Source organism: Paenibacillus sp. LBL, from assembly GCF_029893715.1.
GTDB classification, from domain to species: Bacteria; Bacillota; Bacilli; order Paenibacillales; family Paenibacillaceae; genus Paenibacillus_AQ; species Paenibacillus_AQ glucanolyticus.
Map to the genome: position 1 here is coordinate 1 of NZ_JARXYU010000014.1, position 57,671 is coordinate 57,671.

The 57,671-nt window shown below is 39.6% G+C and carries 46 protein-coding genes and 3 pseudogenes (1 of these 49 running past the window's edge); 8 read left to right on the top strand and 41 right to left on the bottom strand.

What is annotated here, in order from left to right; all coding sequences use genetic code 11:
• Positions 1–239 precede the first annotated feature (239 nt).
• On the top strand, positions 240–488 hold the full coding sequence (locus M2277_RS23255; protein ID WP_006208392.1) for a helix-turn-helix domain-containing protein: 249 nt from the start codon (positions 240–242) through the stop codon (positions 486–488).
• A 600-nt stretch (positions 489–1,088) separates the two neighbouring features.
• Here M2277_RS23255 and M2277_RS23260 read toward each other — a convergent pair.
• The 10 genes from M2277_RS23260 to M2277_RS23305 form a co-directional block, all read right to left on the bottom strand.
• Entirely contained in the window at positions 1,089–1,418 is a 330-nt protein-coding gene (locus tag M2277_RS23260; protein ID WP_280755605.1) for a nucleoside triphosphate pyrophosphohydrolase, read from the bottom strand.
• 379 nt (positions 1,419–1,797) lie between these two features.
• Positions 1,798–1,995 carry a hypothetical protein gene (locus tag M2277_RS23265; RefSeq protein ID WP_280755606.1) on the bottom strand — a complete coding sequence of 66 codons (198 nt, stop codon included), beginning with the start codon at positions 1,993–1,995 and terminating at the stop codon, positions 1,798–1,800.
• A 330-nt stretch (positions 1,996–2,325) separates the two neighbouring features.
• A complete protein-coding gene (locus M2277_RS23270) occupies positions 2,326–3,336 on the bottom strand; it encodes a Gfo/Idh/MocA family protein (protein ID WP_280755607.1) in 1,011 nt (336 codons plus the stop codon).
• A 99-nt stretch (positions 3,337–3,435) separates the two neighbouring features.
• A complete protein-coding gene (locus tag M2277_RS23275) occupies positions 3,436–5,763 on the bottom strand; it encodes an ABC transporter permease (RefSeq protein ID WP_280755608.1) in 2,328 nt (775 codons plus the stop codon).
• Positions 5,763–6,467 carry an ABC transporter ATP-binding protein gene (locus M2277_RS23280; protein WP_006208385.1) on the bottom strand — a complete coding sequence of 235 codons (705 nt, stop codon included), beginning with the start codon at positions 6,465–6,467 and terminating at the stop codon, positions 5,763–5,765. The genes M2277_RS23275 and M2277_RS23280 overlap by 1 nt, the downstream gene beginning before the upstream one ends.
• Positions 6,468–6,801: 334 nt before the next feature.
• Positions 6,802–7,197 carry a hypothetical protein gene (locus tag M2277_RS23285; RefSeq protein WP_148248119.1) on the bottom strand — a complete coding sequence of 132 codons (396 nt, stop codon included), beginning with the start codon at positions 7,195–7,197 and terminating at the stop codon, positions 6,802–6,804.
• An 84-nt stretch (positions 7,198–7,281) separates the two neighbouring features.
• Positions 7,282–8,460, bottom strand: a complete 1,179-nt coding sequence (locus tag M2277_RS23290) for a DUF4317 domain-containing protein (protein WP_280755609.1) — start codon at positions 8,458–8,460, stop codon at positions 7,282–7,284.
• 327 nt (positions 8,461–8,787) lie between these two features.
• Positions 8,788–9,948 carry a cobalamin-independent methionine synthase II family protein gene (locus M2277_RS23295; RefSeq protein ID WP_280755610.1) on the bottom strand — a complete coding sequence of 387 codons (1,161 nt, stop codon included), beginning with the start codon at positions 9,946–9,948 and terminating at the stop codon, positions 8,788–8,790.
• 930 nt (positions 9,949–10,878) lie between these two features.
• The gene (locus M2277_RS23300; RefSeq protein ID WP_280755611.1) at positions 10,879–11,286 is read right to left on the bottom strand and encodes a hypothetical protein; all 408 of its coding nucleotides are present in this window, start codon (positions 11,284–11,286) and stop codon (positions 10,879–10,881) included.
• Positions 11,287–11,473: 187 nt separating this feature from the next.
• Complete coding sequence (locus M2277_RS23305; protein ID WP_280755612.1) at positions 11,474–12,451, bottom strand: tRNA dihydrouridine synthase; 978 nt, start codon at positions 12,449–12,451, stop codon at positions 11,474–11,476.
• A 1,397-nt stretch (positions 12,452–13,848) separates the two neighbouring features.
• Between M2277_RS23305 and M2277_RS23310 the strand changes: the two genes are divergently transcribed.
• The 4 genes and pseudogenes from M2277_RS23310 to M2277_RS23320 all read left to right on the top strand — a co-directional run.
• Positions 13,849–14,178 carry a hypothetical protein gene (locus tag M2277_RS23310; protein ID WP_280755613.1) on the top strand — a complete coding sequence of 110 codons (330 nt, stop codon included), beginning with the start codon at positions 13,849–13,851 and terminating at the stop codon, positions 14,176–14,178.
• A gap of 41 nt (positions 14,179–14,219) precedes the next feature.
• Positions 14,220–14,570: a hypothetical protein gene (locus tag M2277_RS23315; protein WP_006208367.1), complete on the top strand. Its 351-nt coding sequence runs from the start codon at positions 14,220–14,222 to the stop codon at positions 14,568–14,570.
• Positions 14,571–14,746: 176 nt separating this feature from the next.
• Positions 14,747–14,869 (top strand): annotated as a pseudogene (locus M2277_RS31785) (IS3 family transposase); the annotation flags it as partial.
• Positions 14,870–14,901: 32 nt separating this feature from the next.
• Positions 14,902–14,946: pseudogene (locus M2277_RS23320) on the top strand (hypothetical protein); the annotation flags it as partial.
• 13 nt (positions 14,947–14,959) lie between these two features.
• Here the strand turns inward: M2277_RS23320 and M2277_RS23325 are convergent.
• The 4 genes and pseudogenes from M2277_RS23325 to M2277_RS23340 all read right to left on the bottom strand — a co-directional run bounded on the left by M2277_RS23325 (position 14,960) and on the right by M2277_RS23340 (position 17,218).
• A pseudogene (locus M2277_RS23325) lies at positions 14,960–15,529 on the bottom strand (SF0329 family protein).
• A 420-nt stretch (positions 15,530–15,949) separates the two neighbouring features.
• The gene (locus M2277_RS23330) at positions 15,950–16,216 is read right to left on the bottom strand and encodes a type II toxin-antitoxin system PemK/MazF family toxin (protein ID WP_268741780.1); all 267 of its coding nucleotides are present in this window, start codon (positions 16,214–16,216) and stop codon (positions 15,950–15,952) included.
• 70 nt (positions 16,217–16,286) lie between these two features.
• Positions 16,287–16,589 (bottom strand): hypothetical protein, encoded by a 303-nt coding sequence (locus tag M2277_RS23335; protein ID WP_280755614.1) that lies wholly within the window; start codon positions 16,587–16,589, stop codon positions 16,287–16,289.
• A 254-nt stretch (positions 16,590–16,843) separates the two neighbouring features.
• The gene (locus M2277_RS23340; protein ID WP_280755652.1) at positions 16,844–17,218 is read right to left on the bottom strand and encodes a hypothetical protein; all 375 of its coding nucleotides are present in this window, start codon (positions 17,216–17,218) and stop codon (positions 16,844–16,846) included.
• Between the two features lie 217 nt (positions 17,219–17,435).
• Between M2277_RS23340 and M2277_RS23345 the strand changes: the two genes are divergently transcribed.
• Positions 17,436–18,551 (top strand): RHS repeat domain-containing protein, encoded by a 1,116-nt coding sequence (locus M2277_RS23345; RefSeq protein WP_280755615.1) that lies wholly within the window; start codon positions 17,436–17,438, stop codon positions 18,549–18,551.
• Between the two features lie 1,153 nt (positions 18,552–19,704).
• Here the strand turns inward: M2277_RS23345 and M2277_RS23350 are convergent.
• The 7 genes from M2277_RS23350 to M2277_RS23380 all read right to left on the bottom strand — a co-directional run bounded on the left by M2277_RS23350 (position 19,705) and on the right by M2277_RS23380 (position 24,113).
• On the bottom strand, positions 19,705–20,274 hold the full coding sequence (locus M2277_RS23350; protein ID WP_036640812.1) for an SF0329 family protein: 570 nt from the start codon (positions 20,272–20,274) through the stop codon (positions 19,705–19,707).
• A gap of 311 nt (positions 20,275–20,585) precedes the next feature.
• Complete coding sequence (locus M2277_RS23355) at positions 20,586–21,602, bottom strand: carbohydrate-binding protein (RefSeq protein ID WP_076153077.1); 1,017 nt, start codon at positions 21,600–21,602, stop codon at positions 20,586–20,588.
• A 339-nt stretch (positions 21,603–21,941) separates the two neighbouring features.
• Complete coding sequence (locus M2277_RS23360; RefSeq protein WP_036640814.1) at positions 21,942–22,469, bottom strand: hypothetical protein; 528 nt, start codon at positions 22,467–22,469, stop codon at positions 21,942–21,944.
• Between the two features lie 745 nt (positions 22,470–23,214).
• Entirely contained in the window at positions 23,215–23,397 is a 183-nt protein-coding gene (locus tag M2277_RS23365) for a hypothetical protein (protein WP_006208358.1), read from the bottom strand.
• 42 nt (positions 23,398–23,439) lie between these two features.
• The gene (locus M2277_RS23370; protein WP_234972789.1) at positions 23,440–23,679 is read right to left on the bottom strand and encodes a hypothetical protein; all 240 of its coding nucleotides are present in this window, start codon (positions 23,677–23,679) and stop codon (positions 23,440–23,442) included.
• A 102-nt stretch (positions 23,680–23,781) separates the two neighbouring features.
• Positions 23,782–23,937, bottom strand: a complete 156-nt coding sequence (locus M2277_RS31790; RefSeq protein WP_234972788.1) for a nuclease-related domain-containing protein — start codon at positions 23,935–23,937, stop codon at positions 23,782–23,784.
• Positions 23,937–24,113, bottom strand: coding sequence for a hypothetical protein (locus M2277_RS23380; protein ID WP_006208355.1), 177 nt, complete (start codon positions 24,111–24,113; stop codon positions 23,937–23,939). Before M2277_RS23380 ends, M2277_RS31790 begins: the two co-directional genes overlap by 1 nt.
• A gap of 425 nt (positions 24,114–24,538) precedes the next feature.
• On the opposite strand from M2277_RS23380, the gene M2277_RS23385 reads away from it, so the two are divergent.
• Positions 24,539–25,945, top strand: coding sequence for a helix-turn-helix domain-containing protein (locus M2277_RS23385; RefSeq protein WP_006208354.1), 1,407 nt, complete (start codon positions 24,539–24,541; stop codon positions 25,943–25,945).
• A gap of 846 nt (positions 25,946–26,791) precedes the next feature.
• Here the strand turns inward: M2277_RS23385 and M2277_RS23395 are convergent.
• The 20 genes from M2277_RS23395 to M2277_RS23490 form a co-directional block, all read right to left on the bottom strand.
• Complete coding sequence (locus M2277_RS23395) at positions 26,792–27,100, bottom strand: ATP-binding cassette domain-containing protein (protein WP_006208353.1); 309 nt, start codon at positions 27,098–27,100, stop codon at positions 26,792–26,794.
• Entirely contained in the window at positions 27,097–27,339 is a 243-nt protein-coding gene (locus M2277_RS23400; RefSeq protein ID WP_036640815.1) for a hypothetical protein, read from the bottom strand. Before M2277_RS23400 ends, M2277_RS23395 begins: the two co-directional genes overlap by 4 nt.
• 4 nt (positions 27,340–27,343) lie before the next feature.
• The gene (locus M2277_RS23405; protein WP_036640816.1) at positions 27,344–28,027 is read right to left on the bottom strand and encodes an HNH endonuclease; all 684 of its coding nucleotides are present in this window, start codon (positions 28,025–28,027) and stop codon (positions 27,344–27,346) included.
• A gap of 99 nt (positions 28,028–28,126) precedes the next feature.
• The gene (locus M2277_RS23410; protein WP_006208352.1) at positions 28,127–30,964 is read right to left on the bottom strand and encodes a hypothetical protein; all 2,838 of its coding nucleotides are present in this window, start codon (positions 30,962–30,964) and stop codon (positions 28,127–28,129) included.
• Positions 30,965–31,477 (bottom strand): phospholipase D-like domain-containing protein DpdK, encoded by a 513-nt coding sequence (dpdK, locus tag M2277_RS23415; protein WP_006208351.1) that lies wholly within the window; start codon positions 31,475–31,477, stop codon positions 30,965–30,967. It lies immediately after the preceding gene.
• Positions 31,474–36,045: a protein DpdJ gene (dpdJ, locus tag M2277_RS23420; RefSeq protein WP_006208350.1), complete on the bottom strand. Its 4,572-nt coding sequence runs from the start codon at positions 36,043–36,045 to the stop codon at positions 31,474–31,476. The genes dpdK and dpdJ overlap by 4 nt, the downstream gene beginning before the upstream one ends.
• A gap of 46 nt (positions 36,046–36,091) precedes the next feature.
• Complete coding sequence (locus M2277_RS23425) at positions 36,092–36,796, bottom strand: hypothetical protein (protein WP_006208349.1); 705 nt, start codon at positions 36,794–36,796, stop codon at positions 36,092–36,094.
• Positions 36,797–36,809: 13 nt separating this feature from the next.
• On the bottom strand, positions 36,810–39,911 hold the full coding sequence (gene dpdH, locus M2277_RS23430) for a protein DpdH (RefSeq protein WP_006208348.1): 3,102 nt from the start codon (positions 39,909–39,911) through the stop codon (positions 36,810–36,812).
• Positions 39,912–39,922: 11 nt separating this feature from the next.
• Positions 39,923–40,777, bottom strand: coding sequence for a protein DpdG (gene dpdG, locus M2277_RS23435; protein ID WP_006208347.1), 855 nt, complete (start codon positions 40,775–40,777; stop codon positions 39,923–39,925).
• On the bottom strand, positions 40,774–43,290 hold the full coding sequence (dpdF, locus tag M2277_RS23440; protein WP_006208346.1) for a protein DpdF: 2,517 nt from the start codon (positions 43,288–43,290) through the stop codon (positions 40,774–40,776). Before dpdF ends, dpdG begins: the two co-directional genes overlap by 4 nt.
• Complete coding sequence (gene dpdE / locus M2277_RS23445; RefSeq protein WP_006208345.1) at positions 43,287–46,547, bottom strand: protein DpdE; 3,261 nt, start codon at positions 46,545–46,547, stop codon at positions 43,287–43,289. Before dpdE ends, dpdF begins: the two co-directional genes overlap by 4 nt.
• Before the next feature lie 252 nt (positions 46,548–46,799).
• A complete protein-coding gene (queE, locus tag M2277_RS23450; RefSeq protein ID WP_006208344.1) occupies positions 46,800–47,534 on the bottom strand; it encodes a 7-carboxy-7-deazaguanine synthase QueE in 735 nt (244 codons plus the stop codon).
• On the bottom strand, positions 47,531–48,022 hold the full coding sequence (queD, locus tag M2277_RS23455; RefSeq protein WP_006208343.1) for a 6-carboxytetrahydropterin synthase QueD: 492 nt from the start codon (positions 48,020–48,022) through the stop codon (positions 47,531–47,533). The genes queE and queD overlap by 4 nt, the downstream gene beginning before the upstream one ends.
• Positions 48,019–48,690, bottom strand: a complete 672-nt coding sequence (gene queC / locus M2277_RS23460; RefSeq protein WP_036640823.1) for a 7-cyano-7-deazaguanine synthase QueC — start codon at positions 48,688–48,690, stop codon at positions 48,019–48,021. Before queC ends, queD begins: the two co-directional genes overlap by 4 nt.
• Before the next feature lie 68 nt (positions 48,691–48,758).
• Positions 48,759–51,950 (bottom strand): hypothetical protein, encoded by a 3,192-nt coding sequence (locus M2277_RS23465; protein ID WP_280755616.1) that lies wholly within the window; start codon positions 51,948–51,950, stop codon positions 48,759–48,761.
• Positions 51,919–52,695 carry a hypothetical protein gene (locus tag M2277_RS23470; RefSeq protein WP_006208340.1) on the bottom strand — a complete coding sequence of 259 codons (777 nt, stop codon included), beginning with the start codon at positions 52,693–52,695 and terminating at the stop codon, positions 51,919–51,921. The genes M2277_RS23465 and M2277_RS23470 overlap by 32 nt, the downstream gene beginning before the upstream one ends.
• Complete coding sequence (locus M2277_RS23475; RefSeq protein ID WP_006208339.1) at positions 52,661–53,593, bottom strand: tRNA guanosine transglycosylase family protein; 933 nt, start codon at positions 53,591–53,593, stop codon at positions 52,661–52,663. The genes M2277_RS23470 and M2277_RS23475 overlap by 35 nt, the downstream gene beginning before the upstream one ends.
• Positions 53,594–53,699: 106 nt before the next feature.
• Complete coding sequence (locus tag M2277_RS23480) at positions 53,700–54,494, bottom strand: hypothetical protein (protein WP_006208338.1); 795 nt, start codon at positions 54,492–54,494, stop codon at positions 53,700–53,702.
• A 57-nt stretch (positions 54,495–54,551) separates the two neighbouring features.
• Positions 54,552–56,582, bottom strand: coding sequence for a tRNA-guanine transglycosylase DpdA (gene dpdA / locus M2277_RS23485; RefSeq protein WP_006208337.1), 2,031 nt, complete (start codon positions 56,580–56,582; stop codon positions 54,552–54,554).
• Positions 56,583–56,636: 54 nt separating this feature from the next.
• The gene (locus M2277_RS23490) at positions 56,637–57,149 is read right to left on the bottom strand and encodes a VUT family protein (RefSeq protein WP_006208336.1); all 513 of its coding nucleotides are present in this window, start codon (positions 57,147–57,149) and stop codon (positions 56,637–56,639) included.
• 231 nt (positions 57,150–57,380) lie between these two features.
• Here M2277_RS23490 and M2277_RS23495 point away from each other — a divergent pair, with 231 nt between their 5' ends.
• Positions 57,381–57,671, top strand: partial view of a DUF6979 family protein gene (locus M2277_RS23495; RefSeq protein ID WP_006208335.1) — the 5' portion only. Its footprint extends 117 nt past the window's final position; the window shows 291 of its 408 coding nt (coding positions 1–291); the start codon lies at positions 57,381–57,383; the stop codon falls past the right edge of the window.

Genomic DNA, 57,671 nt, shown 5'->3' on the forward strand with positions numbered 1-57,671 from the left:
GGTCACCGAAAAACTTCGCCAAGTTGGGGTGAAGTCCCTTTTTTATGTGTGGAAATCCTTGTGTATCAAGGACTCAGATTAATGCAAAATGCTCAACTAAGAAGGTAATCTAGTCATCCAATTTAGTATTTTTCAGTATCTGTACTATACCATTGTAAACATTTTGTAGGCAATAGCCTACGGAAATTCCCTTATAGAACCACATAAGATGAATTTAACTATCAATAAGGGGTTATAACGTGACTAATCATTGTAATAAATCGATAGAGTTACTTGCCTTCGGCAGGGCTCTTCGAAAGACTCGCAAAGAAAAAGAGCTCACCCAAGATCAGTTAAGCCTCTATTCCCGTGTGGACCGGTCTTACATTAGTGAACTTGAGAATGGGGAAAAAGCGCCTACCCTGCTCACGATTACGGCATTAGCAAGGGCGCTTCATGTTAAAGCATCGCTACTGATTGAGGGGTATGAGAGGGAATTAGAGAAATAAAATGTTAGTTTCCAGTTTAAGATTCAAGGATCTTCTGAATTTCCTTCATCAGATACGTGTAGGACATCGCCGCAGCACAGAACCAGTTCGGATTGACGATCCTGAGTTGATTTAAGAAGAAGCTCGCCAGTTTCCTGCATACGTTACTCGACATCTGTATGATTGGCCTTGGCACCACCTGCAATCTTTTTTACATTTGTAAAATAGACTTTCCGAAGGAACTCGTCCGCTTCTTCCTTCACGTCTTCATAACGCTGCTCAACTTCACCATATTCCGTGAATCCATGCAGGATTCCGTACGTCCAACGAAAGGAGTACTGGCCAGGTACTCCTTTCTTTTAATTATCCCTTCTCTCTTACAAACTACTGCAGGTCCAGCTGCATGATGAAATTCGCCCACCACAATAAGATCAAATTCGTCCGGTGCGAATGATTCATGATGCTTCTTCATCCCTAACCTGTAGATTGAAGCACACGCAATCCGCGTTCCCTTCTTTTTTGAGACCGTTATAGATACTAAAAGTTCGGCCTTTGCATTCATAGCCAGGTTCAACTCCATCCCCAGCGAGAACCTTTACTTCAGTTCCCCGTTCGATCGCATTAAGCGTTGTCGTCAACATCAATTAAATACACCCGCTCCTGAAACCCGCCTCGAGCTTTCGCCTTCTTCTCCCTCCAATCTTCAAGCTCTTCCCATGTTGCCCCATGCACGACCGCCAACGCCCGGATAACCTCAAGCATATCTGCAAGTTCTTCCAGCGACTCCTTTGAACTTGGAGCAGTAAAGTATTCCTCCGACTCTTCTTTGAGCTTTATGATCAATTCTTTCTTATACTCTTCCTCATCCAAAATCCGTGTGCGAAATTCTTTGCCTGTAGCTTCAATGACTTGGGGAATCAAATCCCGAATTAGCTTATTGTAAACCGGCATAGATTCTCATCCTTTACATGGTTAATTGTATATCCATATTGTATCTTACCTTAGAATTAATGAACTATCTTCGATTTCTATAGAAACTAAAGAGATGCCCCTATGAATGTGAGCCTGCGAGCTCACGGGATGCACCCTCAAATCAACATAGCCTTTATATCACTCAAGATCCATTAGTCGCTCAACAGTCTCCCTTTTTTCCAGGTAAAAGGATTTGACCTTTTTTTACAATAGGCGCTACGTTACTTTCTTTATGATCCTGCTTACAGCCTTACTTTCCCAGACAAAAATCATTTTCTGTTGGTTGCAATAGTAATAAAAAAGGAGTAGACAAATTTGTCTACTCCTTAATACCGACTTTATTAATTTAATGAATATATTACTCTTTTTTTTGATCTAATCGCCGACGAAATACTAAAGCCGAGACAGCGAATATAACGAAAGCTACTGTTGAAGCAGCAGTAACCATCTTCAACACATCTCCTTTTGGGGATTCGAACAATAGAGCGACCGAGATGATTAAAACAGCACCAGTTAAACCCATTCCTAAAATCAAGATCGCCAAAATCTTATTCATCTAGTCACCTCACAGGTAATTGAAACAAGCTACCGCTCCAGCGATACCACCAGCACCAATAACTGCATATGCACCAATGCATGTCACACATATCGGAGCAGTTACTGGTGTCGGTACTGCACACGAACCGCCACACGCAACTGCAATGCTGCACGTCCCTGTTCTCGGTGAACGGTCGTATGCGGGAAACCTCGTCATAAACCTACTCCAAGGTAGCGAAACCCAAAAGCTCCCCAACCGCATTGAACAGCCTCACCAGAGAGACGCCAACTAAGATGGTGCTTTTTTTTTTTTGCCCGAACATTCACCCATCAGGTCTTTGCATATCTCCTACCGCTTGATCCCCATCAATTGAGGCCTTACATCCGTAAAGCCCTCACCCGGCTTACGCAGAGCTTCCAAAACCACCTGCGCATTATACCCGTCATAGAAATCATAGATGATACCGGACTCTCCGTTCAAAAGTTGAACAATTTGCTTCAGGATGGGCAGCGGACTGACAACGTCGTCCACAGATACAGGCTGCAGACCGGTATCCTTGCCGCCCTGGTACAGGTTGCGCCAATTCTCCAATGCCAGGGTACCTTCTGCCCCGTGGATCACCAGGGAAACACGCTCCTCCTCTTCCCGTTGGTCGGTTCCCGATAGATGAATCTCAATTTCATCATGTAATCTGAGAACGGCCTGGACACGGCTTTCGGACTGATTGGAGTCCGGCGGAAACTCGATATCGCTCTTCACATGCGTAATCGGACCGAACAACTGCTGGATCATCTGGATCCAGTGAATGCCAACCTCCAGCAAGTATCCGCCCTGCTGTCTTGACGTGATCCATGGATTCTGCTGCCAGGCCCTCGGCCACTGCGGAAACTCCAGGAATAGGTCCATTCTGTGGATCCGGCCGATCGCCTGCTCCTCAAGTAATCCCTGCAGCTTCAGTACGGCCGGGTCAAGCGGAAGCGAGAAATGCACCGCATGGAGCCTATTTGCCTTCTCGGCCAGCTCCACCAGACTCCGGGCTTCAGTCAAGCTGTTAGCCAGCGGCTTCTCACAGAAGACGTGGATGCCCTTGTCGAATGCGATCCGGGCCACGTCATAATGCAGAGACGGCGGAACCGCGATATACACGAGATCCATGGACACCTCGTCCAGCAGCTGACGATAGTTGGTGTACAGCCGTGGACGAATCCCTGCTTCTGCGACTTCCCGCTCCAGACTGGATGCATCACTGTCGCAAATCGCGACCAACTCGATCTTATCCGCATATTGCGGCAGTAAGCGGTGAATCATATGCCGACCCATGTGTCCCAAGCCGATGACGGCCATTTTTAGTTTGCTCATCCTGTTCTCCTATTCCATTCACGATAAAATTTTGTCATTGAATGCCACGCCCTTATTATAGATCAAGGTCCAACTGCGCGTACACTCAGATATTACCATTCACTCCACACCCTTCAACGACTCAATCATATGAATCCGCGTTACTTTTTTCCGAAGCATGAGGTTGGAGATAAGGGTCAGGATGAACGCCAATATAACAGATGCCAGGATGATAACAAGGTTTAATTGATCCGGGATTTGCTGATGGGTACTCGAAAGCGCCTTGATGATGATGGAATAAACATAACCGCTGATCGGCAAAGCGACAATGACCGCAAAAGCGGTTAATAACATATTTTCAGAGAAGATCAGCCGGTTGATTCTGCGTTTGGGATAGCCTAATACCTTCAGGGTGGCAAGCTCGCGATTCCTTTCGTATATGTTGATGGAGGAGATCGTGTAGATGGCACCGAAGGACAGAATGACCGCACAGATGATAAACATGATGAAGATAAAGCTGTTTTGCTTCAGCATATATTGCGCTGATTTCTTGAGATCATCCTTGTCTGCAATGGCATCCACCTTCGGGTCTTGTTCAAAAAAGCCGCGAACGCTTGCCAGATCTGCAGCGCTCTCGACGCTCACTAACCGTGAGGAAGGAGCGTAATCGATCCCCAAGCTCTTCATGTAGCCCGGTGTGCTGTAGAATGACGGGTTCGAATACTGTGTGGATATGTCCAGAACCTTCATATCGACGTTGGTTTGGTTAAGCTCCGGTGCTGTGAATTGCATCCGGATCATATCCCCTTCGGAAATACGATACTGATCCGCGTAAGATTTAGGTACCAGCACCCCATGATCTGCCAACGATAGCCGATTCCCTTTTTCGTCATAAAAGTGGATCAGCTCATTCTCTTGCTCCGTAACCACAAGCGTAGCCTGTTCTTTGTTCTCCCCTTGGATGAATTCCACAGGATAGGTGGACAATTCGTAACTGTCTGCAATGCCAGGGGGCAGTGTTACCGTATCCGGGAACGATCCCGTGTAATAATCGACTCGTAAGTCATACGTATTTACCTCCTCAATTTGGCCGGCTACCTGGAGCAGGGCCGTCTGCGTGCCAAAAGCCGTGATCAACAAAACGGTACTGACCACAACACCAACCGAGCTTGCGAGTGCTTTTTGTTTATTTAGGAATATATTTCTTAGTATGATCTTGTAGCTGTATGGCAGCCGGCGCCACATCCCGGGAACTTTCTCGATGAGCAGCTTCTTCATCTTCTTGGGCGGTTTCGGACGCATCGCCTGAGCAGCACGTTCTTGTAATATCGCTCTGCCGCTTAAATAACAGGACAGCATGCCAAAAGCGCTGGAGCATATCATCGGAGGAAGGAGTGTAAAAAACGAAAGGGTGAACGTCAGGTCAGGCAGGGAGTAGGATCTTCCAATCGACGTTGTAATGAGCGGAATGAACAGGGCGGCGGCGATGGCGTAACCCAGAATGGAGCCGATAACACCTGCCAGCACAGGGTAGCCCATGTAATGAAGCAGGATGCTTCTATTTTTCACCCCTAGTGCCTTCATAATACCCACTTGATTGCGCTGGGAATCGATCATCCTTGACATGATCAGAAACAGGATCACCGCTTCAATCAAGAAGAGAACGATCGGGATCACCCGGCTCATCAGTTTATTGTTATGGATCGTTTGATGGATTTGGGAATAATTGAAGGTCCGTTCTTTGCTCATCTGGCTTACATAAGGGAGTGAATCGGAATTGGCTTCAATGGCCTGCCCTATCTTGTCAATGTCGTAACCATCCTTGGCATCAATCAGGATCTCATTGTAAAAAAAGCTGCCTGCGATTTCAGATATGGTCTCCTCGGGGATATAGGCTGCTCCATAAGCTTGATGATCCTGGGTTTCGTTCTTTTTGGCATGCTCCACATTCTCATTCAGGCCGCTAATCGTGAACGTCATATCCTTGTCATTCACACGGAGGCTGAGGGGATCACCGACACGGTAATGATGCGCCTCGGCATAATGGGAGTCCAATAGAATCTCATTTGGCTTGGTTGGCATCCTGCCCTCAATCATCTTGGGCGTGTTAATTTCATTAGATGCAGGGATCGAATGCAGTGTTAGTGCAGCTTTAGCATCTTCAAAGGACTGTGTGGCATGAACGGTGTAACGCCCTTCGATATGATGAATGCCCTCCATACTGTGTAGACCAGCGGCGTCCTCCGCAGAGATTTGACTGTAAAATACGTTCAGATCGCTTAAATTATGCTCTTGAAAATACCCCTTCGTATAGGCGCTAAGATTGTCACTTAAGGTGACCAGCCCCGTGTAGAAAAAGGCGCCCACCGCGATAACCAATACAACGGCTATGAATTGTCCCATCGATTGTTTCATATCCCTTAATAATTTCAACGATAAAATCTTCATCACCACTCGATCCCTTCAACGCTTTGTTTGTGATCATTAATCGTGATGCTCTCGATCCTTCCGCTCTTGACGCGGATCACTTTATCCGCCATCGGCGCTATGGCCGAATTATGGGTGACCAGAACGACGCAGGTCTTCGTTTCCTTGTTCAAATCCTGAAGGAGCTTTAAGACTGACTTCCCTGTCACGTAATCCAAAGCACCGGTGGGTTCGTCGCAGAGCAGAAGTGCGGGATTCTTGGCAACCGCTCTCGCGATCGCAACTCGTTGCTGTTCGCCGCCAGAGAGCTGGGAAGGGAAGTTCTTCATGCGATTCGCTAGTCCAACCTTATGTAAAATATCACGGGCGTCCAGATGGTCCTTACATACCTCTGTCGCAAATTCAACGTTCTCCAGCGCATTCAAATTCGGGATGAGGTTGTAGAATTGGAATACGAAGCCAACCTGCTCCCCGCGGTATTCGGTTAATTTCTTCTCGCTCCATCCCGTAATCTCTTGATCCCCAACAAACACATGTCCTGAGCTGGCGGTATCCATCCCGCCGAGAATGTTCAAAATCGTGCTTTTTCCCGCCCCGCTGGCTCCTAAAATAACGACGAATTCCCCCTCTGATATGGAGAAATCAACGCCCGCAAGGGCTTGAATCTTCACTTCGCCGATTTGATATGCCTTGGTTACTTTTTTGAATTCGATTAACGTTGCCACTTCTTACATCTCCTCGTATTAAAAATTTCAGTTGGCCTTGATGCGTCTACTCTCTATGTTACACCCTACGTTACAAGAGACACCCGACAAGCGATGTATTCCATCATCAGCCTCAAGAAGGGTTTTGCTCAACTACTGGCTAAGGGATTTCCCCTCCATTCCTGAGGAAACACGAGCCTCAAGCAAACAAAGAACCCTTCCGAAGAATCCGGAAAGGTTCCCATCTCACATTGTTTCTCCTGCCGCGCTTACAATGGTTGAATCCGGACGGAATTTTCCAAAGGCGAAAAAAAGACCGCCATCCTACTGAGGGATAGCGGTCAGTACCATTCTGCTAACTGTTTTCCAAAATATCATTGAAGAGTTGTCCGCCACCATCGACATCAATGATTTTAAGGCGACTCGTGTTTTTGATAAAAATGGTCTTGTACTTCTCCTCACCGTCTGGGTTCGTGAGCAGAAGAATGCGTTCGTTTTTGTTATCGGTTACCGTTCGAAAGGTATAATCTTGCGAATCTATATTCCGAACAATCACGTCATATTCGGGAAGTGCAGACCACGCGCCGTGGTCTAGGCTTTCCTCGGCTGATTCATTGTTTTGCTGCGACGTCTCAGTCTGCGCGGATTGTTCGTTATTGCCTGTGGCATTCCCGTCGTTATCCGCTGGGTTCGATTGGCAAGCCGTCAGCAGCGTTGCGGCCGTAATCACAATCAAAAGCATTTTGTTCATTCGAAGTCATCTCCTGTTGCGTTAGTGCTTTTTATTAGGTTATTTGGTGCGGCACCTGACCTATGCCATGCAATGAAACGCGGCTTAACTTAAAAGCGTCTCTGAAGCGAGCGTAAACCCTTCAATCGCGACATCTTCGTCCACTTCAATCATAATGCAGCGTTTACCTTGGTAATTAACCTGTTTGACATATCTTAAATCCTGCGGGCTAATCGAAATTGTAGCTACCTTGGTTTCGATCTTAATGGATTTGGAAGTAAACTTCGGCAGGACGCTGGTTGCTTTCATCTCATAGTTCTTGTTGTCCACGATCGTTTCGAATGCCCGCTCCACCTTCTCGGTTGTCACATCCTCTACGCCGCTTGCGTTCAGTACGCGTTCCAGATCTTTATAATCCAGCTTCGGAGGTTCTTCCTCCTTCGTCTCTTCGTTAATTTCGATCACCCGGTTGATTTCCTCGTACACCTGGGCAATGGTGGCTGAATCGAGCTGTTCGCCGGCCACTTCCTTGACGATATCTTCAAAGATCGCTCGCTCTTCTAGTGCCGTCACGGATCTTTCCCCGTTCAAGACCTGTTCGACAAAATGCGGATCCGGAAAATTCGATTTTCCCGTACAATACAAAATACGATTCACATCGGAATAATTGTCCGTCACGCTAGGGTACAGGAATCCTTGCTCCGGCGTACTTAACTTGATAATCGGATCTACAATGACATTGTACTTGAACTCCCTCTCCACATAATCGAACAGGAGCGTCTTCCGTTGTTTCTCCGTAGAATTCACACTGCATAAAATGAACGGATGAGCAAACACCTCGTTCTTCTCGCTCTCTTCCGCTTCATCGTTTCTCGTCTTGGTCGGCAAATAATACTGCCCCCGAACGAACGTAACCACCATATCCCGCTCATATTTGGCATCCGCCAGCATTCTCTCGACAAGCATCAGCATCAAGTCCTGCCATTCTTCCGGGTCACCCGACACGAGAGCTTGGTGAAGCAGTACCTGGGCCGGTTCCTCCGCTGCTTCCTGAAATCTCAATTCGAACAATTTTTGATCCAGCTCGCCGGTCAGCAGTTTTTTGAAATTACCCATGTATAACTCCTGCTTCTCCCGATCCACCAGCTCGAACGGCAGGCGCTCCCAGTGATAGATTTCATTCGTTTCCTTCGTAATATAGACATTGAGAATATCGTAAATATTCAGTAAATCGTGGTCCAGCTTAAATTGCTTGCGTATATTGGCGACTTCTTTTTTGTTCATATCGGACTCTGCAGCTCCTTAGATATATTCTGGCTTATCTTAGTATAGATTATTGGAACGTAAATTGGTTAGCGATCTTGCGGCTTGTATTGCTGTACCTTAGGCCAATTCTCCTGCGGCCCTGATCCTCTATTGTGGCATATTTGAAACCCTGAGTCGAGTACATATCCTTGTGGGAACCCATATCAAAACAACGAAGGCTTCTCCTGTTCCATGCTGCAGATGCTCCCCCCCAAACACGCTGCATATAAAAAAAAGATGACTCTTAGGGTCCATAAGCGGCCCGTTGAGTCATCCCTATTAGCTCAAGATGATGTTTATCCGAATTTAGTTATTCCAGTATTGCTTGGCAATCTGTTGACCTTGGTTGATCTTCGCCCATTGCTCGGCTTCGCTTAGCTCGTTACCGCCATCGCAGGACGCAAAGCCGCATTGATGCGAGAGCAGCAGACGGTCCTTATCAATGATTTTGGATGCTTCGTCAAGCAGACGGATGACGCGTGCTTCATCATCAAGCGTATTGGTTTTGGAAGACAGCAAGCCCAGAACAATCTCCGTTTCCGGTCTGTCCTTGAAAACCTCCAGTGCTTCAATCGAACCCGCACGATCATCATCCCACTCCAGGAAGAATCGATCATATTTCAACTGCTTCAGGAACAGATTGGCGATTTTCGCATAAGATCCACCGCCCATGTTGCGGGAATCATAGTTACCGCGGCAGTTGTGTGTCCACATTTTCAAGCCGAGGCTATGACCGAAATCAATCACGGTATTATTAATATCAATAAATTCGGTGGCGAGACCCTGTACTTCCACTTGATTAATATGCTCCCCTGTAAACGGAGAGTTCGGGTTGTCGTCTGCAAACAGCTCCCACAAGCAATCATCGAATTGCAGGATTTTGCCGCCTGCCGCAGCGAATTCCTCCACGAATTCCTTATACGCCTTCACAAGGCCCGCTTTGAGTTCCTGTTTGTTCTGATAAACCGCATCCGTGCCGCCAATGTTATCCGACCAGGAAAGTTCACCGTAAATATGGGAAGGAGATGGGACGCAAAGCTTCGTCTCCTGATCGCCTGCCGTATCTTGGAGCTGTTTGAACAGCTGAATGAAGTGATGATTCTTTCCGCTCAGTGCGCCCGTAATGCGCAATCCAATATCTTTGCGTGTTTCATATTTCGAGGTTCCGTCCACATCCCGGAAGAAGTTGCCATGGTCCGCGATATAACGCTCAACTCCGCCAAAACCCCACACAAAATCCAGATGCCACATCGATTTGGAGAATTCGCCGTCCGTAATAACCGACAGGTTATGCTCGATTTCCTTGTTCACGACCTGTGTGATCGCCTCTGTCTCGCACTCGGCATACCCTTCAAAATTCTCATAGAACGGATACTGGATATCATCACGATGTTCAATTTGCGTTTTATATTTCAGCAGCTCTTCGGGCCGCAACAAACTTCCTACGATCTGGAACTTATCCGTCATGTACATAACCCCCTCGTTGTATAGCGATATCATATCACGACGAGCAGAGTTAGAAGGCATACCAAAAGATCATAACTAGTTATAGTTAAAAGCTATAGCGAAATTAATACTGCTTCTTGCAATGACTTGAAGACCAACTGATTGAGCTAGTGATATCTTGACCGAAGAGCAGTAAATCCTAATAGCTAACTATAAAAAGAAGCTTCGGTTAATCTGAGGCTTCTTTTTATTGGAATAATATTCTTTTTCAGCACGTTCAATCAGTCGTTTTAACTTCGAGTGATCCTCTGGAGTTTTAATTTTGAAAGCTCCAGTGTTCTCTACAGAAATTTGGGGACAATTACCGAGCATTACTATGAATATCGAGCCATTCTTCATATGAATTTCAAGATCACGATAATTAGCCAATGTATGAGAATTTTCTTCTTTTATATTTGAATTTAGAATGTTGACTACAGTTTCAATGTCCTCTAGTTTACTTATGTCAGCGGACTCTTGCCTCTTACTTCATAACTATAAACGGTAATACTAGAAACATCCTCGCTGTCTATCTTGAAGGTTGGTTCATTATCCTCTTGAGGATTTTCAGTTGCATTAGGCCTTTTTTCTGTTGAATGACCACAGGAGACTAGAAGCGGAAGGCATAACAGGAGCATTATAATAAGCACCTTGCTATTTCCCCTCATAATAAACCTCCATTAATGCGTTATTATACATACTAACGCATTAATAACTTTTAAAGTTACACTTTGCAGATAACAAGATCATTGAACCGCCACCGCATATAACTAGATCCGTTCCAAACTCGAGCAACATCATCTGCTAATTGCAGAATCTTGTACGATGAACGAGTCTATAACGTGGCGACTTTTACATTAGGACCAGCCTCGTCTCACTTATTTTCTTTCTCAATTCGTTCAACTAAGTCCCTTAAATCGTTAGTGGATTGATCCGGTTTAAGAAAGTATGCAAAGTTTGTTTCCGAGACGACAAAGTAATGTCAATTCCCTCCGAAATTAGATTTATCACTTTACCGTCTTTCATGTTAATTATAAAATCGCGATATCCCGCCTCAGTTACTGCTCCTGGACTTTCCGCTTCATAATCAGAGTTTATATGGTTGATGAAAAATTGTATGTCATCCGTATCGGTCATTTCCGCTCGATTTCCTTGAGAACCTACAATAAAGACAGTAGCAACGTCTTGCAATTGAATCCTAAACTCTGGTTTTACCTGTTCTTCTTTATCTGGAGGTGTCACTTCTTGTGAACTGCTGCAAGAAATAGTCAGCGGCAAGATACAAAAAAATAAAATAATAAAGATAAATTTTTTGCTCATTATAGCCCCCAAATTTTAGTTGTTAATTCTTACAACGTAATAAATCACCACTAAGTTACGTGAGATCTTAGTGAGTAAAAATAAAAAACGCCTACTTGCATCAGCAAGGAGGCGCGCTTTACTACGATCTATTAATCCTTCGAAAGATTAAAGAATTCAATATGAGACTATATCGGAAATCTATCCATTAACTGAATCTTTGCTGTTCCTCCACCACAAACTCATCGAGCAACGCACGTACTTCACGTGTGGACTTAGCGTTCATTAAGCTATTTCTGAGTTCACTTGCTCCTCGGAATCCACGGACATAGATTTTGAAGAAGCGGGCAAGAGGGCTGAACGAACGTGGCAGCTGTGCAGAATAGTGATCATGGAGATCCAGATGTAGCCGCAGCAGATCAAGCAATTCCTCACTGCTGTGTTCCTTCGGCTCCTTCTCAAAAGCAAACGGATTCTGAAAAATGCCGCGGCCAATCATAATGCCATCCACGCCGTATTGTTCAGCGAGCTTAAGGCCAGTCTGACGGTCCGGAATATCTCCGTTAATGGTCAGCAGTGTATCAGGTGCCACCTCATCACGAAGTTTCTTAATCTCCGGAATCAGTTCCCAGTGAGCATCTACTTTGCTCATTTCCTCTCTTGTTCGTAGATGAATGGACAGATTCACAATGTCTTGTTTCAAGATATGGGTCAGCCAGTCGCGCCATTCGTCTACGCTGCTAAAACCGAGCCTTGTTTTTACACTGACGGGCAGCCCCCCGGCTTTGGCGGCCTGGATAAGTTCCGCTGCAATGTCGGGACGGCAGATCAGACCGCTTCCCTTCCCATTCTCGGCTACATTCGCTACAGGACACCCCATATTAATATCGATGCCTTTAAAGCCTTCCTTCGCCATGCCGATACTCATCTGACGAAAATATTCCGGCTTATCTCCCCAGATATGGGCTACCATGGGCTGTTCATCCTCTGTAAAAGTCAAACGTCCGCGCACACTATGATTCCCCTCCGGGTGACAATAGCTCTCGGTATTCGCAAACTCCGTAAAAAACACATCCGGTCTGGCTGCTTCACTTACAACATGGCGAAACACAACATCCGTCACATCTTCCATGGGCGCCAGTACAAAAAAAGGTCGTGGCAAATCACGCCAAAAATTATCCGTCATATCCAATACCCCTCTTTAAATAACCAGGAAAAATCTTTATCCCGAAATAGTAAATACAAACTGTTCAAACTCTTGCTTTTTCCTAACTTATAGCATGTTTAAGCAACATAAATCAAACGGCAGTATATGTTAATCGTAGCAGTGAAAGCACTCCTAAAACGATGTGGCCCGTCAATGCAAGTTCATGCTCATCACGCTCTGCGCCGCAGTTCATAAAAATATTGCACAATCGGATGCTTTAACTTCATCATATCTGCCATGTTTAAACCTGCCGGCTCTTCGCACTCATTGAACAGACCGTTCGATAACCAGTCGCCGATTGATTACCGATGATTGGCTTCTTAATTTGATTGGTGTTTTGACCCTATCTCACAAATGGATGTCCGCCCCGTAGACTTTCTATATATAATAGGTAATATAGCATTGACCAGAGTTGCCAAAATATATTAGGACACGCGGGTAATTCTGATCCTTTCGCTGCCAATATTGTACAAAGAGAGATAGTAAAGTAAATCTATCATTTCAAGATCAGCTAATCGTTTTCTAAATGAGTAAGTAAATATAATTATAAATCATCGAGATATATTAATCACGAAAGGGCTTTCCCTTAAGTAGGTTTGCTACTTTCCGTCGTTTCTTTTCGTTCGTAACAAACCGTAGTTTGTGCCCAGCGGCGCACTCTCCAAACGTCATTAAACTATGCATGGTCTTCATCAAGTTTGTCCTCTTTCTCCTCCGCTCATTTTAGAACGGAATAGAAGCCGGCCAACGAATCATGAATGCCCCAGCATTCACAGTTCGGTTTATTGACATACTTCTGGATATTCAATTCCAACTATTCTCATCGTTCACGTTCACTCACCCTTTAATGTCCGATTCACACAAAATTCCTGGTCGTACAAAAGAAATTTAAGGATTGGGATTTCCCAAAAGACCCGATACTACTAACAGCGACCAGTCCCTTGTGGCTTAACTGTCAAAAGATATCACTAGACGTTGTTGGTTATGGTTTGACTAGAAAATATTTAAATTTATGCGAGATCAATAGGGGGCGAGAGGTACGACTACACCGACTCAAAGTTGATAAAACGTCTATAATATTGAGAATATATTACTTTATTTGCAAATATAAACCTTTATGTTAAACTTGTTTTGTGAAATATTCCCAAATGATATAAGGTTGTGACATAGTACTACACTGGTACCGCCCCTAATGCAGAGGCTGCTGAAAGCAATTTGGCAATTTTTTTCCGCCATATTCTGAAATTGTGAATTCAGACTCAATTTTAAGTGATCTTACTGAGGAAGAATATCACGAGGCAGTAAGAAATGCTATTCCTATAGAATCATTGATGGTAGAACCCACAGAAACTCAGCCAGAAGGAAATATTAAACCTATGGCTAATATGTCTTGGGCTTTTGATAATTTGCAACCACCCGGTCCATCTGGTGGGGCCCACTTCGCAGGTGAATTCACTTCTTCAGCAACTAAATTCAAGATTACTGTTGTTCAGTGGGCTACTAATAGTAACAAAGCCCCCTCTGTGAATTATACACTCGTCAACAGAGATTATTTTGAAACGCCAGCCCTCATCTATGGGAGATTTACACATACGAACGAAACAAAAGAGATATGGAACGTACCTCCTGGTACATACCAAGTAATGGTGACTAATTTGAACGACTTTGCGATTTCTGGAAATGGATATATTGATGGTATATTTTAAGTTTTTTAACAATTAATAACAACGTAGAAGGGGTGATGATCATGAACAAGAAGCGTTTAAGAATATCTATAATCATTACATCATGTTGTCTTGTATTAATGGGCGCATTTTTTATAATCAGAGAACTTATAGATACTAAGCAAGTTGTAGACTCGACTATTAATGACACCACTCCTCCAAAAGAAGCATTACCAGATTGGAAAATTGAATACGATAGAAAAGCTCGAACAGAACCGGTGGAAAGTGTAGTAACTGAACATGGAGAATTTTATTATGCACCTTTTCCAAAACAATTTCCACGAGAGGAAGTTGTTAGAGGAGATATTGGTGAGGAAGTGACCGAAGATACAAAACAGTTGATAATAAGAGGATATTATTACGAAAAAAAATAAAAATAATATCATCGGATACGTTTTCCCTGGTCTAACATTCAAAGATGAAGGCTAGAAAGTGAAAAAGGTTTCCAAGAAGCAAGCGGGACTGACCCTATAGCGTAAGACAAATTAAAACACCTTCAAGTGATAACCATGTCGTAAGATATGGAGACCACCTTGGGGGTGTTTTTGCTTTGGCAACAAGAGTCAGCTATCCGGTAGAAGTAAAGGAGAAAGCCATTGAAATGAGATTGGATGGTATTCCAGTGAAAGAAATAATGGAGCAACTGAACAGTCTGGTTGTCACCGACGCGCAGATAACGCTCCTTAGGAGTCTTTTTTCGGTCATATGAAAGACCACGTAAAGAGTCGAAACTGCAAATCTATAGCTGAGTTAGAGCGAGAAATTAAGCGCTATATTCATTACTATAATAATCACAGATACCAATGGGATGCTTTAACTTCATTTTCTCGCTCATGTTTAAAATTCGCTTTTTGCCAACTCGTCTGTCCACCAAAGCTAAAATATTCAATAAGATATCATGACTCTCCAAGCTTTCATCTATAGAAATCGATAAAAACTTAGTAGCTACTACGACAAAATTGGATTTACTTAATACGGCCTGTGCTGACAAAAGCTCTTTTGCAAGCTCTGAAATTTTTCTGCTTCTTGCAATGACTTTAAGACGATCCTCGGGTACGGTCCCCTTGGTATCCTTTCTGATCGCTTCAATTTCATCATGGCTGATAGGAATTTGGATATCCGGATCATTCTTAATTTCCTGCTCCGTCTAATACCATCGGATGGAGCCCGTTGTATCACTCATATTGAGTATGTTCTTTTTATCTACGGCAAGATAACAAATTCCGGATTTAGCAGGTAGATAACGATAACTGGTTGCCCGGTATTCGACCCTACCAAGTAACGCAGGAGAGAGAAAGCTCTCCAGTTGTTGCTTTAATTTGCTCCAGGACATCTATCCTCCTATGTTCTCAAAGCCTTACTACCCGTATTTCGCGGTAGATTTATGGCAATGACACCTATAGTGCCAGACTAGTTTGATATAAAATAACAAAATTTCTAAAGTTAAAATATTACCCGTGGGTGAAGATCTATCATACCATGATTATGGTCATGTATAGAAACAAGAGGAACCGCCATGAATGGCAGTTATAATAGTTCGATCCTACATTCTTTAAAATATTTCAATCAATTTCTCATTAAATTTCTTATACTGCTGCGTCACTTTTCTTTAGGAGATGCTGGTCGATGTGTTTCTTGCTTTCCTAAAATCGATTTATGATCATGCATATATACCTTCTAAATGTATTTTATAGGGAAAAACCGCTCCATTAAAACTCAAACGAGGGAACGGCTTGTATATCATAGTGTACGGTTAGTGAATCAACAAATCGACCTTATGCAGAACCTCATCCAAGGTCTTCTTTGGAACTCTGCAAATAAACTTGGCTTGGCGAGATTGCCAATCGAGGCTCTTAATCTGATCAGAAAGGATAACCCCTTCGATCGGTAAATCCTGTGGAATAACCACCTCGAATGGGTAGCCTTGTGTTACTGGCCCTGATCTCAGCCGTTCGTGATCCTGGGCTCTTTGTTCCGAGCCCGTGGATTGCGAAAACGGCCTATTTCTTGTCCCTGTCACTACTTTCCGCCCTTAATGGCGGCTGTTGTTAGAAGTGAGCATCTTCATTCCTCTGTATTGCATTACATATCTATCGATCTACTGAAAGATTCGTTCGAAACGTAGGCAAATTGTTTGCCTTACCCATCTCGCTCAGTAAATTCTCCATGCTCGCTCTCTGAAAGGACGCCAGGTATACAGCCAACAGTTCATCCGTCTCCTCTTCGGATACGTCGAGTTCAAACACGATCAGCACATCGTCCTTCACGTAGATTTTCCACGCGTTCAGTTCTGATCCTTCCTCCATCTCATGCTCCGGTTCCTCTAAACACATACATCTGCGATAGTCGGACAAACTCCACATGCTCTCATCGAAAATGGCCCAATATGGCATCCGATCCTCGACACCTAACTGCACGAGTGCCTTGGCAGCGAGAAAACGTTGAAGCGATCGATTTTCCAGCTGTCAGTCGGGGGAGTTCCACGCGCACAGATAGACCGGCGGGTCTTCCTTCTCCAGATCCTGAATTCGGATCCCGCAATATATCACAGATTCTCTACTTGATAGAAGATCAAAAATGCCTTGTCTGTCGTAAAAAACGTGATACGCTTCGCAACGAATTCAATCTAATTTATTCAATCTAACAATCACGAATTTAATAAGTCTGATGCTGAAACCTTTTTCCAGCCTTCAAGTCCTATTAAATTTAATATCCGTTCTTTTTCTGAAGCATCAAATTTGTCCGTATCTTTTTTAAGACTCCCATCAAATTCCTTCATGTAATGCTCATTATTCGTATCCGTAATGTACATGTAATAGACATCTTGGATGGTATCACCATTGCGAAATTGAAACTGAAAGACATACATTTGTTTAATTTCTTGAATATTAGGCAACGGTTCGGGTTCTCCACCCTGTGCCCATTGTGCGGCATTCCTCAGCAAATCAGGGTCACTTTGAACATTGATCAGTTCGGGTTGAACGCGACTGGAATCATTACGGTACATATGAATATTTATCATATCCAATTTTACGGATTCTTCTATTTGATCCTGATTTCTTGGCGAACAGGAAGTTACGATCAAAGCAACTAGAACAACGCATAACAAAACTTTTTTTAAGTTAATATGAATCACCCCTATAAGAAATTTTTAAACAAAGGAGGAATTTACCATTAAAAAGAAGAATATGTAATTTGTATCGGTATTATACCATATTTAGCCAAAAGGAGTTGGGATTTTGAAGAAGTTATTTTTTTCGGTCGTTGCCTTAGTCCTATTGATGCCAAATCTAGCATCAGCTGATCAAATCGCTGTACCACAACAAGAAAGGTTATCCTCTATTAATCAGATCAAGGAATACGTTTTGACAAACAGAGACGTTAACGTAATGTTATACGATGAAAACGGGAATATTCTTAACGAATTCCATAGCGATGGTAATGTTATTAATTACCAGTATGACGCAGACGGCGAAATGATATCTTCAACAGATTCGTATAACGGGATGCAGATCTATGAGCTTGACAAAAAAACGAATTCTCTAAGTATTAAAACTTATGCAAACTCGGCTTTTGTGAATGAAAAGAACCTTGTTAATGAAAACGAGCAGGTTCCATTAGACACATCAGAAAACATTCCTATTCCCTATCCCATAGTTCCCTTTGCATATGAAAGTACAGTTATTTCGGGAGTTAATATGAATACTCTAATAACAGATACTGACTTTACCAATTCTTCAACCATGAGCTCATCAGCTATTCAGACATTCTTTGAGAATAGAGACTCAGTTTTGAAAAATGTTGTTCTAATCTATTATTTAGACTCGAATGGTAATCCATATTTTAATGGTCATACCATCAATGCCGCTTCAGCTATTAGTACAGCTGCCACAACAAACGGAGTTAATCCCAAGGTTATACTGGCAACTCTGCAAAAGGAATCTTCTCTAATTTCTGCTAAGCCAGGATCCGTTGATTATAGTTCTCGACGGTTCTATTATGCAATGGGTTATGGAGCAACCGATTCTGGTGATGATCGATCAAAAGGCGGATTTAACTATCAGATTTCCGGTGGAACACAAACTCTTAAAAATCGTTATACCCAATCACCATCATCTGGGTACCCAATAAAGCTACCTGATGGCACTGTTACTAGTATTAATTTTGGTAAATCTGTAACTTCCGGCGGGGTAACGTACAAAAACTATGTTTGGGTAGATAATAGAGCCACCTATTCTCTTTACCGTTATACACCACACACCATCGATACCTCACTTTTACCAACTATCGGGGGTGGAAATTACCTTTTTGTAAAAATTGCAACTGGTTGGTGGGGCTCATCAACTTGGAAATGATTTAAATCTATCCGTCACCGTTGGCAAAAGGTAGCAGATTATATGTTTGAAAGGGATTATTCCGAATGAAAGTTAATGCACAACCCAAAAACGGTTGATAAAACGACTCCAAAGTGAAGCAAAACAAAAAGAGAAATAGGCCGTGAGTGAATGGGGGGTATCGACATATTTCTAGTCCTGCAACTGGCACCGCCCTCAAGGCTGATATTGTTAAGAGCGAGGATGTTAGCATCCTCGTTCCTTTTTACTATCAGCATCGTCAATGGGAAAATCCAGTGCCACCATAGTTCGAATCAATGAGCCACATCCTTCCCAGCCAATAGTCAACGTTGAGATGATCATCTTCTTCTCCACTTCATGCTTCAGCGATCGAATAAGATTCCTTCTTAACGGCTTCAAACATCGCTTTCGAATACATAATCGCAACAAAATGCGACCACTTGATTAAACCTACCCTGACATGCTGAGAAGGATGTGACTTAATTCGCAAAATGACCAAACAACATAAAGAAACTAACAGCTAAAATCATTAATCCTATGGAATAAAAAATCAGCACCATTCTTGCGCCGCCATATTCTGAAATCGTGAATACAGACTCAATCCTAAGTGAACTTACTGAGGAAGAATATTACGAGGCAATAAGAAATGTCATTCCTATGGAATCATTGATGGTAGAATCCACAGAAACTCAACCAGAAGGTAATATTAAACCTATGGCTAATATGTCTTGGGCTTTTAATAATTTGGGCCCAAACGATGGGGGCCATTTCTCAGGTGAATTCACTAGTAGATCGAAATTCAGGATTACTGTTGTTCAGTGGGCTACTGATAGTAACAAAGCCCCCGACGTGCATTATACACTCGTTAACAGAAATTATTTTGGAAAGCCAGTCCTCATCTCTGGGAGATTTACACACACGAACACCACAGCAGAGATATGGAACGTACCTCCTGGTACATACCAAGTAATGGTGACAAATTGGAACGATTTTGCAATTTCAGGGAATGGATATATTGATGCTATCATATATTGATCCTATCTTATAAGTATTTCCTCAACAACAAACGGTCATATGAAAGACCACGTGAAGAGTCGAAACTGCAAATCTATAGCTGAGTTAGAGCGAGAAATTAAGCGCTGCAAGTTCATTTTTATAACGTACTGCGCCGTAGTTCATAAAAATACTGCACAGCGGGATGCTTTAACTTCATCTTCTCAGCCATGTTTAAAATCCGCTTTTTGCCAACTCGTCTGTCCACCAAAGCTAAAATATTCAATAAGATATCATTGCTCTCCAAGCTTTCATCTATAGAAGTCGATAAAAACGTAGTAGCTACCACAGTGAAATTGGATTTACTTAATGCGGCCTGCGCGGACAAAAGCTCTTTTGCAAGCTCTGAAATTTTCCGGCTTCTTGCAATGACTTGAAGACGATCCTCGGGAACGGTCCCCTTGGTATCCTGTCTGATCGCTTCAATTTCCTCGTGGCTGATCGGAATTTGGATATTCGGATCATTCTTAATTTCCTGCTCTGTCTGATACCATCGGATGAAGCCCGTTGTATCACTCATATTAAGGACGTTCTTTTTATCTACGGCAAGATAACAAATTCCGGATTTATCAGGTAGATAACGATAACTGGTTGCCCGGTATTCGACCCTTCCATGTAACGCAGGAGAGAGAAAGCTCTCCAGTTGTTGCTTCAATTTGCTCCAGGACATGTAATCCCCCTATATTCTTAAAGCCTGATTCACCCGTACTTCGCGGCAGATTTATGGCAATGACACCTATAGTGCCAGGCTAGTTTGATTAAAATAACATATATTCTAAAGGTAAAATAATTCCCTTGGATGAAGGTCTATCATACCATGATTATAGCCATATACGGAAACAAGAGAACCGCCTTGAATGGCAGTTCTCTTAGTTCGATCCTATATTCCTTAGAATTTCTCAGTGTCTTGTCATAATTCGTCTTCTTAATTTGTTTATAAGATTGTATCCATACTGAGGCTATTCTTCATGGCATAACACCTTAATTCTTTCCGCCATAGCCCTTATAAGTAGCGTAAACTGCATCTGCATATTGATCTGCCAGAATAGGACGGCCATAAGAATCCGTAGCTCCCGGATACCAGTTATCTCCACCGTTGTAGTGTAATAATCCGTTGTAGATATTTCCAAACTTCGTAATCTTCTCATTTAAAATCAACGCACCCAGATATACCTGATCTTGTTCACTGCTATGATTATACGCACGGCCAAATTTTGAGCTGAATTGAGATAAATACGCATTGCGTGTGTTTGGTTCTACCTGCATCAATCCGTCGCCGGCCGATGGACTACCTGGTAAACCTGCTCCAAAGCTGCTTTCCTTTTTGATAACAGCACTTAGCAATAAAGCAAAATCTCCGCCTTTCCCATAGGCATTGTCCGCATTCATGACATATGTCCATATATGGCTCGGAACCTCGGCAGGCTTTGTTACTATAGGAGATGGTGAACCCGTATAAATCTTGACCGATGACATTTTGTCATTGATCGTGTTGCCAACCCAGGAAGAATCTGAAGTAAAGGTCCACTTTGTTCCTCCAAAATTATCATTCTCATATACTTCAACCGTCCAACCGCTTGGAACCTTAAGAGACGACATCCAGTCATTCGGAATTCCGTTTGCGTTCAACTGAGACAGTGTATAATTGCCTATCCCGAGTGTCACTGCTTTTCCTCCATAGTTTATATCTGCATAGAATGTTACTCCATTCGTTGTCGGTGGTGGGGTTGGTGGCGTAGTTCCGTCGCTACCGCCTTTCTGCCATAAAGCGGGAACATTGGACGGTTCCCAACCTACGAGAGAAGTATGTGCCTGAAGACAAGTATAAGTGCTTCCACTATAGGTTACTGTGTCATTTACTGCATATGCGGTATTTGGAGCCCATGCTCCTCTAGCGGCTGCGTTTACTGACGGTAAGGCTGCACAGAATGTGAATAGAAATACTGCTAAAATTACCAAAAGTGATAAGCGCTTAAAAGTAAACCTTTTATTAGTCATTTTCAAACCTCCTTGTTTTTTTATTTATCTGTAGCGCTCCCATGAGACATGCCACAGGTTTTAAATGTGCTATGATCTTACTTTATTTCCGTTTTTTAAGTTAATTCCATAATTTTTTTAATCAGATTATTACAATTCAAACAATATAACGGCATGAAAAGCGACCGGCAGACTGCACCTGATCATTAGAAACGGCAGCGGACGTTTACCAATACGTCCAAACTTATAAGGAGTAATATCCGGAAGTCCGCATTACTGCCGATCCTGAGATAACGAATTTACTTAAACAACAACAAGGCGGCTCCTTACGAGGAGCCGCCTCTATTTTTCGTATGGGTTTTAAATTCCTTGATTTTCAACACTCCCGTCTGAGGATTTTTTTGCAAAGCGCACGCCTACTCTAATTTGTTCTGGCTGATCGACTTTTTCTATGAGATCCAAATCATAGAACATAAATTGATCGATTTCGTTTGTGTAATAGAAGCCTTCCCTTATAGATTCCAAAGACTCCTTGTTCAGATTCTCTTCAAACGTTTCTTTGTTGTTCTCCACAACCGATTCAAGATTGTTCCTTAATTTGGAGATAATGTTGTCGTCAAAGAAGCTGCCTTTATATTTGTCAAAGTCAATAGAGACGCCTTTCTTAAAATCGGCCGCTGTTATGTCCTTAATTGCTTCTTTCTCGTCTGGTTCGATCAGACTTTCTGTGTTTGTTGGTGTATTGTTGGTTGAAGGTGCTGGGCTTGTTGTGTTGGAAGGTGCTTCGCTATTGGAAAGAGTGCCAGTGCCATCTGATTTCCCGCATGCAGAAAGAAGTAATGCCCCGATTAAACATAAAGATAAAATACCGCGAGAGAGATTCTTCATTAGGTTGAATCCTCCTTGTAATTTTCGGTATATATGTAAGAGGGAAAGGGAGAAAAAAGTTGCCTTTACATTGCGAAACGATATGCATCATCAGCAAGTAACAGACCTATTAACGTGGGAGCAACCGGGGGTGTTTACAACATGGTTGCAGCTACACCTTCTTCTTGTTAAGGACGGGGTTTCCCCGTCCTTTTTTTCTGTGTAGCGTACATAATAGCCGATCGCTCAGGGAGATCAGGATAGGCCAATTACATACAACCGTATTCTTTTTTATTCTGACGAATAGCTGTTTTTAATGTACTTTGATGAAATGTTCTAACCAGCAGATTCATCGTCTTATCAAGCTGAGCCCAACGCTTCTAAAGTGCCAGGTTATTTTGATTTAAATTAACTAAATTTCTAAAGTATAGGAAGATCGAGCGAAGTGAAGGATTCCACAATTAGTAATTTCATTTGTATTCGTTGGGTGGCCTTCCGCTGCGCTCCAGTTTACTCCCATGGGCTTCGACATAGCCTTTCCTGAACAACAGTGTGCAACATCCCACATGCACTATATCTCCTTAGGATTAACTCTGTCGCACGTATTTTCCTGAACCTTTGTACTTATTGGTCTTTGTACTCCAGGTGAATATTCCCTCTGCCAGATCCCAGCCGCCTTCGATTCTATGATTCTTCCAGTACTGATGTACTTTACCCTTTGAATCAATGTAAACTCCCAGATCTCCCATCAATTGAAGAGTTTTACTCAAGCTCCCATGCTGAAGTCGATATACAGGTCATCGGTTTTGACGATCTTAACCACTTCATTAGGATACTTTTCAGCAAGGATATCCTTAGGTTTCCTTGCTGCAGCAGATACACTACCCGTAAACGAAAAGAAAACTGCCAAGCTCAGCAATAATGCCGTTGTAGAGAATTTGCCTTTCATAAATATGCCCTCATTTCTAGTGTTAACATATCTCTGTTGATATTAACGTAATTTCACCTTTTCCACATGCTCAGCCCGAATCTTCGAATCAGTGATGTTCGACTCAAGCAAGGATTGATAGATCTTCTGAATATCAGCTTCCTTTAGAACGGTATCCACCTTCTCCGCTTGAATCCGATTCATTTTGCGCTGAATATATTCGGACAGTTCGACATCGTACACAATCAGTTCGTCCGATTGGATTTTTCTTAGTTCCGGATCTACGCTGAATCTACAGCGCATTGTAAAAGAAACCAAAGAAATGTAACGGCTCTTTTGGTAGTCAGGGAGCAAACTTTTGATTGCTTGAATATGGCCGTAATTTTGCATAAAGGGATTATACATTTAAAACCGGTTACTAACTGTCCATGACTTATTCTCTCTTGTTCCCTTAATCTCTCCCGTGTAGTTCTTCGTCTCGATGACAAACAATCCTTGTGGCGTGATCACTACATGGTCGATCTGCGAATAGCCCGTTCGGGACTTCGAATTCGTGACCATTAAATCATTTGGTCTAGTTGAATATTAATCTTATGCTCACCCAGCTCACCAATTAGAGTAGGCTGAACCTTGGGTTTGGCGTTGTTTCCTGATGTTTTGGCTTTATTCGTATGTTGAGCCGGCTTTTTCTTTGGCATATCAGAGGATTTGAACAAGGATTTTAATTTTTCAAACATAAGAGAGCTCCGTTCTTCATGTAATGGTGATTAACTCTGTTCAGCAGATAATCTTGCTACAGTTGAGCAAGTCCTAGAAACATTAGTGATTTTTCATATATGGATAACGTGATCACCTACCGCCATCTTATAAGCCGTATATTAATAGGTCAACCAAAAACCAGTATATTCCATCAATACTAAAATACTCTATTAATACGGCTTAAAAAGGACGCATTTCAGTACTCTGTAAATTTTTTAAGAATCGATGCTACTCCCCCAACGCTAGATTCGTAAGAATTAATTACTAACTACGTATTTCTGTTTAATTTAGCTTATCTTTCTAATCCTACTATAAAGTTATTGACCAATGGTGTATTATGCATTAAATTACTTATATACGTCATTTTCCTGAATATGGAATTTGAATCTGGAGGGGGATATCCTTGATACCTACAGACACAACGATAAGTACGGAACTATTACGTTACCTGAAGAAGGAAAATCTCAGCATTTCCTCTTTTGCAAATAAATCGAGGATTAATTCAGGAACTCTCAGCCGATTCATAAAAGGGCAACAGCCCCTTTCCGTCTCCAACCTGGATTTAATTACTGAGGCCATGAATTTGGAAGAGGGATATTTTTATTCCTTATATGCGAATGAATGTATCATTCAATCATCTCCAAATTGGAGACGACTTGGCCCATTTATCATGCGTTGTTCCGAACTAGACAAACTCAAATGCTTAGATCACGTTATTGGTATGATGATGGATAATTTAACTTATTCTTCTTTGCTCTTTGATAGCGCAGAAGCGCTATATCGTAAGGGAGATCGAGAAGCAGCCCTGATCATATACAAGAAGGTTGCCGAGAGTGAAAAATACCAACATTCCGAGAGATTAGGCATGTGTCAATATAGAATATTTACATGCTCCTTAAACTCGGATCAGGAACATAACTTAGACTGTACAATACAGTTTGAAGCATACGTTCAGCGCCTTCCTGAAGTAGTACAATTGGACGCTCTAGAAGATCTAACAAATACTCTACTTTCCCTCCAAAAATGGGATAAAGCTAAATACTATGCCCGGGAAATGGGGAGAATTTCGAGATTTCTTTATAACGCACAAAATCATAACAAATCTAAAAATAAGAAGAACAATTCAACTCCTAAAAAACCTTTATTCGGTTATATCCTATACTCTGATTTGCTACTAGGCTCAATAGCAGCAGAAAAATCTAATTATAATGAAGCTTTATTCTATGTTTCCTGTTACGAAGATCAAGCTTGGATCAAAGAATCAGATAAAGTTTCCGAAGATATTAAGAAAAAATTCATCAGGTGGGCCAAAGGAAATCGCTATCTATATCAAGTAATGAATGGAGACTTTCAAGTAATCGACGAGTATATTGAGTATATTTCTTCTCTTGAAAATGAAATATTAAGGGCTCTTTTTAGAATTATACACGCAGCTATTGTACATCATTGGAACATTGATAAGTATCTAGAACAATATGAGAGTGTTATAAGAGAACATTATGAGCAGGGATGCGTGGTAGGAAGTTATAACCAACAAATAATAAATGATCGCTTTGCCATCTTCCTCGCCGAAATTGGTGAATATTATATAAATCAAGGAAATATCCATAAGGGCACAGGATTTATATTGGATAGTTTAAATGTTTCGTATAAAATTAATAATACAGCTAATATAGTAAAATGCTGCTCGACAATCGAACATATTCGGCATGAGATCGATCAATCAGATCTCCGAAGATACTCCCAATTGATGAAGGAGGTTTATAATCGTAATGAGAAAAAAGTTGATGGATATTGCGTGCATTCTTAGTTTCATATGTGCATTTGTATTCACTAACAATATCACTATCCCTGCCAATGAGGATCAATTAATCCCCCCCTCTCCTCCTCACATAATTACTACAAATAGTCATGGTGAGGGTGGTGGGTGGTAATTATTTCGTAGTAATAACAAACATGTAAGGTGAATTAGGCAACAGAAGATAATTCCTATAATCTTGAACCATGACCCACAGATAGGGTCATGGTTCAAGATTTTTTTTCAAAATGTGAGATAAGAAAAAACAACTCCAGTGAAACAGTAAAGTGCGTTGGTGTGACAATGTAGAGTTCTCAACATCACTTCATATATCAGATAAGTTGAATTTAGAGAATCAAATGATTAGGTAAATAAGAAAATTTATGAGTTTGGGATTGAGTAAGATCGTAAATATGGCTGTCAAGTTAGCTCAGATCAATCTTGATACACGAAGAATTGTTTGTTAAGATATTAACAAACATATGTTCTTATTTTTAGAGTTGTGGCTAAGCAGGAGATCATGACTTTTGCAAAATTTCAACAGAAATTTGATACAAAACAAGTATGCCATATGCATCTGTTTCAACTTAAATGGCCAGCTGGATTTTGCTGTCTAAATTGTCTTTATTACGATTATTTCCAGATTAATACATTAATACTCCCCTTATTACAGTCTACAAGCTGCGTTGCCGCCTTAAACTGGCTGACTATTTTTCCATTAATGTATGATGTGTTACTTAATAATCAGTATGGTCGTCCAGATACTAGTCAGTGTGGCGGGTTATCTCTATACACTCCATAACTCATATGTAGAAACATAACAAGATCTTCGGCATACTTCAGCAGCTACCTTACTCATTAATGAAAGATCATAAAATACCGGTCTTTTATTTCTTTTCCTTCAATTTTTAATAATTCAATCCTTTCTCTCATTTCTCTACCTACAATTTCAAGAATTAAACTTTTTCCTGAACCATTTTTCCCAACAATAGCTGTAATATCTGAAATGCTTTTTCCATAGAAGTTTTTAAAATACTTCGGATTGTTTTTAATCAAAATTTTATTATAAGCTTTATCGTACTCAACTATATACTCACTGGAAAAGTTGAAGAATATATCTCTAAAAATATCACCTTGTGATTCTACATACATATAAAGTAACTTCATATTTTTTTGTTTCCTTTCACTATCCCCAACTCTTTACCAATATCTGAGATCATTTTGGACAACGGCCTTTTTCCATAGTTCTCAGAGTCAACATATGCTCCTATGATAAGTTGTTCAAGTTCTTGTTTTGAAGCGAATACCCCTCCAAATTCTCGAAATAATTGTACCTGATACTCTTCAGTATAAATCTCTTTTTTTATTAATAATTCTTGAACCACATCTTTATGAATCTGATACAATTCCTCAAGTTCTAATATTTCTATCCTTTTTATCCAATATTTTGTTTAAACCTAAATCAATTAATATATGTAGCTTTGACAAATCAGATAAGTATTCAACTCCTTTAATGTCATAACTAAAAGTGAGCATGTCATCTATTTCAATAGTGTTATCATAAGGAGAATAAGAAAAATCCTTAGTACCCTTTTTATGGTTACAACTACCACAGACGGGAACTAAATTATAAAATGATACTGATAGAATAGGATAATCGCTCTTATTAATAAAATGATCTAATTGACAACTTGTTTTCCTTGAACTGCTGTTAATAAAGTTTCGATTACAATAGGGACAAACCGTTACTCCAAGGTCCCGAACAAAAGCAAGCCGATCTATATTACACTGGTACACTGTTTTTAACAAATAGTTCTTTAAGCCATCTGTCATTTTGATTTTATTAGTATCAATATAGTCTCTAATGGAAAGCAATTTTGTTAGATCGGCTGTTACGATCTTCTCAAAAGAAGCTATCAACTTTTCATTTTTTTCATCAGGAAAAAGATGGTCAATATCTAAATTTATATCGCACCAATTATTCACATTTTTAATGTAACTACCTTGGCACCTTCCCCTCAATTTTTCAAAGTAGTTTTTTACTATCTGTTGTCGAATATTAACATCTTTTTTCATGAAATTTAGTTGGATCAATACTATGCACCACTTTTTCTGTAATTATTTCCATATTAATGACATACAACAAAACTGAACTGTATATAACTCAGTTCAGTTTTGTAATATTTATTGTACTCAACTCGCATTCGAACTCATAGCATACTCTTCAAGTCGTGCAATAATCCCCGCCTCTCCAGAACTTCTCGGATAAATTGGTTCATACGACAAATGGTCTTTAATACCATACGTTAGGGCATGGGAGATACATGCCGTAACCACAATTGATAAATCGGAATTTCTAGCATATGCCGTCGTTTGATCTGTAGCACGATCACTCGTACAAACATTAACTGTAATAAGGGAATTTCGTTTCATTATTTGGTCAGCCGCGCGATTAGCTGCCTTTTCTCTACAGGAAAAAATGGTGATTTTCATATTTTGCAATTTTTGTAGTGGATCGCTGTTATCTTGTACAATATCCTGAACCTGTTTACGAAGGAGTTCCAATACGTCATAATTACCAGATACCTCTTCACCAAGTAGAATCAGATAATCTCTCAATGAATCCATATCTTTTTCAAACTTGTCATATAGCCTACCAACCCACTCATCCCAAACGGGCTTGATTTCCATTCCCGGAACGCCATAGTCCTGAAATAACTCCATACAGTCAAATATAGAAGATAGCAAACGTAGAATCGGCTGAAATGTTAGCCATTCTTTCATGTAGCGCCACTGTGTGTCAGCTTCTCCCGGTTTCTTAAGTAAAAGACCATCCAAAAGCTTAATTAAGCCCTGTAACGTCTCCTCGTTCTTACTGGAAAATATACGCATTGCTTCAGCTAAGTTTTCGTAGAGATCAACATCATCAATTCTTGGAAAATCACGGTATTGAACAATGAATTGAACAAAAGGTAGAAGAGCACGTGCTAGTATTGATCTTTTTATAGACTCAGGCTCTTCAACAATCCAATCAATAAAATAATCATTGACTCGCAGTGCTGACGTAGGTGTCCAATCTATATCCTTATTTTGAATCTGCTCATACCAATCTGCTAAGAACTGATAGTCATTTTGGGCAGAATGCAATAAACCAAAATATGTGTCCCAATCCTTTGGTATTAATTTATCTTCAACTTCTGCCCATTCTTCTACCCCAAAATTTTTATTTTTGGATGCCAGATCTTGAACCTGATGTACAAGACGACATCTGGATAAGAGATCTGGACAAGGAATATCTGCAGATTGACTAAGAACTGGCACTAAAGTGCTAAAATACTCTCTAGATGCATATTTTCTCCACGTCACTGTCAGATCTTCAAATAAACTTCGATATTGATCTTTTGGTAAGCCTAAATTAAGTAGTGTATGCAACCAAACTGACGAGATTTTCATCTCTTCTGAGGTCCCCTGCATATGAGAAAGAAATATTCGATGAAGTTCTCCATACGTATCTTTTAATTCTTCGCGTGGCCATTGTGTATCTTCAGAAAAGAATCGCAACAAGTATAACATTGACAAGTTCAATGTATCTTGTGTGGTCTTACTGCCATCTTTCAAAAAATTCTTAAACTTATCCATTTCAGCGGAATTATCTAGAAATCCATCTCTATGCCATTCCACTGCCCCACGTCTCGCTAGCATTGTTGCTTGATTGAGATCAAAATCCTCTATCTTATCAAACCATTCATTCCATGATCCCGGAAGCGTAGCACTAACATTAGATTCCTGTATATTAGATTTTTTATCATTTGAAGGATATAAATACTCGAAACAGGTGCGCAAATGTCTGGTAGTTAGTATTGATTTCCAATCTATTATTGTTGTTGACTGCGATATTGAATCCACTACTTGTTTATCTATGGTCAGATCTTGTAGTTCATAGGCACATATTAACAATAACTGAATCTGTTCTTTGGACAAAGGCAACTGCACAGCTAATTTAAATGCTTCTTCATATCTACTATTATCCGCTAGACTTTTTGCTTCCTCTAAAGTAGATACCACCACTTCTAATGTTTCTATTATAGAAGTTGAACCGTTTGTTAATGATCGAAGTAGCGGTTCAATTGCTTGTCCAGAAGCCAATGACAATATTTCATTACGCAATTCATACATTGGTTCCTCTGACATGATCGAGCGTAACATGAAACACATTAAAACATGAGGATGTGTTAGGGAACCGCGTACTCGAAACAATGATTGATACACCGGCCAAATCTCTTCACTAAAGACTTTTTTCATACTCTCAGAATCTGATTCTATCGTCTTCAGATACTCCGAGTACACCGCACGTATGATCCCTTCAGTTACTCTTGCCGGTCGTGGCGATTTTAATAAATCTTCCATTTGTGGATGAATCAAAATTTCTTTCCAACAATTTAATCTTGATAACATTTCAATTCGCATAAACAATGCATTACGAGGATCAATTAAGTTATGACGTTCTAGAATTACTATTTGTGCTTCAGCAAGACCATGTTCACCAGCCTGTAAAGCTAGCTCAAAAGTTCTTAATAACGGACTTGGGTCAGTCGGTATACTTACTCCGCGTTCTGGTCGTTCTCGGAGCAGACGAAATAAATCTAGAACCTTCTGCCCAATGGCCTTATCGTTTCCACGAAATTTAAAAAAATGTCCATTAGTAAAATTTCTAACATTTTCATCTTGAATATGATTAAAATTATCTACTTGATAAAAATCCATACTACTGTATGTGGTTCCAACAAAAGAACGAATCACTTCTCGCACTTGTGTAAATGAGTTTTCGTTAAAAGCGATTGCAAACCATGTGAATGATTTATCTTGCTCCATGTAAGGCAATACTGTAAATGAAGGATACTTTCCTTCTAATCTAGCTAAATATGGTTTAAATTTGTCTCCATAGTCCCCTGTATTAATTTTGTCCCATATGAGCAAATTAGGTAATGCATAAAATCGATTTAGAAAATCCTGAACTATCTGAGATAACATCTATTCTCCCCCCTTCCCCCATGATCGTCCCCATACAATTCTGTTCTCCGAAACTTCAGACGGGTCAACCGTATATTGGACAAACTCTTCAAGTGTAGTAATTCCGTTATTAGTAAAGTTCATTGATCCACTCAAAAAGTAACTGTCTCCTAACAACCCTTTACGATGAAGAACAGCATTTTGATGAAGGTTATTCCATGGTTTGGTAGTCTTGCTCTTAATATTATCTATGAATTGCTGATTTGATTTAACGGGGCGTGTTTCAAGAAAAAATTCAGTTCCCCTCTCCATTAACTCCACAATGACATCAGTAAAAGTAATGTTTTTCCGAGCCCATTCTGGATTAAGTAACATGAATTCATTGGCTCTATTATTGATGACTGGAATATCTGAAATCCATGGTGAAGCAAGGAAGAGCCAACGGCTCGGCCTAATTAGTTCGGCGACGAGGATGCTTTGTAATAAATCCGGTATCTCTCGAGAAGCAGCATTGGTATATATATATCGTGTCATAAAAGTGCCTCCCGAATTTCAAAATGAATGATAAACATTCCATTATCTCTCGTAATTCCTTCTACTCGAGGGTAGGAATGTAAAAAGCCTAGGTCAAGAGGTTCTGCAGTAAGACTTAGAATAATATCATTGATTTCTAGTTTGTTATCCTGCGGAACAAGCAACTGAACAGATCCATATGAGATAAGAAATTCTATCATCTGATCTCTCCAATTAGGTGCACAATATTCGACGCGTTTATGGAGTTTCACTGTATTCAACAATAATTCACGATCCGTCGGAATCGGAGACGTAAATGGATTGTATGACTCTAATGCCCTACGACGAATTTGTGAACCTCTTGGCCAAATCATGCCGTAAATCACATTAAATCGCCAATTAACATCATCAGATGCACGAGGATCAATGTGATCAAGTGCTGATATTAAATTTGCGGACTTCCCACTATCTACACTAGCGACATAAGCAAAGACACGAGCATCCATTTCGATACCAAGTCTACTTTCTTCTCTCTCCCATAATTGTAATAACTCGAACATAAAACAATCAGTTTGTTGATTACTTCCAGGTCTTAGCAGACGATTAAATAGTCCATTCATCACAGGTTGTGTCACTAATATTCCAGAACGCTCCATAACTTTCTTAATTCCCTCTACCGCTTTAGTAGTTTCCTTATATCCATTAGCGTTACGGAACTCGTAAAGTTGACTTTGAAGTTCTTCATTTATCTGTGTTTCTTTGAGTATACGTGACAACTCACTATGAACAATTTCGGCATCACACGGTGTAAGAGAACTTTCTATTAATCTGAAAAACCTCCGAGGATCTCTTTTATACTGCTTAATAATCTCCTCGATAATGCCACTCCCACCCTCAATTGTTTCCGTAACCCAGATCTCTTGATCTTTATCCAACCAACTTCCGTCATCTTGTCTTTGAGGTCCACCACCAATATCGAGAAGCAATTCACCATTACGATGAGGACCAGCAATTTCTAAACATGCTGCCAATATTGCTTCACCTAACGTAGCGATCCAACGCTTTTTAGCCCATTTTTTCCAGTCTTCTGTTTCCTCTGACCAAAGAATAACCGCTAATGATTTTAATCTTTCGCCTACTAATGGGATCTCGAATAAAGCTTTTAACTTGAGATGAGTCCGCTGATAGTGAGCCTCCTCTTCAATATCAGAGATCTCTTCCTTTTCTAATACTTGAAAAATAATATGCATCACATTATTCATTATCTTTGGAAAATCATTTGAATGAATATAGTCACAAGCTTCTGTTAAAGAGAGATCATTGATTAGTGCAATTTGTAACAAAGCAGACAGGTAGATCTCCGCCATACGCTCCAGCACAAACATGTTCCCTTGTTCCATTAAGCATGGATCATTCATAACAGAATGCTGAAAATACATTGTCCGAAATGATCGAAGTTTCGCAGTATTTAAATCAGCAGATGAAATAATAGTATCTGGAATATTCATCAATTCGAAGCGAATACCATCAACTTGTTGGACAAATCCTAAAGCCGCCGCTTTTCCAGGCTCTAAACCAAATCGAATAGAAAGTTGCACCGGATCCGATTGAGTAACTAATCTTACAGATGCTTCCGAACCGATAGCAAACCTTCTTACTGTAACAGCGCTAAATGTATCATGTGTAAAAAAACGAATATCCTTTAAAAGAGATGACCAATACAGTCCTGTAGGAACTTCTACATCTCTACCGTATTCGCCATCATCAGAGGGTGTTTTTTCTTCATTTTCAATAAATGCTTGTACAGACGGAAAAATCTGAGACTTCCAAACCAAATGAGCATTAGATTTAGTATCAACATTAAAATTAGATTGTGCAGGTTTCAATTTCCACGGTCGGATTACTGGCAGTTCAACAACACTACCGTCTTTGTTAATATATGAAAATATGCCAAGAATTCGATATTCGTCTTCATTACAAAAAGTTGAGATCATTAACTCTGATGACTCTCCAGTTTCACTCGGTTTAAGCGTAGGTGGGGCAATCCAATGACTTTCTCTACTATGATCGATTCCAAACCTTCTAGATACACGTCCTGGCGCAAAAGTATTCAACGCCTGTAGAATATCCATTGATTGATCTTCAACTTTATCAGAAGGCAGAACAATGCTGACCTCTGGCAGGCTAAGTTCACTGAATAACGTCGATGGCACAAACTCTGGTAGTGGATGATTAGATATGTGTGTCTCTTTAGCGCGAGAATCTCCTACTACCCCCCAATTCGTTTCTAACCGCCTAAGCAGCGTTGGAAGAACCTCTAACATAAGTGAACGAGGAGGATCCCATAAAATAGCTCTAGCATCTTGCTGGGATATACTCAATGCTTTCCGAATATAAGTTCCCATTCTAGCCCGCAATGAGCTATCATCTATCACTTTCTTAATTAATTTACGTGTTTCTCCCCGTGGTTTTTGATACTGATCTTGATGGCTTTGATCAAGAGGTTGTGCAAACATTTGCCACAGGCTTCCTACCTTAATTTTTTCCTGCCTTAATTCATAAGCGATCCAATCCATAAAAGCAAAAACAACTTGAATCCGCAACACATAACGATTCATAATTGGTAACTCTTGTCTCTCTAGAACAGGTTGAAACAGTGTTTCATAACTTTGATACATGTATCTATCTCGGCCAAAGTCAGATAAGACAGTGACCATCCATGGACGCATATCTGGGCCCCGACCAGCACGTCCTTTTCTCTGTACAAATGAAGCCAAATCACGTGGGGCTTTGTGCTGAATAACTGCTCCAACTAATTTATCGTTGAAACCCACTTCAAGTGAGGGAGAAGCTACAATAACTTCCGCTTTTGGATCCACACCTGTGTCCTGTGAACTGGTCCTTCCAACAATTAAAGATTGGGCCAAGTCGTGACCGATATCTTCAGCAAATAACCATGATTGCCCATTCTGCATTCGTTGTTTTGTCTCATCATTATTATGACTCCGTAAAGCAGCAAGTGGATCTCGGTCAAGTTTTATTGGATAATTGTTCTGATTGCTATCTCTAGCTTCAACATCAAGAAGTGTGTGAAATAGTCTATTGGTAACATCCAAGTCGTCCGTAAATAAAAACAATTTTGAACCAAATGTAGTCCCATTCCCATCTGGTGGTGTTCTATCTAACATTCGACGCAGTAGCATAGCTGTCTGAATTGTTGTTGAGAGCAACGAAGTACCCGATGCCGGATCTCCACGTATTAACAACTGGTACTCCTTTCCCTTTTCTTCAGAATCACCATATGATGAATCAATTTCAGCAACTTTGGAGCGTGCCAGCCCTGTTAACTGGCTAAAAAAGTCACCTGAATCCCGCAATGTTGCGGATAAGCCAACAAATTGAAGCGGCACTCCACCTAGAGCATGCTGCCATCTGCGTAATAATAGTGCAACTTGTGCACCGTGGGTTCCAGTATAGGTATGAACCTCATCAAGTAACACAATTCGAGGAGGTTGAGATGTACCAATTCCAATAAGCGAACCATAATTATGATCACTCATATAACGATTCATCATTTCCGTTGTTGTAAATAAAATATCTGGTGGGTTTCTTCGCATTTTGTTTCGGGTTAACGGTAAAACTTCACCCTCAATAACAGTATTACATTCCCTCTTAACACAAATTAGTCGTTCGAGATTACTATCATGATCTGACTTACTCCAAATTAGATCACTTTTGCAACCAGGGCATTTCAGGAATGGACAGACATAGCCTTGCGCTGTCATTTTCCATTTACTTTTTACCTGATTTTGATTAGTAGGTGTGTCTCCAAAAACTGCACCGATTGAGATAGGACGTTCCAAAGATTTCATTTTATTTAATTCGAGAACCTCTTTAAAAGTGTCCATAAACTGATCTTTTAAAAGTTCATTTCTTGGATATAAAGCAACTGCTTTTATCCAATTTGTAATATCAATGCGCGCAGCAATCCACGTTAAAGCTGGCAAATAAAACGACAATGTCTTACCAGTCCCGGTGCCAGCTGTCACGATAAAGCCTCGAGATTGTTCATCTTGAAGATCTTTAAACATTTGAAGAGCAGCTTCTTGCTGAAAGTCAGACAACTTATAATCAGAGCCCTTGCCTTCCAAGAAATAACGAAGCACATCAACCTCTAATGAATTTAATAATCCTTTAGTGGTGTCGATTAGTGATTGGGCTTTGATATGTCTTTTGGGATAAATACGCAACCTCTCCTGAAAACGAAAATCGGCAACCAAAGTTGGAGAGGATTGCCATGCCTTTGTAGGAAACCACTGCCGCAAACGTGCGATTAATCTAACCGTTTCCGCCATGCGCGTTCGCCATACCTCACCATCTCTAGATGGCAACATCGAGATATGCAAGTCTTCAAGCAATGCATTTATTAATTCCTCTGCTGAGAGATCATGAATCTCATGCCTCTCAATAAAAGATTCGGCCAAACTTGTCAATTCTTCATCAGTGAAATATCCTTCCACATATCCCCAAGAAAGATATTTAGCTTCTTCTGCTTCCAACTCATTCAAGAATAATTGCTTCCAGTCCATCTTAGGTCCCCTCAATTCAATACATCATACTATAAGCAGTTAACGCTTAAATCCGAATAGTGCAATCATTATAAATCCCATGTTCATTAAGCCATTTCAATACATCTTCCGTTAAAATTGACAAAGGTGCTCCCGTCGAACTTCCTGCCAACCTGAGAAATTCTAGTATGTTCGGAGGAAAATTCCCTTGACCAAACTTAATCCAAAGTTGATGTAGCACTTTACTCACTTCTCTTAATTTTTCAATTTCGGCACTATCATTCGGTAATTTACTCTTATGAAATCGTAATGAATCCATATGTTGTTCTATAAGTTCAGTTTCCCGTTTGAAAGCAGGCACTCTCTTAAATATACTTAAAGTATCTTGCTGTATATTGGGCATTAAACTTTCGATATATAGTTTCCATTCTTGCAATAACTCTTGGCCAACTGATGTCACAGTAGTACTAATGACCTTTATAAATGCATGGAAAGATGTCTTCTCCAAAACCACCTGCGGATTCTCAATAAATAATTGCGCCTTATCGTTTGCTATTACTTCTACAGGGCTAAGCATCTCTGTTAATTCTGGACAAGGTATCCCAGCATCTCGCATTAACAAGTATTTAGACCGAATCTTTGCTAATTCGATAAGAGCATTACGAAGTTCACCCTGACGTGTTTTATACAATTGAATCTGTTCTTTATTTTTTTCTAATAGCTTTTTTTTCTCTACTAACTCAATGAATGTTGCCGCTTTTACAGCAAGCATTTTCCCATCTCCTTTAAAAAGATTTAAAAGCTAATTCAACTAAATCCAAATCCTTTTGTATATCATTTCTAATTGTTTCGAGTTCCAGTACTGCTTCATTGCCTTGTAGGTGAACCAGATCATTTTCAACTTTTTTAGTAGACTGCTCTAAAAATTTTTCTATTATTGTTAAGCTATTCGTAATATCTGTTATATGTTTTGTAGCCAATTTACCTAAAGAAACTGCCAGTTCTAAACCATGTTTTTTTTCATTATCACTAATAATTCGGACTATGTTACTAATTGATCTAGCTTCTAGAGTAGCAGTAGCCGCCTGAATTTCATGTTGATCTCCTCGTAATGTTGCAGATGAAACAGCAGTTTTTAGTGCTTCGTTGACTTGCATAGCAGTTGCCTTTCCGTCTAACGTATCCCCAAAGGTCTCCTTCATTTTTTCCGTCCACTTCAATTTATCTTGATGCTCAGACTCCATCACCTGGCATACTTGCATGCGTAACATATCCGAGCATTTAATTAATTTATCAAATGCACCCACCTTATCATCTGGAGGTAAGGTTAAATTACTCAAATTCAAATTCATAACATGATTATAAACTATTGAAGCATCCACCATTCTCACACGATTTCTGGTTTCACCTTTAATGATAGACAACCTTGCTAGCGCTATACTTTTTATTTCTTCTCTATGAAGGAGTAATAATTCAAATAATTTAATCCACTCTGATGTCCTTACGCCACTTGGTAAAGCGATAGGGTTAAAAAGAACTTCAGTTATGCCTTCAGGAGAATTATTCTTAACTCCCCCCCCCATTGCGGCAGTTATTGCAAGCACATCTAAAGCCAGTGGAAGAGGGTCGAATGCTTCATTATTTAAAGGAATTTGACGCATCTGCTTTATTAGCATGGAACACCATTGCTCAAGATAACGGGCAGAGTAACGTAAAAATTCAGATCCTTTGTTAAATTCCCAGTGCTTATAGTATTGATGGTAGATCAACCCTTGAAGAGTAAGTGCTGTATCTTTTCGTTCATTTTCCCTACATGGTAAATTCAAACGAATTTGACCTAACGCTTGCTTTTGCTGTGTAGATTGAGATTCAAAATTTATACTTCGTTTTGACCATAGGCCGTTATCTTGGAACCATTTCTGATTTATTTGCTCAAAATCCCAGTTAATATAATCATTAACTGCCTCAAACAAAATATCACGCATAAATTGTGAATGACTTTGACTTAAAGAACCCCCGTTAGCCCATTGATCTAGGATCTGTATACGTTCCATCAAGGATTGCGGTAATTCATCATCAAGCGACCTTGAGGTAGACTCAATTTCATTTTTTAAATTTTGCTTATTCTCTGGAGAGTGCTCTCTTATTGAAAACTGATCTTTTGACGTATAATCAATAACTAATTCTCCGTTTGCTTGTTGACTAGTTGCTGCCTCTTGCAAGAAAACTCTTCGATCATGTAAAGGTGGAAGGTTGAATGCTTCATGAATAAAAGGATGAAAATCAACTACATCGTATTCTTCTGTCCACAATTCAATTAAAGCTAATCGTCGGTCATAATGAACTGGATCAAGGCGTTCTATTTCCTTTTGGGCTATTACGGAAAGTCGATTTATGGATTTGCCACCAAAATGGTCGAACAACGCCGGTGATGGAAATTGTCCTTCACATATTGGTTCTGCGTAATTCTCTAAAATATAACGCAATACTTTTCCTATTAAGAGACGAGGATTGAAATTCTCCTCTGAGGTTCCTCTTTTGTACATTATTTGAAGTGCCTTTTTGTTAAAAGGATATAATCCAATCCCATCTGTTTGTCCGAATGCTTCGTGACATGATTCAACAAAAGAACAGTCCTCACATGCAGACCTCAACGGTTTAGTATTCTCTTTATCTAAAGCCCACTGCCTAATTTCTTGCTCAGGAGTACGCAAAGCATTTAGATATTTAGCAGAAAATCTCTCTATCTCTTCTGGGGGCACTAAATCTTCTCCAACATCAAGCGTCACCCTAAAGGAGATTCTTGTTAGGACAGTATCTTCAAACCTTTGGAAATATCCAGTTGTACAGCCAAGAGCAACGCGCATATTACATAGTTTGTCTTTTTCCTCTTCATCTTCTAATGTTTTGGTATCATTATTTTTAGCGGATGTGTAGATAAGCGCATCAAGTAGTTGATAATCAATGCCTTGTAGTACAGTGAAATCTTCTATGAGTAAAATAAGTTCAATATTTTTGGCTGCTAATTCAATACGTATCTGATTCATGATTTTTACCAAATCGGTACTAGACAAGCTAAGCATTGTAGAAATCGCTTGATCCAAATTTCGATTGATCCATTCAACTGCCTCTTGCTGTAGTTGATAATCTGCTACAAGTTCACTATAAACATACTGAGCATCTTCGCTTGCACGGTTAATATATGTCAGATTTATTGGTAAATCCTGAATAGTGAATTCTCGACGTTCATTTAAGCGGCCTCCGTTACCACCAACAATATGTTCCGCCAACTGATGGATAATCCCATCTTCTTTAAACCACTCGTGAATGAATGCTGGATCGCGGAATAGATGAGGTAAATTTTCCATGAGAAACAGTTCAGCATCACTTAAGCGTTCAACCACATGGTTACCATTCTTACCGATGGCAAGAGTAATGTTGTTATGTAATATTTCTTTTGCTTGTTCGGACGTTATATTACCTACTGAATGTCGGACACGTTGCCGATATTCTTCAAACAATGGATCTTCGAGATCTTCCAATATCATAAGGATGATTTCTTTAAGGTTTGTTAACCTTGGAATAAGCAGGACCTTACGTCCTCTTTTATCTATCTTTGCATGTAACCAGCGAATAAGATGTGATTTCCCTGTTCCTGATTCTCCAAGAATGGGAACAAAAACTTGATCTTTTCCAGATGTAAAGTTATTTAAGAAAGTTGTCTCATCGTAAGATGCACCTTTGTCGTGAACTTTTGGGCTTGCCGTCTGTTTATACATCTTAATTGGATGGTGAGTAGCAAGAAATAAGTGCTGCTGAACATGTAGCGCATCCTTATCCATAACTTTATATACTTGCTCTGTCTGCCAACACAACAATGGCTTCAAATCTCTTCCTCCTATCCATTCCATGTTATTTCAGAATAACGATATTTTTTCTCTTGTGCCGTTAAAACGTAAACGTCTGCATCCGATTTCATCTTCAAATCAACAATGCCTTCGTCCTGCAACCTCAGCCAAGCATAAGAGGTTGACTGTGATAAGTGATTCTGAAGCAGTTCTTCTGTTCCATATATGTCATTCATTTTTCTCCGATAACTACCATGCTCAAATACCGGGCATAACTTTGCCAATCTATGAACAATCGTATCTATAAGATGAGTTTGACTGTCATGAAATAGTTCAGGTAGAAAGTATCTAATTACTTTTGTAGGGTCTGGTATCAGTTGTTTCAATATACGAGTAGTAAAACCTAAATACAGAGACCAATCTTCAAACTGACCATAACGAGCATCACTAGAACATTCCATTTTGTCGTTTAATTGCTTTAATAGTGCTTCTTCAACTTCTTTCCAATTACCAGGTGCTCGATATGGGTTCTGTGACAAGTACCATGCAATGATTCTTCCTAAATCATCATTTTGCCCTTCCTCTGGAACTAATGCTCTTTTTCTAATGGTATGTGGCAGAAGCATAGCTATTTGGGAAGATATTGATCCCTTTGGAATCGTTGTATCGGTTATTTCCAAGAAGTTATTCTCTTGCTGAATAAGTCCAAATGAAATCATCTCAGGGATTGTTTTCCCAATAAAATCCGTTTCACTACGCTCCAGATTTTGAGAAGCAAAAACAGATGGCATAATCATCTTCTTAAGTGCATCAATCTCTAATCGTTGTCCATTCATTTGAGCCATCAGTGCATAAATGGCATATATACGTGCTGGAGAAGCTTCTGGTGTTTTAATTAAACTCATATTCCGACCTCCTGCTTAAAAACTTCATACTGATAAAATCGTATATTCGAGGTATTCTGCAACAACGTTTCAGGACGTATTGGATTCGCCATTGTACTAGAAACTATAAAGATAACAGGATTTTCTTTGGTAGTTGGATGCTCCATCCAACGAAAAACATTTACTGAATCTTCTGGTTGTTCATTAATAACCAATGTAGGTATTTGCCACTTTACACGTGCACGACGTGAATGTTCACCTAAAGAAGATGTAAAGAATATATGTCGTTGTGACAATGCTTCATGTTCCTTTATCCATTGAATCCATTTTGAATCTGCAACAATATGCCGGATTCCTTGATGTAGAAACCATTGAATTGTCCTAAACATATTTTGTTTTTCTCGCATACTGTAAGCATTTTGCATACTTCCTTTTGCTTCCCTAAACAATAACAACTGATGTCGGACAGGATCTAAGTACTTTTCAAGTAATTCTGTTGTAGTATTTTCAGCAGGCCATTGAAGGGGGTACGATGTGCCAGGAACTCCTCTAGGAAGTTTGTTCGTTCTTCGACATGCTGGACATCCTCCACAAGCTGGTACAGCAACAACAGAATTTTTTGTGTATATTCCTTCAGAATGATCGTTAATAGAATAGAGATCTTTCAACACATCAGAAACACATTCTTCACCTTTCAGTAACCTATTAATAAGATCGAACTCTTCTCTATCATTCCCCCTGCTCGACCTCCTATATTTCTCCACCTCATTCCAGAAACTTTCTTCTTGATGATGGTGTTTTAGAATCCGTACAACTCGTGTAATATTATCATTTGAATCTGAAATCTGTCCCCTTACTCCCCAATCAAATTCAATTATCCCCATACGCGACATCATTGTTAGAATACGTAGGTTCCACTGTTCATTATAATCATTTCTACCATTAATTCTTTTAGAGCGCTTACCAATCGGGAATAGAAAAGTATCTATTTGCCCTGGAAGTTGCTGTTTTCGTGCAAACATCCGGTCCCAACGAAGACGCCCTTTTTCTACTCCAATCAGTTGAGCAGCACTCATTCTTCTTCCGCGACTAACATCTTCTTCATCATAAATAAGAAGAGAAAGGCATGCCTTCCCATCTCGCCCACCACGACCTACCTCTTGATAAAAACGGTCTATGCTTTCAGGAATACAGACATGGATGACGGCACGAACTTCCGCTTGGTCAACACCAAGTCCAAACGCTGATGTAGCAACAATAATATCCAACTGCCTTTTGCTCCATAATTGAATAATTGCTTCTCTATCATCTTGTCCCGTATTTCCATGAAAAACACGAATTCGTTTGTACCCATCCGCCAGAATTGCTGAGTATATTTCTTCGGCATCCTTAACTTCGGTGGTATAAACGATAAGAGGACGTGGTAGACTTCGGATTGCCTCCAACATCTTATTAATTTTCTCCGTTCTGCTTGAACACTTTCTCATCCAATAAGCCGGTTCTGGTCGAAGAGTTACCGATGAGAACATCTTAAGTTGTACCGGACTACCGAATAGAATTTGTAATGTTTCCAAACAATCTTCGGTCACAGTTGCAGAAAGTAGTAACGTACGGAATGGAGTAACTGAATGACGCAACATCATTTTACGCCATCCTGCAAGTTCTTGAAAAGCAGGACGAAACCCCTCACCCCAGCCAGAAACAATATGCGCTTCATCAATGACTAACATCTTGAAATAACCACGCTCAGCAGCAATCTGCAACGAATAATCTAAAGATTCAAGAACACTTTCTGGAGAGGCAAATACGATACGCTGCGTTCCATTCATTATCGATTCTTGAATTTCTTTATTTTCTCTTTGACGTGAACTACTGGAAAAATATGCAGATGGCCGATTAATCAGTGGCATTAATGCACGTTCCTGATCCAAAGCTAGTGCAACGGTTGGAACTACGACGACCGTAACGCCTTCTTGTCTTGAGAACAGGAGCGCTGGCAATTGTCCACACAAACTTTTTCCAGTTCCAGTAGGAAGGTTTAATAATATTGTTGCATCTTGAGGTGAAGTAAGCACAGTGCGCACTGCAGCACGCTGTGCATTACATCTGTAATTCAGTCTATTTACTTCCTTTAAAAATGGATCTCCTTCTACTTCCTTCATTTGATTACGTGGTTTCAATGCAAAAAGTGGTCTTTCAGGACCTTCTTTATCGGCCTGTGGGAGCCAATTAGGCAACCAAGTCTCAGCACACAATAAATACGAATCCCGAACTTCATCCAATATAACTATTCCAACTAATTTATACATTAATTCATTTGGCCAATTGGCTCTGCGAGGGACACGCAGAAATATGCGCTCCCCTCCACTTCTTTCAGATTCATAACGTAAAACGCCCCGAATCAGTGCTGCTAAATCCATCCCAATGGCACCACTCTGAATTGCTTCAACAAATCTACTAATAAAAGGATTGCTTGGTTTAAAGATTAAGTTTTCATTTAGAATCCATTCCTGCAATTCATCAAATTCATTCAAAATGTGGTTCCTCCTCTTCGCACTGACTTCAACAAGTCCCTTCCTGATAAAATTATAAATCCTGCCGAATCCAACTGAACTTTGGGTTGCTTTATACCCTGGACTAGAGCCTCATACTGCTCCTCGTCAAATACATCATATGTTACCGAATCACCTTCGAAAAGTTTTCTCATCTCCACTTGAACTTTTAAATAATTGAAATGGTTGATTGCAACTTCTGCTTTTGTTCTGCATTTTTCAATAAACTTAGGATCCTCATTTAAATATTGGCGTGACTGGGATGAAATCAAATCACATACTTTTTGCCATTGCTTTGTTGTAAAAATGTCACGTATTACTTTTAATCTATCTTTTATTATACTCGTATCCGTTCCACCGTCTTCCACATCACAATAGGGCCTAGCCAGCAAGTATTCAAGTTCGTCATCTACTCTATTGCCTTGATAATCAAGTATAACTTCGACATAAGTAGGCTCGAAGAACTTATCCAATAGTCGTTGATATACTTTTGAATCCACTTGGAGACCCCTTACCTCCAATAGATTTAATAACGGTTTAAGATCCCCCTCTACAATGTAATGGAGGCGAAATCCTAACCAATCTGTATCTTGTGTCCAAGACTTTACTTTTCTCCAAAATGCATAAGTTTGACCTCGATCATCCTTACGTAAATATTCACTAAGAATATCAAAGAATGGATCACCAAGACGAAACAATTTGTAGTTGTTGTTTTTAATCACAATTTCGCGATCAAAGCAACCTGGTCTTTCCATCTGCTCGTTAAGAGCAACCAAGTGTTGCGTAGGTAAAAGCGTGCCAAAAGCGGGCTTGTAGATAATTCGGCCTTCTTTTTCAATTTTTTTAAATCTCATAGCTTCACATACCCAAGGCTCAAGTGATTGCTGTATTCTCTCTGGGTTGCTTTCGTGAAGAACTAACTGATCAAAGAAACCATTTGCCTGTTGCTCATGAGCATCGATTTCATCAATAATCTGTTGTTCAGCAATCCGCACTTTCTCATCATGAATTTTAACCCTCATTCCCTCTATGCTTTTTTCTAACCCTGGTAACCCATCAATATAAAGATCGCGTAAAACGTCGGGTAGGATAGCATCAATGAAAAATTGCAAAGATGATATTGAATCGTTATAAATATTTAGGCCTTCTTTCAAAAATTGATGCCATCCCCACTGATAATTGACCTCTGCATCTGGGCCAGTTAGAACTGATATTCGAAATGGCTTATTACGACCTATACGATCAAGTCGTCCAATTCGCTGTTCCAGTTGATTTGGAGCAAACGGCAGGTCATAATGAATCATTTCATCTGCAAACTGAAAATTACGACCTATTTCACCAGTTTTATCACATACGAGTATCTGACACTCGCTATTATCACGAAAATTAGTTGTAACTAACTCAATTTGCTCTCTATTCAATCCCATATAATATCCGCCTACTGCCTCATCACCAAACGTTTCTTTCAGAAACTGAGTAACCTGCTTACAGACACGAGTATGTTGAGTGAATACTATAATTTTTTGAGGGGACATTTTTTTTTGTTGTGCCCGTATTTGAGTATGTTGAATCATTGTCGCTAGTAATTGATTTTTATCCCCCATTTCACTAGGGTAAGCAAATACTCTCAATAGGCGATCCAACATTTCTGATTCTCCCTCAAAATGCGGAGTCTCAACAATATACTGCAAATTAATTTTACTGAAGATTTCAGACATATCTTCTATCAGTTTTTGTTCTTTACGAATTTTAACTAGATCACGAAGCAAATTTTCATCGGTGCATACTGCTTCAAGAAAAGACCTCCAAATACTAAGCCGAGGGGAAGTGACTGCACTTTCATCCTCCCATACCTCCCTCTCTGCTGCCCACGATTCTATACGATAATCATCCAAAATAAGATGAAGTTCTTCCGTTCTCTCATCCAGATCCCACTCTTCCATAACCGATAGCTCTCCCCTGTGATGTTGAAACAAGGATGTAGCATTATCCCTTCGATTACGAAGCATCCGACGATGTAAGCGATAGGTTTCTGATATATGTATCCGTATCCGGCGTATCAATTCCTTCCTTTTTTCTTCATACTTTGAATCCAAATTAATTTCCAATTCGTCTAATAATGACAGTAGTAATTTATCTTCACTAAAGAGAATTCGGAAATTTCCAATTCGTCGCTGGATTAAGAACGGTTTCGTCTCCTCTCGGAATGACAAGAGACTTTTACCTACCTCTTGTCGCTTATCTAGCTTATACCTAAAAGCATCAATGTCCTCTAAGCGGTGTTGCTCAGGAGCCAAAATATGCAGCATAGACAAGAACTCCCATTCATTGTTTAGCACTGGAGTAGCAGATAACAAAAGCAATGTTTTGGCACTATGACATATACTCTTTAAAATGTCATATTGTTTTTGTTCAACAGGGTCCTTAGAGAAGGCCATTCTTGCTAGTTCATGTGCCTCGTCTACAATAATAATGTCTGGTATGTTGTTGTATTTATTATCAATAGATTCTAGCCCAGCAAAATGAATTCGCTCAGGGAATTGATCAATTAAACAACGCTGTGTTAATTCTTCTTCCCACTGAGTTAACAAATATTTAGGAGCCAAAATGATTGCTTGATGATTTGGATGATCCAATAGCTTCTGACGAAGAATTACTCCTGCTTCGATAGTTTTGCCCATTCCGACCTCATCTGCAAGTAAGTATCGAGGAACAGGATCCTCTAAGACGCGTCGAATCACCTCAACTTGATGAGGAAGTATTTCAATGCCCGAGGAGATCAGTCCCGTCATTCCGCCAGCTACTGCTCGCTGTTCTATTAGCATCTGTAAAAATGAATTGCGTCTCTGATAAAAAAAAGATGTCTCCTGCCCTAGAATTGACAACACTTCCATAGGATTAGTAGTAGAATCAGCACATCGGACAAAAAGATCCTTTTGAGAAATATAACGAGAATATGTATCTGGAAAATCTACTTCATACTCGTCATCAAGTTTGCGAAGAGCCCTTCCCATCTTCCACTCGTCTTTTTCCACATCATAGTAGTAACATCTCGACTGGTGTTCCAATACTACCGATTTAATATCAAGTATAGAGAACCAGTCACTCGTTTGTTTATTAATTGAATGAAAATAAGTTACCTCAACTGTTTTCTTGTCTGCTGAGATGGTTGATAAACTTCCAATTCCCATTGAGTTAGAAGTGACTGTAACAAATGAACCTACATAGATTCTAGACATTGAACTCCTCCAAGTAGAAATTGAACTCTAGTAAGTACTGACGATCTGATTAAAAAAATAAGACCCTACAAAAGTAGGGTCTCTCTAAGTCCAAATTATAGTTTAATATATTTCAAGTGCCACTACGCCCTTATTGTTAGTATAATCATACCAAATACCAAATGATTGTCAATCTCTGTATTGTAAAAATACGGATGAAACTTCTTTTGAATTACTTCCCTAGGAGACCACGTCTTCTCCAAACAAATTACTTCAAACCCCACGCTTATTCCCCCACAACAAAGTGTGTAACTGCGGGAGAACTTTAACCTGTTTCAACTCCGTTGATACCATGACTTGATTAATCAACCACTCGTATTTCTCTAATAAAGCAAATACCAAACTTTCTCTATCAACTGTCGTTACATCGCTATTTCCGACCTGCAAAACCAGTCTCATGTGAGGATAGCGCTTATGAACTTTTATAGCATACTGAAGATCATCTTCATCAAAAATGACTACTTTAATACATATTTCATTCGGACTATTATTCAAGTTCTTGATAACCCCATCTAATCTATCCCAATCGGTTATCATTCCTGAACTTGGTGGTTTTGGGGAAACCGTCAAGTCGTCAATATCCGCCATCCAATCTTGCCATCTGCTTCCTTGTGTTTCTAACCCAACTCGAATCCCCTTATCATGAAGCAAATCGACCAAATATCCAATATTCTTTATAAGTGCTGGATTACCGCCAGAAATTGTTACATGCTCGAACGTAGTTCCACCAAGAGAATTCAATTCATCGTAAATCGTTTGAGCAGATAATTGTTTAATTTCATTCTTTGCAGAACCATCCCATGTAAAGGAGGAGTCACACCATGAACAGGAATAGTCACAGCCAGCCGTCCGAACAAACATCGTTTTTTGTCCGATTACCAAGCCTTCCCCTTGAACAGTTGGCCCGAATATTTCTAAAACCGGGATAGAATTTTCTCTGTGAGTCAATCTGCCATCCACTCCCGTCTTGCTTCAGCATAGCTGGTTGGCGTTTCGAATAACCTTACAAACTCAGTTCTTGCGTCCACTTCTTTTGATGAGTATTTTTCCGTACTTAGTGCCGCTTCCATCTGCTCATACAGCCAAACAACTATGTTTTCCGCAGTCGTGTTCATTAATGGCAATGTTTCATTTAGATATCTGTGGTCTAAGAATGGTTCAATTTGCTCACGCCAAATTGTTTTCAACATGCTAAAGTCTATCGTCAGGCCAATCTCATTTGTATAGCCACTTATTCCAAAAACCACCTTATAGGTATGGCCATGTAGATTTTTGCATTTGCCTTCATAAGCATGTAAATGATGCGCGGCGTCAAAGGTGAATTCCTTACTGACCAATACTCTGCGCTGATGATATTTTAACTGATTTTCAGTAATATCCATTCCAAACTTTTGCAATGCATCTACAATGACAAATTGTCCTGGTACTTTATTCATGACATTTGCTCCAAATTTCTTGTCTGTAAAAAAGTATCCAGACCAGCTTTTCTCAACTGACAAGCCGGACAATTACCACAACCATCCCCGATAACCCCGTTATAGCAGGTTAATGTCTTCTTACGTACAAATTCAAAAGCACCTAACTGATCAGCCATCTCCCACGTCTCTGCTTTATTAATCCACATCAACGGAGTATGAATGATAAAGTTATGATCCATCGCTAAATTTAACGTTACATTTAGAGATTTAACGAAATCATCCCTGCAGTCGGGATAGCCACTGAAATCTGTTTCGCATACACCTGTTACAATATGTCGAGCCCCTACTCCTTTAGCAAAGACCGCCGCGAAACTTAAAAACAAGTGGTTTCGTCCTTCTACAAATGTACTTGGAAGTTCGCCATCATTATGAACAATTTCTACATCATCACGTGTCAACGCATTTTGAGTTAATTGGCCGAGTAGGCTCATATCAAGTAAAGTCCATTTTACTCCTAATTCATCAGCAATTTGATTAGCACATTCAATTTCTAATGCATGCCTTTGACCATAATTGAAGGTGACAGCCTCCACCTCATCAAATTGCTTCATTGCCCAAAACAAACAAGTTGTACTATCTTGACCGCCACTAAATACTACAACGGCTTTTTTGTTTTTTTTATCCATTTGCTTAACCTACTTTCTTACCAGTCTCATTTTAATGTTAACAGATGTGCTACCTTATCGAAAGTTGACTATTTATCGTCTCCAACAACTAATCTAATCTCTACAACATCAAACAAGTTGGGGAATTTTTCTTTAATCTCATCCAGCAGACGCTTCCATTGTATTGGAGGAAGTGTACTATATCCATTTTCGATAAGTAATCGGATATGCCGTTTTATGGAGGGCCTAATTTGTGGGCTTTCGTTGATTTTTTCTAGTAGGTGACAGATACTTTCAACATCTTCACAATCAAAATCATTTCTGATTACTTGAAGAAGGTGCAATTTGGTCTGCTCATGTTGAAGTTTTCTTTCGACCCGCTCTCTTAATTCATAGAAATCTATAGATTGCCATTCAGCAATTAAGGAACTCAACTCAGCACCAATATGTTTCTTTTTCCCTAGACGATTTACACCATTCCCCAATCTAATCAGGAGTTTCTTTATATGCTCTAAATCCCCTAACTTAATTTGAAGATCCAGCAGATACTTCACTAAATTTCGTGGAGTAAGAGCAAGGCAGTTTTTCAAACTTTCCAATTCCTGAATAATAATTATTAAGTTAGCTTTACTCGCCTCTAATTCAGACCAGATTACTTCGTCCTTTTCATTGATCTTCGCTTCTTCTTGTCTATAGTTTGTTTGCGCACAACTCTCAGTGAGAAGATTTGCAACTTCAAGCATTATCTCGTCAAAATGTTTACTCAACTGCCTTAACTCATTAAATAAATTAGTAGCACTTTTATATTGAGCGGCGAGTGCTTGATCATCCAATTCTTGTTCCAGCAAAGTGTAAGCAACAAAGTCTTGTTGTGTAATACTCTTCTTCCCGCTAAAAGCTTTAATTTGTTCAGCAAGTTCTATCAATTTCAAATTATTGGAACCAAGTAAAAATGGAATCATGTTCATCCTTTTTTCGAGTGACTGCTTAAAGCTCTCTTGAAGTAATTCAAAGTATTTATGGTAACTTTCTTTCAATTGGGATAGAAATACCCTTAGAGTAGTATCTCCAATTTGGTAGTTTTCTAAGATTTTCGATGGCACAAGATTCATAAACCAATAATCAAATTCTTCATTCGTCAAAACCGCTTTACTAGGCGGCTGAAAAAAGTTATCACGTAACAAGTACCAATCTGAATAACAATCCTCAAGAAGAGCTAATAATTCTGTTCGGAATGGAGAATATTCAATTACATTTGAGGCCCAAGATGATTTGCTGTATATTTGAGCATTTTGAACCCAGTTTTTCATACCGTACACAAATACAGGAAGATTCAACCCAAGAGCCTGTTCAAGAGAATTAAGCCATTCATCATGGATTGACTCTGCTTGATGTATCCATTTAGCAATTTCATATTCATTGGAATTTTTCTGAAATATCCTTACCTTTTCTGAATACTTCATGGTTTGAAAGTTGGCAATTTGAATAGCAGTAAATCCTCTGCTGACGCTTATTGTAGACTCATCCTTGTTATTCTGGAGTGTAATCGGATACCTTGTTCGATTCACAACTTCACTTCGCTGAATGGATGATGAAGTTTTGGATGTGAATGAACGGGACATATGAATTCCCTTTACAGCATCATGAACCAATGCAGCTACCCCGGATCTAACCGGCAATAATAATTCTTCATTTACATCTCTTCCTTCTACCCAATCTCTAACCACTGCCTTTTCATTGAAACCATTATTACTATCTTTTTTCGGCTCATCAAGAAATTGCTGCTCCTCTCTTAAGCTACTTCCAACACTATTTAGTTTCACAGTGATTTGATTATCCTTATATCCAAAATACCTTAATACAGGTTCTGAAATTGTAATCTTCTCCGCTTCTTCAGAGGCATACCATTCTGCGAGAGTTTTGATAAAAACATCCGAATGCTCAGCGAACATCTCCCTCCTTATTATAGGAAGTATTCTACTAATATCTTTCTTACCTCTTAGAAAAAAGCGAATAACTTCTTTACTATTCAAAATCATGTAACGTAATTTCCCTTTTCCCATTGGAATTGCATCATACGTTCTCCTTAACATATGGCTATTAAATGGAAGCAACTGAACTTCAATATCATTTAATTTAGATTCAATCTCACTTGATTCTGTGGTAATACTTGAACATTGGTCGTAGTACGGACACTCAGGAGCGCATTTAAAGCCTTGTGTTGCTTTCAACTGTGTAAGGTACTTAGCCATATAAGGTATTACTTGTCCACGATCTAGGTTGAAAAAGTCTTTCCCTGATTCGTCAGATAGCCATAACTTTTTTACCCGGTCATTTATGGTGTCAAGATTTTGGATTCTTTGTGTAAGACTGAATCCTTGTTCTGTATCCTGAACCGCGCCAGGCGTTAGACCAATTACTACATCCCAATTCCCCTCTTCTAATGTAATAAGTTGATCCAATATATTGGTTGCGTAAATATTAACCGATTGAACAAGATCGTCAATGAGTAGCAATGGACGGATACCCTTGCTTTTTATCTGCTGGGATAATTGTTTAAACAGGGTTCCAATGTCCCGTCCTTCAAACAGAAAATGGTCCAGTTTCCGAGAAAGTGTTTGTCGAAATGTTGCATACTCCAGGGGGATATTAACAGTCGTGTTAGCAAGTAACGATTCGAATTGCTCACGATGTAGAACTTCTAGTGGTTTTTTGATTCTTCCTCGTTTAACTTGAGAAGTAAATTCAATAATATTCTTCTCAATTATTGATCTCAACAATAGTGCTGCTGGAACAATTTCCTCATCTGATTCTAGCGATTCGGCAAGTGCCGTCCAGACCATTTGGTTAACAAGCGTAATAGGCTTTTTAAGTAATAGCCCCCACTTATCTTCGTCAATACAAACATCTAAAGACAAATTTAATGCGTTTAAACATTTTTTGATTAGTGTCTGAGGGTTTAACTCTGTCCGTGAAATTCGTACCACCGGTCGTTCAGATACCTCCACTAACCATTTATCTTTTAGCCAACGAAGCAGTTCAGATTTCCCTGATCCCGTCGAACCAAATACTAAATAAACCCTGTTGCCATCAGAATCAACTTCCTTGAGTTCTTCCAGCAATTCGCCTTCCGTAACCTCGGCGATCAGTTGATTGTCATTAAATCTATGCATTACTTGAGGGAAATGGGTCTTTCTAAAATACTCAGGCGATTGGTCATAGCGCTCGTCTGCAGTTCCTACTAAAAGTTTAAGCGAATTTTTGTTGAGACAGGGCATCATTTAAATCACATCTCCTCTCCACCTTAATCCAATTTAATTCATTTTTGGGACCATATGACTTATAGTGTAAATCTTGCATGTAACTCAGTTCCAACACCCCTTCTTGATGTAATGCCATTAAAGAAAAGATAACCCCTCTGTATATATTTCCTTCCGCTGTTAAACATGGTATGACCGGATGAATAATATTTTCACAAAATGGATGCAATCCGCCCTCCCATGCCTCATTCCCCTTAATGATACTTTTCATTAACGAAAGCTGTGGAAGTGCATAGAAGCCTGAATATATACGTCTACCCAATCCCCAGCATTCCATCATTCGCTTCCATGCATTAACTTTCTCATGCCCAACTAATGTTTTCATTAATTGGCTATTGATTTGGTAGTGAATATTGCTAACAAACAATCTATCCGGCTTGACAAATAATTGTTCAAATAGGGAAGCAAATATTTTATCAAGCGAATCGCTAGGTAGATCTTCAGAAATTGAAAGTTTCCTTAATTTTAATAAAACCTCTTTGTTGCACCATGGTTTGTCTTGTAGAACAAAATATTTACATTTGTCTTTATATACAAACTGTAAATCCTCTAATACGGTCAAACCGCATTCAATTAAAGATGTGATGTCCCCGCTGTCCACATGCTGAAATTTTGCTTTTAACTTCTTTAAATCCAGTCCTGGATTAGTTCTTAAATTTTCGTAAATCACTTCAATTTCCGGTCCGTAGCACATTTGAAACAACATGCTCGCTCCTCCTCTTCTTATTTTCTAAAATATCGTTAAACGTTCTAAGTAAGTGGTAATAGTTATGGATTGATCTTAACTTCATATATTCTCTTGGGGATGGGACTAAGATCTGTTTTGCATCATTTTCACATACAGGGCATTCACAATTAAGCGGATTTTCCAATCGTGGACTTGTGGGTTTAGCTCGAGATTCTGAGAGGAAAAAGGTTCTAAATGGTCTGCTGTAGAACACTTGAAAGAACGCAGCTGCCATCGTTGGTCGTGTTGAATCAAATGAATTTACACCAATATCAACCATTGCACTAAGTTGGGGAATCCCTGTTACTCCAAAGACATGTAAGTTTGAAGACCCAACAACATCTGCAGCACTTCTGATCATTTCAATTTGGTGCGTCTGATGTTTAAAAAGTAACGATCCAATTCCAAATTTGGTATACCCCATCTTGATCAGTTCATATGCAGAGAACTCAATACTAGCTTGGTCATAACCTTGGATGACTCCCATTGGTTGAACATATTTCGGAAGATTACACTTATGAAAAATATTGAAATACTCATAAGCGTTAAATAGCGTTCTTTCTATCGCCATGTAACGTTCAGATAAAGAGGACTTATTTAACAATGGTTCATCAAAATGAACCATTTGAACATTTGCTTCTTTTTCGCAATCTTCTAAGATCGAGAGTTGAATATCAAAAACATCTTTTAGTGGAGGCCTAATTTTTTGTTTAACATAAAACACTGATCCACAGTCTAGTATTAGCTTGCTAGGTTTATTTTTATACCTTTTTACCCCACCTCTATTGTCAGGTATAGCACTAATTAAAACTGGACATTGAGGAAAGTAATCACAAAATACAGCATCACTGTGTGACCAACCAATATAAAATTCCATATTCTTATCTCCTTTCACAAAAAATATTACGTGATCATACGTGATAATTTGATTTTAGCACAGTTTACCATCTCTCATCTACTCTTGGAATAAAAAAAAGAAGCCATCAGGCTTCTTTTATCCATTGTCTCCATATTTCATATATTAAATCGCGTTGTGCATCATTAAATTTATAACTTCCTTTATTAACAAATAACACTGGGTTGTCTCTGTCAAAAAACTGACCTTTCCAATTTTCATAATGAAATTCTTTTGAGAGTAGGGGCAGCGGCAGATTGGTTAACTGAGAATCCTCAGTCCATTGCTCCATGAAATATCTAATATAGCAATACCAAGCAATGGCTGAGTCGGCAATGGATTTTTTTCGGAACTGTTTCCTCTGTGCTACAGGAAGATACCCTAGTACAGGATAATCATTCATTATTGAGTCAACATACTTAATTAAATCTTTAGCTAATCGAGGACATAAACTCCGTTCAACTCGATACCTTTGAAAATCCTTAAAAATATCATGCAGTGATCTAGTGGTCATTAATTTAGTGGAATTGCTGCTTATTTTCTCCCCCTTCTCAATCAACCGTTCGAAACGCTCAAAAGACATTAATTGATGCATACAGTAACTAGGAAAATACTGGGCTTCAGATACAATTAGAACGACGTATTCATCACTTATACTGCCGCTGGGCAATTTATAAGTAAACCGGGGGTTCGTCACTTGTAACTTATTGTTTATTAAACTTACCACAGCATCATAATTTACTAAAATGACGTCTTCACCAATTACATCAGACTGAATTATAGGAAAACCCCAGTCTTTAATCGCACCTAATGGCATTACCGCAAAATAAACGTCATTATTCTTTCTGGTTAAATTGCTTACGTTTTCAAAAGTAAAAACCATGGAATTTCCCCCAACGCAAATATGCCTTAGTGTACCACACTAAGGCGTAACTGCGCACTATTTATTCCACCGTTTTTTCAATTCCTGGATTTGACTGTAGTAGACATGTGTATTATGAAACCCTCTCCGTCTGTTTCTATTATTACCTCTGAATACAATCACATCAATTCCAATTTCCTTACATATATTACAATCACATTGTTCCCATGGACGTTCAGACAAAACCTCTCTGTAGAGATCCTCATGCACTTCACGGTTTTCCCCTAGAATTTTATCGTATTCTAGTATAGCTTCAAGTGTAGATGATATTTCTCTTTCTCCATCACTGAATTCCCTTAAAGCGATTAATGCCCCCTGTTCAAGCCTCTTATAATCATCAAACTCAATCTCATCATTATTTTGCATCATTTTTTTTACTCTTCCGGACGTTTCTTTTGCTTCGGGTATTCTGATCGCTGTGTAATGTTTACCACTCAAGGTATGATAGTTATGCCCTGTTCCTAACCACGCTCTTCTCAAAGGGGAAGAGGAGTCAAAAGAAGTAACACCCAGTTTATGGAATGATTCCATTGTTTTCATATCTCGTGCAACCCCAAACAAGTGCATACGAAACGTAGGATCAGGAATAACAGGTGCTATTTCTTTAAGAATTTCATATATTTTTTCGGATTGTTCTCTAGCCAATCCACCCAAGGCAACATAGTCATAGCCTAGTCCAATAAGATGCTCTACTGCTCTTCGGAAAGAAGGCGGGTCCCATCCTTGGACTATACCTATCGGATGAAATTGATAGTTACTTGTTTCCCTATTTTCCCTATACATGCGTATAAACTCTTCCGCCATAGTAAGGGTTAGTTCATAACGCCGGTTTCTAATATTTTCATCTCTCTGGAAGGGACCCACTATTAGATGGTCAATTGACACCCCATAATCAAAACCCAGGTTGTGATAGTAATCTATAATCTCTTGAGTCGTATACGGCGGTACTTCTTTATCAATATAACTAAAGGCACCACAATCCCCCATAATCGGGTATTCCCTAGGTAGTCGATAAAAATCGTGTAACCCCATATCATTAATCATCAGATTTTTTTGCTTAGTAGCATTATCGATATTCACTTTAGAAACAAGCAGTCCATCAAACTGAGGTCTTTCAAAAATCTGATGAGCATACACATCATTTTCTAATGGATTCCTGTTTTTTTCAGAGAAATCAGCCATAAAGTCATAATTTGGATCGACTCTATCATCATTCTCTGGAAGATAAAATCTGGGTTCCTCAATGCAATTTATAGCCACTAACTCATCTGGTACAGGAAACATTTCATTATAGAACCGTAATAAGTCTTCTTTTTCAGATGAATCACTAAATAACTCAGGTTGTTTTGTTGAATCAATTGAATCCAAAATAAACTCTCTAACCTGATCAGGATGATTCATTATTGTACTCCACTTCTGATCTATGTTAGATGTAATAATATTCCTTAATAAATGTGCAAAAAGATACCCTTTGATTCCTATCAAACCATATTTTAACGTTTTAGCTTCTTTTTCTCCAATAGTTAATACATGATAATCGTCCCAGTTTAGAATTCGAGAACGACTGGATGCTCCTGCAAAAAAGATCGCTTTTTGATTACTTTGTAACTTTAATGGCCACTCCACCGCTTGCAAGTATTTGTCTCCAAGCAAGAAAAAAACAAGATTATAATCGGCAACTTTCTTTTGTAAATTTTGTGTAATTTCAAGTTGACGCGCCCATTTTTTTATAGTCTGCGAGTCCATTGTATTAAAAGTCACTTCATACGGAACAATTTGCGCATCTTCATTCAAAAGACCATAACCCGCTGAAATAATGCAAAGATCAATTTCCCCGCCTTGTTTCCGGTATTCTTTAATACCACTCATTAGCGCAAGGTGTTGACTCCCTGTATACATTTCATCAGCACGTTCTTTGAACTCCAACAATTCTGCTTCTCTTTGTTTCAATACATTTTCATTTTTGAAATCATCAAATACAAGTTGATTTATCGGTTTGTGTAACTTCTCTCCAGTACAAGAAGTGACAACAAGAATACGTTTTGACAAAATCATCACATCCCTTATCAACACAATATAAAATAGGGCGAGAACGCCCTATTTCTAAACAGCTTTTGTGTGTTTCAAAAAAAAATTTTTAACAATAATTGCAGCAAGTATTTGAACCAATGTCTTAAAAATGATTTGACCAACAATCGCCAGAAATACAGCATTCCAGGGAAGAATATTAGCTCCCAGTGGGGATAGTCCCACAATAACAAAAATAATACTATCTAGTATTCCACCAACAATACCACTGTATGCTACCCTCATATGAAAAGGTAGTTTAAGGCGCGAATAGATTTCGGTATCTGTGGTCTCAGATACCGCAAATGTAATGATTGAAGCAAATACAATCCAAAGTGTATCACCAAGTAAATATGATGTTAATGCTGATAAAACCATTGCTATTAAAATGAGGAAATAGGTCTTCCGCCTACCAACAAAATTTTGTACAAAATCGCGGAATATAAATGTTGCCCCTATTATAAATGTCCCTGCCGGAATAATAAAAGGTCCAATAAAAAATGGGGGTACTCCTGCTGTTACGACATTTGATAAAACAATAGCAAGCAAATAAGCTAATATCGTAAAGTATTTAATATTACATCACCTCTTCAGTCCGGTCACCCTCTAATTATAACACCACTTTTTGTTCCGAGCTACCCTCACCAAACAAAATAAAACTACAAATTTCGACTCATTCTGCTAAAAAAAATATTGAGAGAGGAATTTTCTGCTTTAAGTTGAATAATTATATGAACACTTTTTCCTTATAACTTGGTTGAAAAAATGGAGGTTATTTAATTGAACAATTATGGTAAATCTGCTATTCGTTCAGTAGAACTCATTCATTCTGGTGAAGTTTCCTATACAGAAGAAGCATGGGAAATAGCGACTAGAGAATTTTTTACAATTAAGACCAAGGCATGTCCCAGAAGTGCTTTTCTAGGATTATGCGAGGCAGGTTTGATAAAAGATGTGTATCAGACACATATCAAACAGCCTCTTAAAGCTTCCACTAACAAAGACCATACAGTAGAAGCTGTTAAACTACTTTCAGAGAATGAAGCATATGCTTCATTTAAACCGCTTCAA

Bases quoted from the DNA above. Each gene is read 5' to 3' on its own strand.
- M2277_RS23260 (WP_280755605.1), bottom strand. From the start codon at position 1,418: ATGCCGGTTTACAATAAGCTAATTCGGGATTTGATTCCCCAAGTCATT.
- M2277_RS23265 (WP_280755606.1), bottom strand. From the start codon at position 1,995: ATGAATAAGATTTTGGCGATCTTGATTTTAGGAATGGGTTTAACTGGT.
- M2277_RS23270 (WP_280755607.1), bottom strand. From the start codon at position 3,336: ATGAGCAAACTAAAAATGGCCGTCATCGGCTTGGGACACATGGGTCGG.
- M2277_RS23275 (WP_280755608.1), bottom strand. From the start codon at position 5,763: ATGAAGATTTTATCGTTGAAATTATTAAGGGATATGAAACAATCGATG.
- M2277_RS23285 (WP_148248119.1), bottom strand. From the start codon at position 7,197: ATGAACAAAATGCTTTTGATTGTGATTACGGCCGCAACGCTGCTGACG.
- M2277_RS23290 (WP_280755609.1), bottom strand. From the start codon at position 8,460: ATGAACAAAAAAGAAGTCGCCAATATACGCAAGCAATTTAAGCTGGAC.
- M2277_RS23295 (WP_280755610.1), bottom strand. From the start codon at position 9,948: ATGACGGATAAGTTCCAGATCGTAGGAAGTTTGTTGCGGCCCGAAGAG.
- M2277_RS23300 (WP_280755611.1), bottom strand. From the start codon at position 11,286: ATGAGCAAAAAATTTATCTTTATTATTTTATTTTTTTGTATCTTGCCG.
- M2277_RS23305 (WP_280755612.1), bottom strand. From the start codon at position 12,451: ATGACGGATAATTTTTGGCGTGATTTGCCACGACCTTTTTTTGTACTG.
- M2277_RS23310 (WP_280755613.1), top strand. From the start codon at position 13,849: ATGGCTAATATGTCTTGGGCTTTTGATAATTTGCAACCACCCGGTCCA.
- M2277_RS23315 (WP_006208367.1), top strand. From the start codon at position 14,220: ATGAACAAGAAGCGTTTAAGAATATCTATAATCATTACATCATGTTGT.
- M2277_RS23335 (WP_280755614.1), bottom strand. From the start codon at position 16,589: ATGCCATATTGGGCCATTTTCGATGAGAGCATGTGGAGTTTGTCCGAC.
- M2277_RS23340 (WP_280755652.1), bottom strand. From the start codon at position 17,218: ATGATAAATATTCATATGTACCGTAATGATTCCAGTCGCGTTCAACCC.
- M2277_RS23350 (WP_036640812.1), bottom strand. From the start codon at position 20,274: ATGTCCTGGAGCAAATTGAAGCAACAACTGGAGAGCTTTCTCTCTCCT.
- M2277_RS23355 (WP_076153077.1), bottom strand. From the start codon at position 21,602: ATGACTAATAAAAGGTTTACTTTTAAGCGCTTATCACTTTTGGTAATT.
- M2277_RS23360 (WP_036640814.1), bottom strand. From the start codon at position 22,469: ATGAAGAATCTCTCTCGCGGTATTTTATCTTTATGTTTAATCGGGGCA.
- M2277_RS23365 (WP_006208358.1), bottom strand. From the start codon at position 23,397: ATGAAAGGCAAATTCTCTACAACGGCATTATTGCTGAGCTTGGCAGTT.
- M2277_RS23370 (WP_234972789.1), bottom strand. From the start codon at position 23,679: ATGCGCTGTAGATTCAGCGTAGATCCGGAACTAAGAAAAATCCAATCG.
- M2277_RS31790 (WP_234972788.1), bottom strand. From the start codon at position 23,937: ATGGTCACGAATTCGAAGTCCCGAACGGGCTATTCGCAGATCGACCAT.
- M2277_RS23380 (WP_006208355.1), bottom strand. From the start codon at position 24,113: ATGTTTGAAAAATTAAAATCCTTGTTCAAATCCTCTGATATGCCAAAG.
- M2277_RS23395 (WP_006208353.1), bottom strand. From the start codon at position 27,100: ATGAAGTTACTTTATATGTATGTAGAATCACAAGGTGATATTTTTAGA.
- M2277_RS23410 (WP_006208352.1), bottom strand. From the start codon at position 30,964: ATGTTATCTCAGATAGTTCAGGATTTTCTAAATCGATTTTATGCATTA.
- dpdK (WP_006208351.1), bottom strand. From the start codon at position 31,477: ATGACACGATATATATATACCAATGCTGCTTCTCGAGAGATACCGGAT.
- dpdJ (WP_006208350.1), bottom strand. From the start codon at position 36,045: ATGGACTGGAAGCAATTATTCTTGAATGAGTTGGAAGCAGAAGAAGCT.
- M2277_RS23425 (WP_006208349.1), bottom strand. From the start codon at position 36,796: ATGCTTGCTGTAAAAGCGGCAACATTCATTGAGTTAGTAGAGAAAAAA.
- dpdG (WP_006208347.1), bottom strand. From the start codon at position 40,777: ATGAGTTTAATTAAAACACCAGAAGCTTCTCCAGCACGTATATATGCC.
- dpdE (WP_006208345.1), bottom strand. From the start codon at position 46,547: ATGTCTAGAATCTATGTAGGTTCATTTGTTACAGTCACTTCTAACTCA.
- queD (WP_006208343.1), bottom strand. From the start codon at position 48,022: ATGAATAAAGTACCAGGACAATTTGTCATTGTAGATGCATTGCAAAAG.
- queC (WP_036640823.1), bottom strand. From the start codon at position 48,690: ATGGATAAAAAAAACAAAAAAGCCGTTGTAGTATTTAGTGGCGGTCAA.
- M2277_RS23465 (WP_280755616.1), bottom strand. From the start codon at position 51,950: ATGATGCCCTGTCTCAACAAAAATTCGCTTAAACTTTTAGTAGGAACT.
- M2277_RS23470 (WP_006208340.1), bottom strand. From the start codon at position 52,695: ATGTTGTTTCAAATGTGCTACGGACCGGAAATTGAAGTGATTTACGAA.
- M2277_RS23475 (WP_006208339.1), bottom strand. From the start codon at position 53,593: ATGGAATTTTATATTGGTTGGTCACACAGTGATGCTGTATTTTGTGAT.
- M2277_RS23480 (WP_006208338.1), bottom strand. From the start codon at position 54,494: ATGGTTTTTACTTTTGAAAACGTAAGCAATTTAACCAGAAAGAATAAT.